Origin of the sequence: Streptomyces sp. (genome assembly GCF_019510245.1) — a bacterium.
Taxonomy (GTDB): domain Bacteria; phylum Actinomycetota; class Actinomycetes; order Streptomycetales; family Streptomycetaceae; genus Streptomyces.
This window is the reverse complement of record NZ_JAEKKT010000138.1, coordinates 41155-97372: the sequence shown is the minus strand read 5'-3', so window position 1 is coordinate 97372 and position 56218 is coordinate 41155. Positions and strand designations below refer to the sequence as shown.

Annotated in this window: 54 protein-coding genes and 1 pseudogene (1 of these 55 cut by a window edge); 22 read left to right on the top strand and 33 right to left on the bottom strand. The window is 71.3% G+C overall.

The features are described from left to right. The 4 genes in view from cobJ to cobC are tightly spaced (each overlapping or abutting the next) and all read left to right on the top strand, a layout consistent with a single transcriptional unit that may run on beyond the window. Positions 1-732, top strand: the 3' portion of a protein-coding gene (cobJ, locus tag JF597_RS21730) for a precorrin-3B C(17)-methyltransferase (RefSeq protein WP_293997197.1). It extends 972 nt beyond the left edge of the window; only the last 732 of its 1704 coding nucleotides appear in the window; its start codon lies off the left edge, out of view; its stop codon occupies positions 730-732. Continuing rightward, a complete protein-coding gene (locus tag JF597_RS21725) occupies positions 729-1313 on the top strand; it encodes a precorrin-8X methylmutase (RefSeq protein WP_293997194.1) in 585 nt (194 codons plus the stop codon). Before cobJ ends, JF597_RS21725 begins: the two co-directional genes overlap by 4 nt. Further along, on the top strand, positions 1310-2236 hold the full coding sequence (locus JF597_RS21720; protein ID WP_293997191.1) for a sirohydrochlorin chelatase: 927 nt from the start codon (positions 1310-1312) through the stop codon (positions 2234-2236). The genes JF597_RS21725 and JF597_RS21720 overlap by 4 nt, the downstream gene beginning before the upstream one ends. Beyond that, complete coding sequence (gene cobC / locus JF597_RS21715) at positions 2226-3347, top strand: Rv2231c family pyridoxal phosphate-dependent protein CobC (RefSeq protein WP_293997189.1); 1122 nt, start codon at positions 2226-2228, stop codon at positions 3345-3347. The genes JF597_RS21720 and cobC overlap by 11 nt, the downstream gene beginning before the upstream one ends. Positions 3348-3434: 87 nt before the next feature. Here the strand turns inward: cobC and JF597_RS21710 are convergent, their stop codons facing one another. The 6 genes from JF597_RS21710 to JF597_RS21685 all read right to left on the bottom strand — a co-directional run bounded on the left by JF597_RS21710 (position 3435) and on the right by JF597_RS21685 (position 8450). Further along, positions 3435-4343 carry an SCO1860 family LAETG-anchored protein gene (locus tag JF597_RS21710; RefSeq protein ID WP_293997186.1) on the bottom strand — a complete coding sequence of 303 codons (909 nt, stop codon included), beginning with the start codon at positions 4341-4343 and terminating at the stop codon, positions 3435-3437. Between the two features lie 142 nt (positions 4344-4485). After that, the gene (locus JF597_RS21705) at positions 4486-5577 is read right to left on the bottom strand and encodes an amidohydrolase family protein (RefSeq protein ID WP_293997184.1); all 1092 of its coding nucleotides are present in this window, start codon (positions 5575-5577) and stop codon (positions 4486-4488) included. 5 nt (positions 5578-5582) lie between these two features. Next, positions 5583-5849 (bottom strand): hypothetical protein, encoded by a 267-nt coding sequence (locus JF597_RS21700; protein ID WP_293997182.1) that lies wholly within the window; start codon positions 5847-5849, stop codon positions 5583-5585. Between the two features lie 143 nt (positions 5850-5992). Next, positions 5993-6766, bottom strand: a complete 774-nt coding sequence (locus JF597_RS21695) for an amino acid ABC transporter ATP-binding protein (protein ID WP_293997179.1) — start codon at positions 6764-6766, stop codon at positions 5993-5995. Next, on the bottom strand, positions 6763-7599 hold the full coding sequence (locus tag JF597_RS21690) for an amino acid ABC transporter permease (protein WP_293997177.1): 837 nt from the start codon (positions 7597-7599) through the stop codon (positions 6763-6765). The genes JF597_RS21695 and JF597_RS21690 overlap by 4 nt, the downstream gene beginning before the upstream one ends. Further along, positions 7596-8450, bottom strand: coding sequence for an ABC transporter substrate-binding protein (locus tag JF597_RS21685; protein WP_293997174.1), 855 nt, complete (start codon positions 8448-8450; stop codon positions 7596-7598). Before JF597_RS21685 ends, JF597_RS21690 begins: the two co-directional genes overlap by 4 nt. A gap of 229 nt (positions 8451-8679) precedes the next feature. Between JF597_RS21685 and JF597_RS21680 the strand changes: the two genes are divergently transcribed. The 5 genes from JF597_RS21680 (at position 8680) to thpD (ending at position 13183) form a co-directional block, all read left to right on the top strand. After that, positions 8680-9828 carry an aminotransferase class V-fold PLP-dependent enzyme gene (locus JF597_RS21680; RefSeq protein ID WP_293997171.1) on the top strand — a complete coding sequence of 383 codons (1149 nt, stop codon included), beginning with the start codon at positions 8680-8682 and terminating at the stop codon, positions 9826-9828. Positions 9829-10067: 239 nt separating this feature from the next. Then, positions 10068-10583 (top strand): diaminobutyrate acetyltransferase, encoded by a 516-nt coding sequence (ectA, locus tag JF597_RS21675; RefSeq protein WP_293997169.1) that lies wholly within the window; start codon positions 10068-10070, stop codon positions 10581-10583. 11 nt (positions 10584-10594) lie between these two features. Continuing rightward, the gene (gene ectB, locus JF597_RS21670) at positions 10595-11866 is read left to right on the top strand and encodes a diaminobutyrate--2-oxoglutarate transaminase (protein ID WP_293997167.1); all 1272 of its coding nucleotides are present in this window, start codon (positions 10595-10597) and stop codon (positions 11864-11866) included. 28 nt (positions 11867-11894) lie between these two features. Next, a complete protein-coding gene (locus JF597_RS21665) occupies positions 11895-12293 on the top strand; it encodes an ectoine synthase (RefSeq protein WP_293997165.1) in 399 nt (132 codons plus the stop codon). Positions 12294-12295: 2 nt separating this feature from the next. Further along, positions 12296-13183 carry an ectoine hydroxylase gene (gene thpD, locus JF597_RS21660; RefSeq protein WP_293997163.1) on the top strand — a complete coding sequence of 296 codons (888 nt, stop codon included), beginning with the start codon at positions 12296-12298 and terminating at the stop codon, positions 13181-13183. 70 nt (positions 13184-13253) lie between these two features. On the opposite strand, the gene JF597_RS21655 is transcribed toward thpD, so the two are convergent. The 5 genes from JF597_RS21655 to JF597_RS21635 all read right to left on the bottom strand — a co-directional run bounded on the left by JF597_RS21655 (position 13254) and on the right by JF597_RS21635 (position 18059). Next, a complete protein-coding gene (locus JF597_RS21655) occupies positions 13254-14315 on the bottom strand; it encodes an aminotransferase class V-fold PLP-dependent enzyme (RefSeq protein ID WP_293997161.1) in 1062 nt (353 codons plus the stop codon). 97 nt (positions 14316-14412) lie between these two features. Continuing rightward, positions 14413-15129 carry a DsbA family oxidoreductase gene (locus JF597_RS21650; RefSeq protein WP_293997159.1) on the bottom strand — a complete coding sequence of 239 codons (717 nt, stop codon included), beginning with the start codon at positions 15127-15129 and terminating at the stop codon, positions 14413-14415. Between the two features lie 64 nt (positions 15130-15193). Beyond that, positions 15194-15697 carry a GNAT family N-acetyltransferase gene (locus tag JF597_RS21645; RefSeq protein WP_293997157.1) on the bottom strand — a complete coding sequence of 168 codons (504 nt, stop codon included), beginning with the start codon at positions 15695-15697 and terminating at the stop codon, positions 15194-15196. Positions 15698-15780: 83 nt separating this feature from the next. After that, a complete protein-coding gene (locus JF597_RS21640) occupies positions 15781-16389 on the bottom strand; it encodes a DUF1349 domain-containing protein (protein WP_293997155.1) in 609 nt (202 codons plus the stop codon). A 140-nt stretch (positions 16390-16529) separates the two neighbouring features. Continuing rightward, positions 16530-18059, bottom strand: a complete 1530-nt coding sequence (locus tag JF597_RS21635) for an aldehyde dehydrogenase (NADP(+)) (RefSeq protein WP_293997153.1) — start codon at positions 18057-18059, stop codon at positions 16530-16532. A gap of 157 nt (positions 18060-18216) precedes the next feature. On the opposite strand from JF597_RS21635, the gene JF597_RS21630 reads away from it, so the two are divergent. Beyond that, positions 18217-18990 (top strand): IclR family transcriptional regulator, encoded by a 774-nt coding sequence (locus JF597_RS21630; protein WP_234539677.1) that lies wholly within the window; start codon positions 18217-18219, stop codon positions 18988-18990. An 85-nt stretch (positions 18991-19075) separates the two neighbouring features. Further along, positions 19076-20533: a penicillin-binding transpeptidase domain-containing protein gene (locus JF597_RS21625; RefSeq protein WP_293997148.1), complete on the top strand. Its 1458-nt coding sequence runs from the start codon at positions 19076-19078 to the stop codon at positions 20531-20533. A 126-nt stretch (positions 20534-20659) separates the two neighbouring features. Here JF597_RS21625 and JF597_RS21620 read toward each other — a convergent pair whose 3' ends face one another. Next, positions 20660-22111 (bottom strand): NCS2 family permease, encoded by a 1452-nt coding sequence (locus tag JF597_RS21620; protein WP_293997146.1) that lies wholly within the window; start codon positions 22109-22111, stop codon positions 20660-20662. A gap of 283 nt (positions 22112-22394) precedes the next feature. Between JF597_RS21620 and JF597_RS21615 the strand changes: the two genes are divergently transcribed. Continuing rightward, positions 22395-22967 carry a SigE family RNA polymerase sigma factor gene (locus JF597_RS21615; protein WP_293997144.1) on the top strand — a complete coding sequence of 191 codons (573 nt, stop codon included), beginning with the start codon at positions 22395-22397 and terminating at the stop codon, positions 22965-22967. Continuing rightward, positions 22964-23815 (top strand): hypothetical protein, encoded by an 852-nt coding sequence (locus JF597_RS21610; protein WP_293997141.1) that lies wholly within the window; start codon positions 22964-22966, stop codon positions 23813-23815. The genes JF597_RS21615 and JF597_RS21610 overlap by 4 nt, the downstream gene beginning before the upstream one ends. 109 nt (positions 23816-23924) lie before the next feature. Here JF597_RS21610 and JF597_RS21605 read toward each other — a convergent pair. The 18 genes and pseudogenes from JF597_RS21605 to JF597_RS21520 form a co-directional block, all read right to left on the bottom strand. After that, positions 23925-24750, bottom strand: a pseudogene (locus tag JF597_RS21605) (pectate lyase). Positions 24751-24887: 137 nt separating this feature from the next. Then, positions 24888-25685: an HAD family acid phosphatase gene (locus tag JF597_RS21600; protein ID WP_293997138.1), complete on the bottom strand. Its 798-nt coding sequence runs from the start codon at positions 25683-25685 to the stop codon at positions 24888-24890. Positions 25686-25804: 119 nt separating this feature from the next. Next, complete coding sequence (locus JF597_RS21595; protein ID WP_293997135.1) at positions 25805-26917, bottom strand: chondroitinase-B domain-containing protein; 1113 nt, start codon at positions 26915-26917, stop codon at positions 25805-25807. 32 nt (positions 26918-26949) lie between these two features. Beyond that, positions 26950-27933 carry a pectinesterase family protein gene (locus JF597_RS21590; RefSeq protein ID WP_293997231.1) on the bottom strand — a complete coding sequence of 328 codons (984 nt, stop codon included), beginning with the start codon at positions 27931-27933 and terminating at the stop codon, positions 26950-26952. 46 nt (positions 27934-27979) lie between these two features. After that, positions 27980-29095, bottom strand: a complete 1116-nt coding sequence (locus JF597_RS21585; RefSeq protein WP_293997132.1) for a pectinesterase family protein — start codon at positions 29093-29095, stop codon at positions 27980-27982. 102 nt (positions 29096-29197) lie between these two features. After that, entirely contained in the window at positions 29198-30514 is a 1317-nt protein-coding gene (locus tag JF597_RS21580) for a polysaccharide lyase family 1 protein (protein WP_293997130.1), read from the bottom strand. A 13-nt stretch (positions 30515-30527) separates the two neighbouring features. Next, positions 30528-31304: a rhamnogalacturonan acetylesterase gene (locus JF597_RS21575; protein WP_293997128.1), complete on the bottom strand. Its 777-nt coding sequence runs from the start codon at positions 31302-31304 to the stop codon at positions 30528-30530. Positions 31305-31426: 122 nt separating this feature from the next. Further along, the gene (locus tag JF597_RS21570) at positions 31427-32764 is read right to left on the bottom strand and encodes a sugar ABC transporter substrate-binding protein (RefSeq protein WP_293997125.1); all 1338 of its coding nucleotides are present in this window, start codon (positions 32762-32764) and stop codon (positions 31427-31429) included. 24 nt (positions 32765-32788) lie between these two features. Continuing rightward, complete coding sequence (locus JF597_RS21565) at positions 32789-34303, bottom strand: glycoside hydrolase 43 family protein (RefSeq protein ID WP_293997122.1); 1515 nt, start codon at positions 34301-34303, stop codon at positions 32789-32791. Continuing rightward, the gene (locus tag JF597_RS21560; RefSeq protein ID WP_293997119.1) at positions 34300-35448 is read right to left on the bottom strand and encodes a Gfo/Idh/MocA family oxidoreductase; all 1149 of its coding nucleotides are present in this window, start codon (positions 35446-35448) and stop codon (positions 34300-34302) included. Before JF597_RS21560 ends, JF597_RS21565 begins: the two co-directional genes overlap by 4 nt. 70 nt (positions 35449-35518) lie before the next feature. Beyond that, positions 35519-36403 carry a carbohydrate ABC transporter permease gene (locus JF597_RS21555; RefSeq protein ID WP_293997117.1) on the bottom strand — a complete coding sequence of 295 codons (885 nt, stop codon included), beginning with the start codon at positions 36401-36403 and terminating at the stop codon, positions 35519-35521. Beyond that, entirely contained in the window at positions 36400-37335 is a 936-nt protein-coding gene (locus JF597_RS21550; protein WP_293997114.1) for a carbohydrate ABC transporter permease, read from the bottom strand. Before JF597_RS21550 ends, JF597_RS21555 begins: the two co-directional genes overlap by 4 nt. Before the next feature lie 100 nt (positions 37336-37435). After that, complete coding sequence (gene araD, locus JF597_RS21545) at positions 37436-39181, bottom strand: L-arabinonate dehydratase (RefSeq protein ID WP_293997112.1); 1746 nt, start codon at positions 39179-39181, stop codon at positions 37436-37438. Continuing rightward, positions 39178-40089 carry a dihydrodipicolinate synthase family protein gene (locus JF597_RS21540; protein WP_293997110.1) on the bottom strand — a complete coding sequence of 304 codons (912 nt, stop codon included), beginning with the start codon at positions 40087-40089 and terminating at the stop codon, positions 39178-39180. The genes araD and JF597_RS21540 overlap by 4 nt, the downstream gene beginning before the upstream one ends. Then, on the bottom strand, positions 40086-40742 hold the full coding sequence (locus JF597_RS21535) for a GntR family transcriptional regulator (protein WP_293997107.1): 657 nt from the start codon (positions 40740-40742) through the stop codon (positions 40086-40088). The genes JF597_RS21540 and JF597_RS21535 overlap by 4 nt, the downstream gene beginning before the upstream one ends. Before the next feature lie 207 nt (positions 40743-40949). Beyond that, positions 40950-41702: an MBL fold metallo-hydrolase gene (locus JF597_RS21530; protein ID WP_293997103.1), complete on the bottom strand. Its 753-nt coding sequence runs from the start codon at positions 41700-41702 to the stop codon at positions 40950-40952. A 51-nt stretch (positions 41703-41753) separates the two neighbouring features. Beyond that, entirely contained in the window at positions 41754-42335 is a 582-nt protein-coding gene (locus JF597_RS21525; RefSeq protein ID WP_293997100.1) for a TIGR03086 family metal-binding protein, read from the bottom strand. 46 nt (positions 42336-42381) lie between these two features. Beyond that, complete coding sequence (locus JF597_RS21520; RefSeq protein ID WP_293997097.1) at positions 42382-42789, bottom strand: DUF6010 family protein; 408 nt, start codon at positions 42787-42789, stop codon at positions 42382-42384. 232 nt (positions 42790-43021) lie between these two features. Here JF597_RS21520 and JF597_RS21515 point away from each other — a divergent pair, with 232 nt between their 5' ends. Beyond that, positions 43022-44257 carry an MFS transporter gene (locus JF597_RS21515; protein ID WP_293997094.1) on the top strand — a complete coding sequence of 412 codons (1236 nt, stop codon included), beginning with the start codon at positions 43022-43024 and terminating at the stop codon, positions 44255-44257. Here the strand turns inward: JF597_RS21515 and JF597_RS21510 are convergent. Both JF597_RS21510 and JF597_RS21505 read right to left on the bottom strand, forming a co-directional pair. After that, positions 44200-45357 (bottom strand): hypothetical protein, encoded by a 1158-nt coding sequence (locus JF597_RS21510; RefSeq protein WP_293997229.1) that lies wholly within the window; start codon positions 45355-45357, stop codon positions 44200-44202. The genes JF597_RS21515 and JF597_RS21510 overlap by 58 nt on opposite strands. 29 nt (positions 45358-45386) lie before the next feature. Beyond that, a complete protein-coding gene (locus JF597_RS21505) occupies positions 45387-46328 on the bottom strand; it encodes a 5-dehydro-4-deoxyglucarate dehydratase (protein WP_293997091.1) in 942 nt (313 codons plus the stop codon). 264 nt (positions 46329-46592) lie between these two features. Here JF597_RS21505 and JF597_RS21500 point away from each other — a divergent pair, with 264 nt between their 5' ends. The 7 genes from JF597_RS21500 to JF597_RS21470 all read left to right on the top strand — a co-directional run bounded on the left by JF597_RS21500 (position 46593) and on the right by JF597_RS21470 (position 53951). After that, the gene (locus tag JF597_RS21500; protein WP_293997088.1) at positions 46593-47402 is read left to right on the top strand and encodes an NAD(P)-dependent oxidoreductase; all 810 of its coding nucleotides are present in this window, start codon (positions 46593-46595) and stop codon (positions 47400-47402) included. Between the two features lie 295 nt (positions 47403-47697). After that, positions 47698-48468: a DeoR/GlpR family DNA-binding transcription regulator gene (locus JF597_RS21495; RefSeq protein ID WP_293997085.1), complete on the top strand. Its 771-nt coding sequence runs from the start codon at positions 47698-47700 to the stop codon at positions 48466-48468. A gap of 76 nt (positions 48469-48544) precedes the next feature. Further along, complete coding sequence (locus tag JF597_RS21490) at positions 48545-49924, top strand: sugar ABC transporter substrate-binding protein (RefSeq protein WP_293997082.1); 1380 nt, start codon at positions 48545-48547, stop codon at positions 49922-49924. Continuing rightward, positions 49921-50856, top strand: coding sequence for a carbohydrate ABC transporter permease (locus tag JF597_RS21485; RefSeq protein ID WP_293997079.1), 936 nt, complete (start codon positions 49921-49923; stop codon positions 50854-50856). Before JF597_RS21490 ends, JF597_RS21485 begins: the two co-directional genes overlap by 4 nt. Further along, the gene (locus tag JF597_RS21480; RefSeq protein ID WP_293997076.1) at positions 50853-51698 is read left to right on the top strand and encodes a carbohydrate ABC transporter permease; all 846 of its coding nucleotides are present in this window, start codon (positions 50853-50855) and stop codon (positions 51696-51698) included. Before JF597_RS21485 ends, JF597_RS21480 begins: the two co-directional genes overlap by 4 nt. Beyond that, entirely contained in the window at positions 51695-52684 is a 990-nt protein-coding gene (locus JF597_RS21475; RefSeq protein ID WP_293997073.1) for a zinc-dependent alcohol dehydrogenase family protein, read from the top strand. Before JF597_RS21480 ends, JF597_RS21475 begins: the two co-directional genes overlap by 4 nt. An 88-nt stretch (positions 52685-52772) precedes the next feature. Further along, on the top strand, positions 52773-53951 hold the full coding sequence (locus JF597_RS21470) for a TerD family protein (RefSeq protein WP_293997226.1): 1179 nt from the start codon (positions 52773-52775) through the stop codon (positions 53949-53951). 34 nt (positions 53952-53985) lie between these two features. Here JF597_RS21470 and JF597_RS21465 read toward each other — a convergent pair whose 3' ends face one another. Further along, a complete protein-coding gene (locus JF597_RS21465) occupies positions 53986-54552 on the bottom strand; it encodes a TetR/AcrR family transcriptional regulator (protein WP_293997070.1) in 567 nt (188 codons plus the stop codon). A 159-nt stretch (positions 54553-54711) separates the two neighbouring features. On the opposite strand from JF597_RS21465, the gene JF597_RS21460 reads away from it, so the two are divergent. After that, on the top strand, positions 54712-56160 hold the full coding sequence (locus tag JF597_RS21460; RefSeq protein ID WP_293997067.1) for an MFS transporter: 1449 nt from the start codon (positions 54712-54714) through the stop codon (positions 56158-56160). Positions 56161-56218: the final 58 nt, after the last annotated feature.

The following is a 56218-nucleotide window of genomic DNA, read 5'->3' as shown; positions in this document are numbered from 1 at the left end:
GGGCTCGGTCCCGGTGCCCGGGACCTGCTCACCCCGCGCGCCAGGGCCGAACTCCGGCGCGCCGCCGTGCTCGTCGGCCTCGACCAGTACGTCGACCAGATCCGTGACCTGCTGCGGCCCGGCACCCGGATCCTGGAGTCGGGGCTCGGCGCGGAGGAGGAGCGGGCGCGTACCGCGGTCGCCGAGGCGCGCGCCGGGCGGGCCGTCGCACTGATCGGCAGCGGGGACGCGGGCGTGTACGCCATGGCCTCCCCGGCGCTCGCCGAGGCCTCCGACGACATCGACGTGATCGGCGTCCCCGGCGTCACGGCCGCGCTCGCGGCCGGGGCGATCCTGGGCGCGCCGCTCGGCCACGACCATGTCTCGATCAGCCTGTCCGACCTGCACACGCCGTGGGAGGTCATCGAGCGCCGGGTGCGCGCGGCGGCCGAGGCGGACCTCGTCGTGACGTTCTACAACCCGCGTTCCCGGGGCCGCGACTGGCAGCTGCCCAAGGCGCTCGCCATCCTCGCCGGTCACCGGGAGCCGACCACGCCCGTCGGTGTCGTGCGCAACGCCTCGCGCCCCGACGAGTCGAGCCGGCTGACCACCCTGGGTGCGCTGGACCCGGCATGGGTCGACATGATGACGGTCGTGACCGTGGGCAACACGGCGACCCGGAACATCGCCGGGCGCATGGTCACCCCGCGCGGCTACCGCTGGCAGGAGAGCGCCCAGGAGGAGGACAGGTGAACCGGGTCGTCCATCCCATCGAGCAGGAGTCCTACCGGCGGTTGCGCGCCCGCCTGGACACCTCGCACTTCCCGCCGCTGACCCGGGCGGTCGTGGAGCGGGTCATCCACTCCGCCGCCGACCTGGAGTACGCGGCCGACCTGGTGACCGACGAGGCCGACCTGGTGAAGGCGCACGCGGCGCTGCACGCCGGGGCGCCGGTCGTCGTGGACGTCGAGATGGTCGCCGCCGGGATCACCCGCCGGAAGACCGTGTGCCGGCTGCGCGACGCCGAGGCCGGGCCAGGCCTGACCCGTTCGGCGCACGCGATCCGGCTCGCCTACGAGCAGGTCGGGCCCGGCGCCCTGTGGGTGATCGGCAACGCGCCGACCGCGCTGGAGGAGCTGCTGACGCTGGACGCCGCCCCCGCGCTCGTCATCGGTCTGCCCGTCGGTTTCGTCGGTGCGGCCGAGTCCAAGGCCGCGTTGCGGGCGAGCGGGCTGCCCGCCGTGAGCAACGTGTCCGAGAAGGGCGGCTCGGCGGTCGCCGCCGCCGCGCTCAACGCCCTGCTGTACCACCCCACTTCCGAGGAGACCCTGTGACCACCCCGCCCGCCCTGCTCATCGCCGGCCACGGCACCCGGGACGAAGCCGGGGCCGAGGCGTTCCGCGACTTCGTGCGGCAGCTGGGGCGCCGCCACCCCGAACTGCCCGTCGCGGGCGGCTTCATCGAGCTGTCCCCGCCGCCGCTCGGCGACGCCGTGGCCGAGCTGGTGGAGCAGGGCGTACGGCGCTTCGCCGCGGTACCGCTGATGCTGGTCTCCGCCGGACACGCCAAGGGCGACATCCCTGCGGCGCTGGCCCGGGAGAAGGAGCGGCACCCGGGCATCTCGTACACCTACGGGCGTCCGCTGGGGCCCCACCCCTCCCTGCTGTCGGTCCTGGAGCGGCGCCTGGACGACGCGCTGGGCGGTTCCGCGCGGGCCGTACGGGACCGCGCCGACGTGACCGTGCTGCTGGTGGGCCGCGGTTCGACGGACCCCGACGCCAACGCCGAGGTGCACAAGGCGGCCCGGCTGCTGTGGGAGGGCCGCGGGTACGCCGGGGTGGAGACGGCGTTCGTGTCGCTGGCGGCGCCGGACGTGCCGAGCGGCCTCGACCGGTGTCTGAAACTGGGGGCGCGCCGGATCGTCGTCCTGCCGTACTTTCTCTTCACCGGGATCCTGCCGGACCGGGTGCGGCAGCAGGCCGAGGGCTGGGCGGCCGCGCACCCGGAGATCGAGGTGCGTTCGGCGGACGTCATCGGGCCCGAGCCGGAACTGCTGGACCTGGTGATGGAGCGGTACCGGGAGGCGGTCGAGGGTGACCTGCGGATGAACTGCGACTCGTGCGTCTACCGGATCGCGCTGCCCGGTTTCGAGGACAAGGTCGGGCTGCCGCAGCAGCCGCACTTCCACCCGGACGACGACGGCCACCACCACGGGCAAGGGCACCACCACCATGGCGGGCACGCGCATGCGCACTGAGGACGGTCCCGGCGGTCCCGGGGGCGACAGAGGTCCCGAGGAGTCCGGCGGTTCCCCGGGCGGACACGATCTGCGGCACCACGGCGACGCCGAGGTCCGGGACGGCGGCCCCGGGCTCGTCGACCTCGCGGTCAACGTACGCAGCGACACTCCCCCGGTCTGGCTGCGGGAGCGGATAGCCGAGTCGCTCGGCGGGCTCGCGGCCTACCCGGACGGGCGGGCGGCACGGGCGGCGGTCGCGGCGCGGCACGGGCTGCCGGTGGAGCGGGTACTGCTGACGGCGGGCACCGCGGAGGCGTTCGTCCTGCTGGCGCGGGCGCTGAAGGTACGCCGGCCGGTGGTGGTGCACCCGCAGTTCACCGAGCCGGAGGCAGCGCTGCGGGACGCCGGGCACACCGTGGACCGGGTGCTGCTGCGGGAGGCGGACGGGTTCCGGCTGGATCCGGCCGCCGTGCCGGAGGACGCCGACCTGGTCGTGGTCGGCAATCCGACCAACCCGACGTCGGTGCTGCATCCGGCCGGTGCGATCGCCCGGCTCGCCCGTCCCGGGCGGACGCTGGTGGTCGACGAGGCCTTCATGGACGCGGTGCCGGGCGAGCGGGAGGCGCTGGCCGGGCGGACCGACGTACCGGGTCTGGTGGTGCTGCGGAGCCTGACGAAGACGTGGGGGCTGGCCGGGCTGCGGATCGGGTACGTGCTGGCCGCGCCGGAGATCATCACCGAGCTGGCGCGGGCGCAGCCGTTGTGGCCGGTCTCCACACCGGCGCTGGCCGCGGCCGAGGCGTGTGTGGCGCCGCGCGCGCTGGCGGAGGCGGCGCATGCGGCGCACCGCGTCGCCGCCGACCGGGCCCATCTGGTGGCGGGCCTCGAGGAGTTCGCGCCGGAGGGGGTGCGGGTGGCGGGGCCCGCGGAGGGGCCGTTCGTGCTCGTCCGGATGGCGGGGGCGGCGGCCGTGCGGCGGCAGTTGCGGGTGCTGGGGTACGCCGTGCGGCGGGGGGACACGTTTCCCGGGCTGGACGAGGAGTGGGTGCGGGTCGCGGTGCGGGACCGGGGGACGGTGAACCGGTTCCTGCTGGCGCTGGATCAGGCGTTGATGTTCGTGCGCGCCTGAGCGGGGGAACTGCGCGCCATGGGCGACTGCGGGTGCGTCGTGGCTGGTCGCGCAGTTCCTCCCCCAGCGCCCCTGAAAAGCAGGGCGTCAGCGTCGACGTCGGACCACGGTCGCCGCTCCTGCGCCCACCAGAATCAACGCCAGCGCTCCTCCCAGCACATACGGCGTCACCGAACTGCCGCCCGTCTCCGCCAGCTTCGTCTCCTTCGCCGGGGCGCCCTGGACCTTCACGTCGGACACCGGGTCGGCAGGATCGGCCGGGGCGGCCGCGGCGTCGGGCGGGGTCTCGCACGTCGCCTTCGCCAGCGTCACCGTCCCCGTCACCTCGGCCACGTTGAGCTTCAGCGGGTTGACGGTGACCTTGAGTTCGAGGGCGCTGGCCGCCGCCGTGGTCGAGGTCGTCTCGCGCCTGGAGAGGTCGAGGCGGACCTCACCGACGCCGGGGACCCTGACGTCGGTGGGGCCGCCCGCGCTCAGCGTGACGCGCTTGCCGAGCACGGTGACGGCGCCGAGCACGTCGGCGGAGGCCTCCGGCTGTCTGCCGGTCTCGCAGGTGGCCCTGGACGTGACCGTGTCGACTTCGACGAGGGACAGCAGGGGCAGGCCCGGCAGGTGCAGCCGGGCGTGGGCGAGGTGGACGGAGGCCTCGGCACGGTCCGCGGTGACCGTCGCCTTCGCGGAGGCGACGTCCGCGCCGAGGACGTTGAAGGGCTTGCCGCCGTCGACTCCGTCGAGGGTGGCGGTCAGCGCCGTCCGGTCGGCGCTCTGCGGTGCCTGGACCTCGTTCAGGGAGACCGCGAGCGGGACGTTCACGGTCTTGCCGAGGAGGGAGACGTCGAGGCCGGTGCGCAGGACGACCGCGCTCGCACGACCGTGGCCGCCGGTCGCGTGTGCGGTGCCCGCGCCGGCCAGGGCCGCGGGACCGGCGGCCAGGGCCGTGGCCGTCGCGAGGGTCGCGAGACGGCGTGCGGGCATACGGAATGTGTCGCTGTTCAAGGTGGTGGGACCCCCAGAGGAAACTTGCTCGGGACCCGCCAAGAATTACGCACTGTGGGTGAACGGGCAGCAATCCTGCGTCACTTCACTCCATAGTGGACTTTCCGCCCACCTGTTCGAGTCGGCAGGCACGGGAGTTCCCTTACTCCACGACCTGCCCGTTCAGCACCACTCTCCGGGGGGATGCGAGGACGCGCACGTCCGCGCGCGGGTCGCTCTCGTACACCACCAGGTCCGCCGGCGCGCCCTCCTCGAGTCCGGGCCTGCCGAGCCAGGCGCGGGCCGCCCAGCTGGTCGCCGCGAGCGCGTCGAGGGGTGGGATGCCGGCGGTCACCAGCTCGGCGACCTCGCCCGCGACCAGGCCGTGGGCGAGGCTGCCGCCGGCGTCCGTGCCGACGTACACCGGGATCCCGGCGTCGTAGGCGGCCCGGACCGTGTCGTAACGGCGCTCGTGGAGCCTGCGCATATGAGCCGACCAGCGGGGGAACTTGGCCTCGCCGCCCGCCGCCAGGTCCGGGAAGGTGGCGATGTTGACCAGGGTGGGGACGATCGCGACGCCACGGGAGGCGAAGAGGGGGATCAAGTCCTCCGTCAGGCCCGTGGCGTGCTCGATGCAGTCGATGCCGGCCTCGACCAGGTCCTGGAGCGAGTTCTCGGCGAAGCAGTGGGCGGTGACCCGGGCGCCGAGCCGGTGGGCCTCGGCGATGGCGGCCTCGACGGCGTCCCGGGGCCAGCTGGGGGCCAGGTCGCCGAGGTCGCGGTCGATCCAGTCGCCGACCAGCTTGACCCAGCCGTCGCCGCGCCGGGCCTCCTGGGCGACGTACGCGACCAGGTCCGCCGGCTCGATCTCGTGGGCGAAGTTCCTGATGTAGCGGCGGGTACGGGCGATGTGCCGGCCGGCCCGGACGATCTTCGGCAGGTCGTCGCGGTCGTCGACCCAGCGGGTGTCCGACGGCGAGCCGGCGTCCCGGATGAGGAGGGTCCCGGCCTCGCGGTCGGTGAGGGCCTGCTTCTCGGCCGCCGCCGCGTCGACCGGGCCGTGCGGGCCGAGGCCGACGTGGCAGTGGGCGTCGACGAGACCGGGGAGCGCCCAGCCCGCCACGGTGCGGATGTCACGGGCGCCGGCGGGACGGTCGTAGGAGACCCGGCCGTCCACCACCCACAGCTCGTCCCGGACGTCCTCGGGCCCCACGAGGACCCTGCCCTTCACGTGCAGCACCGCCTGATCGCTCATGGGGCTCAGCCTAGGACGACCGGGAGGCCCTCATCGATGCGGCCCAGCAGCCGGCCGCCGTGGACCCGCGGGGCGTCGAAGGAGCGCCAGTCGTCCTCGCCGTCGGCGCGCAGCACCTCGGGGACGAGGACCGAGGCCGGGTCGACGTCCTGGGCGAGGTCGAGGCAGGCGGACACGACGACCGCGCCGTGCAGCGTGCCGCCGACGGGGTCCGGGCTGAACTCGCCGGACAGGACGGTGACCGTGGCCCGCAGATCGCCGAGGACGACCACCGCCGGGCAGCCGTCGTCGACGTTGACGGTGCTGCCCTCGACGGTCAGGTCACCGTCGACGACGAGGCCGGCACCCGAGGTGCCGTCGCGTCCGGGTCCAGGTCGAGATCGCCCGCGATCGTGAGCGGGCCGGCCTCGCCCGTCTAGTCCGCGGACTCCTCCTCCACCTGGGCCATGGCCGGGTCCAGGAGGCGGGAGAGGAAGTGGCGGGTGCGGTCGTGGGTGGGGTTGCCGATGACCTGGTCCGGCGTGCCGTCCTCGACCACGACGCCCCCGTCCATGAAGACCACCCGGTCGGCGACCTCCCGCGCGAAGGTCATCTCGTGGGTGACCACCATCATGGTCATGCCCTCCTGGGCCAGCATCCGCATGACCGCCAGGACGTCCCCGACCAGCTCCGGGTCGAGGGCGGAGGTCGGCTCGTCGAAGAGCATCACCTCGGGGCCCATGGACAGCGACCGGGCGATCGCCACCCGCTGCTGCTGGCCGCCGGAGAGGGAGGCGGGGTAGGCGTCCGCCTTTTCGGTGAGCCCCACGCGCGCGAGGTTCTCGGCGGCGACCCGTGCCGCCGTCGCCTTGTCCCTGCGCAGCACCCGGCGCTGCGGCAGGGTGAGGTTCTCGGTGACCGTGAGGTGCGGGAAGAGGTTGAACTGCTGGAAGACCATGCCGATCCGGCGGCGCACGGCGTCGATGTCGACGTCGGGGTCCGTCAACTCGGTGCCGCCGACGAACACCTGCCCTCGGGTGGGCTCTTCGAGGAGGTTGACGCAGCGCAGCAGGGTGGACTTGCCGGAGCCGGACGGGCCGATGACGCAGACGACCTCGCCCTGGCCGATCTCCAGGTCGATGCCGCGCAGCACCTCGTTGTCGCCGAAGGACTTGTGCAGGCCCTTGACCTCGATCTCGGGTCGGCTCATTTCACGGCCTCCTGGGCCTTCGCCTCCATACGGCGCACGACGAAGCCGAGCGGGATCGTGACCAGCAGGTAGCACAGGCCGGCGACGAGGATCGGCGTGGAGTTGGCGGTCGTACTGGCCAGGTCGCGGCCGTACTTGGACAGTTCGCGCTCCTCCAGGGTGACGCCGAGGAAGAGGACCAGGGACGAGTCCTTGAAGAGCAGGACCAGTTCGTTGGTGAGCGGCGGGAGGATGATGCGGAACGCCTGCGGGATGACGATCGAGACCATGGCGCGGGCAGGTGAGAAGCCCAGGGAACGGGCCGCTTCCAGCTGCCCCTTGGGGACCGCCTGGATGCCCGCGCGGATCGTCTCGGCCATGTAGGCGGCGGCGACCAGGCCGAGGGCGAGGGCGACCTTGCCGTAGGTGCCGCCGATGATCTCGGTGCCGGGGAAGGCGAGCGGGACGGCGACCCCGATGAAGATGAAGATCAGCAGGGCGGGCAGGCCGCGGAAGATCTCGATGTAGACGCCGGCGGCCCAGCGGTAGGGTCCGACCGACGACAGCCGCATGAGCGCTATCACCATGCCGAGGGCCAGTCCGACGACGAAGCCGGACAGGGTGTAGAGCACGGTGTTCTTCAGCGCCAGCGTGATGACGTCCGGGAACATCTGCTGGGCGATGTCCCACTGGGCGAACTGGTTCTGCAGCCGTCCCCAGTCCGCGCCGACGGCGAAGGCGACGACGGCGGCGACGAAGACGACGTACTGCGCACCGCGCGACAGCCGGCGCTTCTGGCGCCGGGTCAGGCCCTTGCGGCGCGGCTGGAGCCCGGTGTCCGTGTCTGCGGTCATGAGGCGGCGGGGGACGCGGCCGAGGCGTCGTAGGGGCCGATCCACTTCTCGTACAGCTTCTTGTACGTGCCGTCGGCCTTGGCGTCGGCGATCGCCTTGTTGACGGCCGCGAGGAGCTTGGTGTTGCCCTTCTTCACCGTGAAGCCGTACTGCTCACCGGTGTTGATGTTGCCGGCGACCTGGAAGGCGCTCGCGTTGGCCTTGTCCTTCAGCCAGCCCTGGACCACCGGGTAGTCGATGACGACGGCCTTGACCTGGCCGGTGCGCAGGCCGTTGAGGACGGCGTCGGAGGACTCGAAGGAGACCGGGTCGAAACCCTGCTTCCTGACGTAGTCCTCACCCGTGGTCTGCGCCTGGGCGCCCAGCCGGACCTTCTTGGCCTTGGCGTCGGCGAGCGAGGTGATGCCGCTGTTCCTGTCGACGAGCAGGGCCTGGGTCGCGTCGAAGTACGGGTCGGAGAAGTCGACGTTCTTCTTGCGCTCGGCGGTGATGGTCATGCCGGCCGCGGCAAGGTCGCACTCGCCGGAGTTGAGGAAGGCGCCGGTCTTGAAGTTCTCGAACGGCGTGTCGAGGATCTGCTGCTTCACACCGAGGTTCTTGGCGACCAGGTCGATCATCGACACGTCGAAGCCCTGCACCTTGCCGTCGATCTCCGACTGGAACGGCGGGTAGGGCAGGTGGGTGCAGGTGGTGAGCTGTCCGGCCTTGACGAGTTCGACCCCGCCGGCGGCCGTCCTGGAGGCGCTGGAGCCGTTGCCGCTCGACGTGCAGCCGGCCACGAGGGCCAGCCCGGCCGCGGCGGTGACGGCGGCCAGGGCGCGAGCCCGGCGGCGCCCGAGGAGCGTGGTCACGAGACCTCCCGTGAGTCTGTGGGGAAGCTCCCGTCGGTCTGTGAGGGAGCTTTGGATTCCGGTTCTGCGGGTTCCGATTATAAGGAGATGTTTGGGTCTCTCAAACCAAACCGATGGCCGTGGGCCTGTCGGGCCTAAGAAGTCGCCGGTCGGAGCCGTGCGGAGGGTGCCGGTTACGCTCGTCTCGATCTGTCCCGCACGCCCCTGAATGAGCGAAGAGAGCACTGTCGTGACCCACCCCTTCCTCGACCTGCCCCCGCTGACCGCCGACCGTTTCGCCGCGATCGAGGACGGGGTGGCCCGGCTGCTGGACACCCGTCAGCACGTCGTGATCATGCAGGGCGAGGCGCTGCTGCCCCTGGAGGGCGCGATCAGGGCGACGGCGGGGCCGGGGACGACCGCGCTGAACGTGATCACCGGCCCGTACGGGCAGACGTTCGGGAACTGGCTGCGGGACTGCGGGGCGACGGTGGTCGACCTCGCGGTGCCGTTCCACACGGCGGTGACGGCCGGACAGGTCCGGGAGGCGTTCGCCGCGCACCCGGAGATCGACTTCGTGTCCCTGGTGCACGCGGAGGCGGCGACCGGGAACACCAACCCGGTCGCGGAGATCGGCGAGGTGGTGCGGGCCCACGGCGCCCTCTTCTACCTGGACGCGGTCGCCTCGGTCGGGGCCGAGCCGGTACTGCCGGACGCCTGGGGCGTGGACCTGTGCGTGATCGGGGCACAGAAGGCGATGGGCGGCCCGGCCGGTGTCTCGGCGGTGTCGGTGAGCGCGCGGGCGTGGGCCCGGATGGCGGCGAACCCGAACGCCCCACGCCACTCCTACCTCTCCCTGCTGGACTGGAAGGAGCGCTGGGTCGACGGCGGCCGCAAGGTGCTGCTGCACGCTCCGGCGCAGCTGGAGATGCTGGCGCTGGAGGCGTGCGTCGAACGGATCGAGGCGGACGGCCTGGAGACCGTCATGGCCCGGCACCGTACGGCCGCGCTGGCCACCCGGGCCGGGGCGGTGGCCCTCGGCGGCGGCCTGGAGCCGTACGTGCACGCGGAGTCCGACGCGGCACCGGTCGCCACGACGCTGCGGGTGCCGTCCGGGGTGGTGGCGTCGGAACTGGTGGCCGAGGCCCTGGCGGGCGACGGCAGCCTGCCGCTGGCCGCGGGCGGGGGTGCCCTGGCCGGGGAGATGATCCGGGTCAACCACTACGGGGCGGACGCGACGGCCGGTGCCGTCCGGTCGAGCCTGGCGGCGATCGGCGCGGGGCTGGCGAAGCGGGGGCTGACGGTGGACCCGGAGGGCGCCCGGCGGGCGGTCGAGTCCGCTTGGCACCAGCACGGCGACCGGTGTCGGGAGCGTATGGACGGCGTTACCGGCGCCTGAATTCAAGGAAATCTCGAATTCCTTTTCGGTGGATGGCTTACCCGAGTTCTTCTGCCCGCTTTTTACGCAGCTAAACAGAGGGAATTCCGTCCAGGTTTCAACCCTGTGACACACTCCACACAACGGGACCATTTGCTCGATTTGTGGCGGTGCATTTCTGGACATACCGGAGGTCCAGATTCAGCCACCACCGACACCCGCCGTGCGTTTTTGCATTTGCCTCGCTAAATTCAATCCGCATGACTGCCCCACAAGCAGACCTGATCGTCGACCGCCCGTTGGTGACCGACGGTGCCGCTCTCTGGCGTATCGCCAAGGATTCCGGAAGCCTCGATCTGAACTCCTCGTACAGCTATCTGCTGTGGTGCCGGGATTTCGCCGGCACCTCGGCGGTGGCGCGGGGCGCGGACGGCGAACCCGTCGGGTTCGTGACCGGGTACACCCGGCCGGACCGGCCGGACACCCTGCTCGTCTGGCAGGTGGCCGTGGATGCCGCGCAGCGCGGGCGCGGCATCGCGGCGCGGCTGCTGGACGGACTCACCGCGCAGGTGGCCGCCGACCGGCCGCTCACCGCCGTCGAGACCACCATCACGCCCGGCAACACCGCCTCCGAGCGCCTGTTCATCTCCTACGCCGCCCGGCACGGCGCCGCCGTCGAGCGCTCCGTGCTGTTCGAGGCCGGTGAGTTCCCCGACGGTCCGCACGACCCCGAAGTCCTGTACCGCATCGGCCCCTTGACCCCCACATCGCACTGAGGAGCCCCGCCGTGACCATCATCCAGCCCGACCTCAGCGTCTTCGAGACCCTGGAGTCCGAGGTCCGCAGCTACTGCCGCGGCTGGCCGACCGTGTTCGACCGGGCGCGGGGCAGCCGCATGTACGACGAGGACGGCCACGAGTACCTCGACTTCTTCGCCGGCGCCGGATCACTCAACTACGGCCACAACAACCCCGTACTGAAACGGGCGCTGCTCGACTACCTGGAACGGGACGGCGTCACCCACGGCCTGGACATGTCGACGGTGGCGAAGCGGTCCTTCCTGCAGACCTTCCAGGACCTGGTGCTGCGGCCGCGCGAGCTGCCGTACAAGGTCATGTTCCCGGGGCCGACGGGGACCAACGCCGTCGAGTCGGCGCTCAAGCTCGCCCGGAAGGTGAAGGGGCGCGAGGCGATCGTGTCGTTCACCAACGCCTTCCACGGGATGTCCCTCGGCTCGCTCGCCGTCACCGGCAACGCCTTCAAGCGGGCCGGCGCCGGGATCCCGCTGGTGCACGGGACGCCGATGCCGTTCGACAACTACTTCGACGGGAAAGTGCCGGACTTCCTGTGGTTCGAGCGGCTCCTCGAGGACCAGGGGTCCGGGCTCAACAAGCCGGCCGCGGTGATCGTGGAGACCGTGCAGGGCGAGGGCGGCATCAACGTCGCGCGTCCCGAGTGGCTGCGCGCCCTCAAGGAGCTCTGCGAGCGGCAGGACATGCTGCTGATCGTCGACGACATCCAGATGGGCTGCGGGCGCACCGGTGCGTTCTTCTCCTTCGAGGAGTCGGGCATCGTCCCCGACATCGTCACGGTCTCGAAGTCCATCAGCGGGTACGGGCTGCCCATGTCCCTGTGCCTGTTCCGGCCCGAGCTCGACGTGTGGGAGCCGGGCGAGCACAACGGCACCTTCCGCGGCAACAACCCCGCCTTCGTCACCGCGACCGCCGCCCTGGAGAGCTACTGGGCCGACGGCCCGGCGATGGAGAAGCAGACCCGGGCCAAGGGCGAGCAGGTCGAGCAGGGGCTCATCGCGATCGTCGAGGAGAACCTCGCCGACGTGAAGGAGTACCGGGGCCGGGGCCTGGTGTGGGGCCTGGAGTTCCACGACAAGGAGCGGGCCGGACGGATCGCCCGGCGTGCCTTCGAACTCGGGCTGCTCATCGAGACGTCGGGGCCGGAGAGCGAGGTCGTCAAGCTGCTGCCCGCCCTGACCGTCACCCCGGACGAGCTGGACGAGGGGCTGAGCATCCTCGCCAGGGCCGTCCGGGAAACCATATGAAACACCAGCTAGGAGGCATCGCAGAACCGTGATCGTCCGTTCGTTCAAGGAGATCGAAGGCACCGACCGGCATGTGAAGTCCGCGTCCGGGACCTGGGAGAGCAAACGCATCGTCCTCGCGAAGGAGCGGGTCGGCTTCTCGCTGCACGAGACGATCCTGTACGCGGGCACCGAGACGTCGATGTGGTACGCCAACCACATCGAGGCCGTCGTCTGCGTCGAGGGCGAGGCCGAGCTGACCGACCACGAGACCGGGACGTCGTACACGATCACACCCGGGACCATGTACCTCCTCGACGGGCACGAGCGGCACTCGCTGCGTGTCAAGGAGGACTTCCGCTGCGTCTGCGTGTTCAACCCGCCCGTCACCGGCCGGGAGGACCACGACGAGAACGGCGTCTATCCCCTGCTGACGGAGGAGGGCTGACCATGACCACCATCACCGACCTCTACCCGAGCCGCGGCCCCGTCGAGGTCGCCGTCCCCCGCAAGGACCCGGTCGTCTGGTCGGCGCCCGGCGCGCCCGGCCCGATCGCCACGGACCGGCTGGAGGCGTTCGAGCGCGACGGATTCCTCACCGTCGACCAGCTCCTGGCCGACGACGAGGTCGCCGTGTACCGACGGGAGCTGGAGCGGCTGATCACGGACCCGGAGATCCGGGCCGACGAACGCTCCATCATCGAGCCGAAGTCCAAGGAGATCCGGTCCGTCTTCGAGGTGCACCGGATCAGCGAGGTGTTCGCGAACCTGGTGCGCGACGAGCGGGTGGTCGGCCGGGCCCGGCAGATCCTCGGCTCGGACGTGTACGTCCACCAGTCCCGGATCAACGTCAAGCCCGGGTTCGGCGCCAGCGGCTTCTACTGGCACTCGGACTTCGAGACCTGGCACGCCGAGGACGGCCTGCCGAACATGCGCACGGTGTCCGTCTCGATCGCCCTGACCGAGAACCACGACACCAACGGCGGCCTGATGATCATGCCGGGCTCGCACCGGACGTTCCTGGGCTGCGCGGGCGCCACGCCCGAGGACAACTACAAGAAGTCGCTGCAGATGCAGGACGCGGGCACGCCCTCCGACGAGGCCCTGACCGAACTGGCCTCGCGGCACGGCATCAGGCTGTTCACCGGCCGGGCGGGTTCCGCGACCTGGTTCGACTGCAACTGCATGCACGGCTCCGGCGACAACATCACGCCGTTCCCGCGCAGCAACGTCTTCATCGTGTTCAACAGCGTGGAGAACACGGCGGTGGAGCCGTTCGCGGCGCCGGTGCGCAGGCCCGAGTTCATCGGGGCGCGGGACTTCACGCCGATCCGCTGAGCCCGCCGTCCGCCCCGGGGGCCGCCACATCCGGTGTGGCGGCCCCCGGGCGTGTCGCCGTGCCCCCAGGTCAGCCCGCGAGGGCGTCGAGCAGGCGGTCCACGTCCGTGGGCGTGTTGAAGAGGTGGAAGGCCGCGCGCAGGTTGCCGGCCCGGTTGGAGACCTCGATGCCGGCCCGGCTCAGTCCGGGCTGACGGCCGCCGAGCCCGGGGACCGAGACGATCGCCGAGCCGGGGGCGGGCACCGGCTCGTGCCCGAGGGCCGCGAGCCCGGCGCGGAACCGGTCGGCGAGAGCCACGTCGTGGGCGTGCACGGCGTCCGGTCCGAGTTCCTCGATCAGGTCGAGCGAGCGGCGCAGGCCGGCGAACGTGAACAGGGCATGGGTGAGGTCGAACCGCCGGGCGGAGTGCGCCAGTTCGGTGACCGGCCCGTAGCAGCTGTCCCAGGGCTCCTCGCCCGCGACCCAGCCCGCGAGCAGCGGGGTCAGCCCGCCGAAGTCCTCGGGGAGCACGAGGAAGGACACGCCGTGCGGGCCGAGCAGCCACTTGAAGGAGACGGTCGCGGTGAAGTCGTACGCGTCGGCGGCCATCGGCAGCCAGCCGGCGGCCTGGGAGAAGTCGACGTAGGTGCGGGCCCCGTGCGCGCGGGCGGCCTCGCGCAGCGCGGGCAGATCGGCGAGCCGGCCGTCCGCCGACTGGACCGCGCTGACCGCGACCAGTGCGGTGTCCGGACGGACGGACTCGGCGATGCGCTCCAGCGGCACCGCGCGGACCTTCAGGTCGCCGCGGACGTGGAACGGGTTCAGTACGGAGGTGAAGTCGTCCTCGGCGGTGAGGACTTCGGCGCCGGCCGGCAGCGAGGCGGCGATCACGCCGGAGTGCGCGGCGACCGAGGCGCCCGCCGCGACCCTGGTCGCCGGGACACCGGCGAGCCGGGCGTAGGCGGCCCGGCACGCCTCGACGTCCTCGTAGAGCGAGGTCAGGGGCCGGCCCTCGGCCCGCAGCAGTGCCGCCCGGTGCAGGGCGGCCACGGTACGGGCGGGCAGCAGGCTGTTGCTGGCGGTGTTGAGGTAGGTGGTCTTCGGGGCGAACTCGGCGCGGACGAGGCTCTCGAACGTCTCCGTGGTCTCCATGCGTCCACTCTGCGGTCCGGACAACCCCCCGTCCATTGCGGATTTTTACGCGGATCCGCTAAGTAACGCTTATACGTCGCCCCTGACCTGGGGTTTCTCAGTGCTGCGGCACCGCGCACCCGTCCGGCCCGCAGGCCTCCGCGTCACCCTCGTCGATCAGCTTCAGCGGGGAACGCGCACCCCAGGCCTGGCTGAGCGCCTGCGTGAACACCTCGGCGGGCTGAGCCCCCGAGACCCCGTACTTCCGGTCGAGGACGAAGAACGGCACCCCGTTCGCACCGAGCTCCGCGGCCTCGCGCTCGTCGGCACGGACGTCGTCGGCGTAGCGGGACGGGTCGGCGAGCACCGCGCGCACGGCCGCCGCGTCCAGCCCGGCCTCCACGGCCAGCTCCACGAGGCGGTCCTCGCCCTCGCTGAAGACGGACCGCTCCTCGGCGAAGTTCGCGCGGTACAGGATCTGGATCAGCTCGTCCTGGCGGCCCTGCTCCTTGGCGAAGTGCAGCAGCCGGTGCATGTCGAAGGTGTTGCCGTGGTCACGCCCCCGCGTCCGGTACGCGAGCCCCTCGGCGGCGGCCTGCGCGCCCAGGTTCTCCTCGCCCGCCTGGGCCTGGGCCTCGCTCATGCCGTACTTCTTGCTGAGCATGGCGAGCACCGGCTGCACGTCGTCCTTGGCGCGGCCGGGGTCCAGCTCGAAGGAGCGGTGCACGACCTCGACGTCGTCGCGGTGCGGGAAGGCGGCGAGCGCCTTCTCGAAGCGCGCCTTTCCGACATAGCACCAGGGGCAAGCGATATCGGACCAGATCTCGACGCGCATGTTGTCGGCTCTCCAGGTAGTGAAAGGGTCTCTCCCCACTACCTGAACGTTCAACCAGCCCGCTTCATTCCCCGCCCACCGCGTACCGCAGGCAGAGGTGGTGGTCCCCCTCGGCCGGCGGGTTCTCCGGGTCCGGCACCCAGCCCTGACGGGCGTAGAAGGCCTGGGCCCGCCGGTTGTCGGCGTGCACGTCCAGCACGGCGGTCCGCCTGCCGTCGGCCCGCCACTGCTCCAGACAGGCGGCGTGCAGGGCGGTGCCGACACCGGCCCGCCAGCGGCCGGGGTCGACGTGGAACTGGAACAGCTTGACCATCTCGGCGGCGGCGCCCTCCGGGGGGCGGAAGGAGGCGACCCCGACGATCGCCCCCGCCTCCACCACGCACAGCACCTGGCCGTCCGGCCGTTCGACGGCACCGCGCCAGGCGGCCGTCCAGTCCACGCCGTCGTCCGGGAGACCGTCCGGGTAGTACGTCGACCGGGCCCGGTGGTGCAGTGCGGCGATGGTCTCCGCCTCGGCGGACAGGGCCGTGCGGATGACCCGGGGCCCTTTCACGTGGTCGCTGATCATGCAACTGAGGACGCGGGGGGAGCCACCTCGGTTCTGCGGCGCCCTGGACAAGTCAGCTCACCGCCGGTACACAGCGGCCGTCCTCAGCTGCCGTCGCGCAGGTCGGCCGGCCAGTCGGGCCGGAACTCGATGTGGTCGTACGTCACCACGCACCCCTCCCCCATCGGCGACTGGGTCATGAAGCCGACGAGCGCGCCCTCCGTCTCCTTCTCGCCGCCCAGGGTGAACAGCCGGACGAAGACCCACTTCTTGCCGTCCCGGGAGGCGTGGAAGGCGAACGCCCGGCCGGTCCGGCTGATCCGCAGCCAGACCGAACTCCCCTCCACCGTGAAGGAGTTGGCGTCGTCCGAGTGGCCCCGGGTCACCACCGTGCAGACGGTGGGCACGTCCGGGGAGTTCTCCAGGCAGAGCTTGGCCCAGGCCCGGTCGCCGACGTGGACGTACAGCACACCGGCGTCGAAGGCGGCCCCGAACCCGACGGTGACCCGGGCGATCAGCTGGAAGTCCCCTTCGGGCGCCCCCAGCAGCCGGGGCGCGTCCGAGGCGGGATCCAGCGCCTCCCCGGTGGGTGACACGAACCGATCCTGCCGGGCCCCGGCCCACCCGGTGAGCACGCCGTCTTCATAGAACCAGTGCCCGTCGGGGCCGTAGGTACGGAGAGGGAAAGGAAGTTCGGGAAGTTCCACGTCCATGGTCGGATTGTGTCAGGTGCACGCGCCCTGCAGGGGGCGCTGGGGGTCCCCCCGGCCGAAGGCCGGGGGGAGGAACTGCGCGAGCAACCACGGACAACCCGCAGTCGCCGGCGCACCCCGCACCCCGCACCCCCACGGCGCTACCGCTCCAGAACCCCGTTGAACCGCCGAGGAAGCCCCAGCGGATTCTCGTCCTGCAACTCGGCCGGCAGCAAAGCAGCGGGCGCGCCCTGATACGCCACCGGCCGCAGCCACCGCTCGATGGCGGTGCCGCCCACGGACGTCGACGTGGACGTCGTCGCCGGGTACGGCCCACCGTGATGCTGGGCCGGGGCCACAGCGACCCCCGTCGGCCAGCCGTTGACCAGCACCCGACCGGCCAGCGGCGTCAGCTCCGCAAGGATCTCCGCGCCCAGCCCCTCCCCCGCGGCCTCCTCGGCAGAGACATGCACCGTCGCCGTGAGGTTTCCCGGCAGCCGCGACAGCACCGCCGTCGCCTCGCCCCGGTTCTCGTAGCGGACCACCACGGTCACCGGCCCGAAGCACTCCTCCAGGAGCAGGTCGTAGGCCCCGGCCTCGGCCAGCCGGTCCGCCGGCACCGTCAGGAACCCGGCGCTCACGGTGTGCTCGCCGCCCGCCCCCGGCGTCACCGGGCTCTCCACGTCGGGGAGTTCGGCGCGCTCGGCGACCCCGGCGACGAAGTTGTCCCGCATCCGGTGGTCGAGCAGCACGCCAGCGTCGGTGTTGCTGACCGCGTCGGTGAGGGACTTGACCAGGCCGTCACCGGCGGCGCCGGCCGGCACCAGCACCAGGCCCGGCTTCACGCAGAACTGCCCGACGCCCAGCGTCATCGACCCGGCGAGCCCGGTGCCGATCTCCTCGGCCCGCTCGGTGGCCGCGGCCTCGGTGACGAGCACCGGGTTCAGGGAGCCCAGTTCGCCGTGGAAGGGGATCGGCACCGGACGCGCGGCGGCCGCGTCGAAGAGCGCACGCCCGCCCCGGACGGACCCGGTGAAGCCGGCCGCGGCGATCAGCGGGTGCTTGATCAGCTCGATGCCGGCCTCGAAGCCGTGCACGAGACCGACCACGGCCTCGGGGATGCCGTGCCCGGCCGCGGCCCGGCGCAGCACCTTGGCCACCAGCTCGGACAGGGCCGGGTGGTCGGGGTGGGCCTTGACGACGACCGGGTTCCCGGCGGCCAGCGCACTCGCGGTGTCGCCGCCGGCGACCGAGAACGCGAAGGGGAAGTTGGAGGCGGAGTAGACGGCGACGACACCCAGCGGGACCTTGTAGCGGCGCAGGTCAGGAATGGGCGGGGTGGCGGTGGCGTCGGGGTGGTTGATGATGACGTCGAGGAAGGCGCCCTCGTCGACGATGTCCGCGAAGGCCCGCAGCTGGTAGGCGGTGCGGGCGAGTTCGCCGGTGAGCCGGACCGGGCCGAGCGCGGTCTCCGCGTCGGCGGCCTCGACCAGGCGGTCCTTGGCCGCGTCGAGTCCGGCGGCGGCCGAGCGCAGGAAGGCCGCGCGGACCGTGCGGTCGGCGAGCGAGCCACGGACCGCGTGGGCGGCCCTGACGACGGCGTCGACCTCCTCGGCTGTGGCCTCCACCGCAACCTGTTCACGCTGCTTCCCGGTGCGCGGGTCGACGCTCCAGACTGGTGCTGCTGCCACCGCGGGTCCCTCCATGAGTTGCGTTCTGCCGCAGTATCCGGGTCATACCCGGGTCGTTCACCAGGGGCGTTCGATATACTGAACGTTGTCTCTGATGATGAATATGCTGTTGGAGACTATAACCTCGGTTTCTCGTCCAACGAAGGGGTCAAGGGCGATGTCTGCAGGCGAGACAGGCGGCGGGGCACAGGTCAAGTCAGCGGTACGGACCGTGGAGTTGCTGGAGTACTTCGCCGGCCGCCCCGGTATGCACTCCCTCGCGGCCGTCCAGGAGGCGGTCGGCTATCCCAAGTCCAGCCTCTACATGTTGCTGCGCACCCTGGTGGAGCTGGGCTGGGTGGAGACGGACGCGACCGGCACCCGGTACGGCATCGGGGTGCGGGCCCTGCTGGTCGGCACGTCGTACATCGACGGCGACGAGGTGGTCGCGGCGGCCCGCCCGACCCTGGACCGGCTCTCCGACGACACCACGGAGACCATCCACCTGGCGCGCCTCGACGGCACGAACGTGGTCTACCTGGCCACCCGCCAGTCGCAGCACTACCTGCGCCCCTTCACCCGGGTCGGCCGCCGCCTGCCCGCGCACTCCACCTCGCTCGGCAAGGCGCTGCTCGCCACCCACACCGACGAGCAGGTCCGCAAGCTGCTGCCGGAGACCCTGCCGGCGCTGACCGAGCACACCATCACGGACCGCGAGAAGCTCATCGAGGAGCTCCGCCAGATCCGCGAGCAGGGCTTCGCGATCGACCGCGAGGAGAACACGCTCGGGCTCCGCTGCTTCGGCGTGGCGATCCCCTACCGCACCCCGGCGCGCGACGCGATCAGCTGCTCGGTCCCGGTGGCCCGCCTCACCCCCGCCCACGAACAGATGATCAAGGACGCCCTGTTCGACGCCCGGGACCGCCTGACGCTGGCGACGCGGCGGCTCTAGGTTCCGGGCTCCCCGCATGAGCAGTCGATGAGAATTCGGCCGTACGGGAACGAGGACCCCGCTTTCGATCGTCTGTCTGAGCGGGATGAACAAGACGATCAGGCGGGCGTCCGTCTTCGCACTGCTGCTCGTGGTCACTCTGCTGGTCAGGGCGACATGGGTGCAGTTCTACGACGGTCAGGCCCTCGCGGACGACACGAACAACCGGCGCAACGTCATCGAGACGTACTCACAGCCGCTCGGGAACATCATCGTGTCCGGTGAGGCGATCACCGGCTCGGCGCAGACCCTGAGCAACAGCGACCTCAAGTACAAACGCACGTACACGAACGGCAAGCTGTACGCGGCGGTGACGGGCTACGCCTCGCAGGCCTACGCCCCGACCCAGCTGGAGGGCATCTACCAGGACCTGCTCAACGGCACCGACAGCCGGCTCAAGACGGTCATGGACACGGTCACCGGCGAGCGCGCCGAACCGGGCGACGTGATCACGACGATCGACCCGGCCGTCCAGAAGGCGGCCTACCAGGCGCTCGGCGCCAAGAAGGGCGGCGCCGTCGCGATCGACCCGAAGACCGGAAAGATCCTCGCGGTCGTGTCGACACCGTCGTACGACCCCTCCTCGCTCACCGACGCCAACACCGCAGGCACGGCCTGGAAGAAGCTGAACGCCGACAGCGACAAGCCGCTCACCAACCGGGCGCTGCGCCAGCCGCTGCCGCCGGGTTCGACGTTCAAGCTGGTGGTCGCGGCGGCGGCCCTGGAGGACGGCCTCTACGCGAACGTCGACGCCAGGACCGACAGCCCCAACCCGTACACCCTGCCCGGCACCACGACCCCGCTGCGGAACGAGAGCACGTCCGCGCCCTGCGAGAACGCCCCCATCCGGGTGGCTCTCCAGTACTCCTGCAACAACGTCTTCGGCAAGATGGCCGTCGACCTGGGCCAGGACAAGGTGCGGGCGATGGCCGAGAAGTTCGGCTTCAACGACGACAAGCTGGACGTGCCGGTCCGCGCCTGGGCGAGCGTCTACCCCAAGGACATGGACAAGGCCCAGACCGGTCTCTCCGGCATCGGCCAGTTCGACGTCACGGCGACCCCGCTCCAGATGGCCATGGTGTCGGCTGCCATAGCCAACGGCGGCAAGCTGGTCTCCCCTCATATGGTCTCCCAGATCACCGACAGCGGCGGCGACGTGCTCAGGAACTACGACGACGACACCAGCACCAAGGAGATCGTCAGCTCCTCGACGGCCGAGCAGCTCCAGTCCGCGATGCAGACGGTCATCGAGCAGGGCACGGGCACCAACGCGCGGATCGACGGCGTCACCGTGGGCGGCAAGACGGGCACGGCCCAGCACGGCGAGAACAACAGCAAGACGCCGTACGCCTGGTTCACGTCGTACGGCAAGTCGGACAGCACCGGCAAGGAGGTGGCGGTGGCGGTGATGGTCGAGCAGTCGGACGCGGCCCGGTCGGAGGTCAGCGGCAACGGCCTGGCGGCACCGGTGGCCAAGGCGATGATGGAGGCGGCGCTGAAGTGAACGCCCCGAGCTGAAGCGCCCCCTGCAGGGGCGCTGGGGGCGCCCCCGGCCGGAAGGCTGGGGGCGGAACTGCGCGACCAGCCACGACGAACCCGCGGCCGACGACGCACCCTCGCGCCCCACCCCCTACTTCACACCCAGCACCTGCTCCACCGGATCGATCGCGAAGTACACCAGGAACAGCGCCGACACGGCCCACAGCAGCCAGTTGACCTCCTTCGCCTTCCCCAGCACCGCCTTGATCACGACGTACGCCAGGAACCCCGCCCCGATGCCGTCGGTGATGGAGTAGGTGAACGGCATCGCGGCGATGGTCAGGAACGCCGGGATCGCGATCTCGTACTGGTCCCAGTCGATGTGCTTGACGTGGGTCATCATCAGGAAGCCCACGGCGATCAGCGCGGGCGCCGCCGCCTGGAGCGGGACGATCGTCAGCAGTGGCGTGAGGAAGAGGGCGAGACCGAACATGCCGCCGGTGACGATGTTGGCGAAGCCGGTGCGGGCCCCCTCCCCCACCCCCGCCGCCGACTCGATGTACGCGGTGTTGGAAGAGGCCGAGCCGAGGCCGCCGGCCACCGCCGCCGCACCGTCGATGAACAGCACCCGCCCGATGCCCGGCACCTGCCCCTGCTCGTCGAGCAGCCCGGCCTCCGCGCTGATGCCGACGATCGTGCCCATGGCGTCGAAGAAGTCGGACAGGATCAGGGTGAAGACAAGCAGTACGGCGGTGAGGACACCGGCCTTGCCGAAGCCGCCGAACAGGCTGAAGTGACCGATGAGCCCGAAGTCGGGCGTGCCCACGATCTTGTCGGGGATCTTCGGGGTGGTCAGGCCCCAGCTCTTGATGTCCGCGACGGAGTTGATGACGATCGCCACCACCGTCATCGTGACGATGCTGATCAGGATCGCGCCCTTCACCTTCCGCGCCACCAGCGCGATGGTCAGGAGCACGCCAAGACAGAAGACCAGTACGGGCCAGCCGGTGAGCCGGCCGACGGCACCCAGCTGCACCGGCACGGTGGTGTCCGCGGCGTCCGGGATCCGGCTGACGAAGCCCGCGTCGACGAAGCCGATGAACGCGATGAACAGGCCGATGCCGACGCCGATCGCCTGCTTCAGCTGCTGCGGGATGGCGTTCATGATCGCCTCGCGCAGGCCGGTCAGCACGAGCACGCAGATCAGCAGGCCTTCCAGGACGACCAGGCCCATCGCGTCGGACCAGCTCATCAGCGGGGCCAGCTGGAAGGCCACGACGGCGTTGAGGCCGAGACCGGCCGCGATCGCCAGCGGCAGGTTGCCGCCGACGCCCATGATGATCGTCATCACACAGGCCACCAGCGCGGTGGCGGTGACGAGTTGGCCGGTGTCGAGGGTGTGGCCGAACTTGTCCTTGGCGCTGCCGAGGATGATGGGGTTCAGGACAAGGATGTAGGCCATGGTGAAGAACGTGGCGAAGCCGCCGCGTATCTCCCGGCCGAAGGTGGATCCCCGTTCGGAGATCCTGAAGAACCGGTCGACGCCGTTCCCGGCAGGTGGTGCGGCTCCTTGCGGCCGGGCCGCCTTCTGCGTCTCGGGCATGGTCGGACTCCTCGTCCCCTGAGCGTGCGTGTGCGGATGCTGGCTGGATTGTTCCCGCGTCGCACGGGTTTCAGGTTTTCCCCGTGTTACGGAATCGGGCTCGGTGTGGTTCGGTGGACCACACCGCGTCCGACACCTCGCACGAGGCGCACCGAACCCCCGTACGACGCACACGAAATGATCACTGCTACGCTCCGGATCTCGCCGGAACGTTCCTCCGGACATCCACATACCACCGCATGTCACCTGCATGACACAGAATCCCTGACAGAAGAGGTCACCCGTGGGCACAGTCGTCGACGACGCCGCCTCCGTGGAGTTCCATGCCTTCTTCGAACGCCACTACGCCGAACTCTCGCGTCTCGCCCACCTGTTGACCGGCGAGGCGGACGCCGCCGACGACCTGGCCGCCGACGCCCTGCTGGCACTGTGGCACCGCTGGGACCGGGTGCGGGCCGCCGACCATCCGGTGGCCTACGCCCGGGGTGTCGTCGCCAACCTGGCCCGCACCCGCATCCGCGGCGCCGTGCGCGAGCGGCGCCGTATCGCCCTGTTCTGGTCGCACCGCGAGGAGACCACCGAGAACCCGGACGTCGCGGGAGCGGTCGACGTCCAGGGCGCGCTCGCCCGCCTGCCGTTCCGCAAGCGGGCATGTGTGGTGCTCCGGCACGCGTTCGACCTGTCGGAGAAGGACACCGCGCTCGCCCTGGGGATCTCGGTGGGTACCGTTAAGAGCCAGACGTCGAAGGGCATGGCGGAGCTGCAGCGGCTGCTCGGCGAGTCCCAGGGGGTTCCGCAGAGGGTGCACGCGGCGATGGCGCCCCGGACCGGTGAGAGCGGAGGAAGGAACCGATGAGGCAGCAGGACGTGCACGACGAGCTGCGCGCCCGGCTGCACGAGGCGGCCGAGGCGCACGAACCCGACCGCGCCCGCATCCTGGCCCGGGTCGAGCGGGGCATGGCCGCACAGGGCCGCCCGAACCACCGGGCCACCCTTCCGCCCCTGTTCGGCTGGGTCCGGGTGGTCAGCGCCACCGCCGCGGTCGCCGCGGTCCTCGGGGTCGGCGGCTACGCGGTCGCCTCGGCCGTGAAGGACCCGCCCACCGAGAAGACGGTCGCGGTCTCGCCGACGCCCTCCGCGTCCCGGGACGCGGCCGGCCGCCCGCCGTCCCGCACGGCCGCCCCGCCGGCTCCCGGCGTGACCCCGGCGCACCCGTCCCCCAAGGCGAGTTCGACGCCCTCGTCGACCCCGAAGGCCTCCGCCACCCCCGCGGCACCCGTCACGAAGGGCGAGGAGGACGGCCCGCTCGGGTCGGACGGCTCGGTGGACCCGCACAGCAACGACTTCTGGGCGCAGTCCGACGTGACCCTGAAGACCTCCGGGCAGCTGACCGCGCTCACCGTGCAGTTGAAGGTGGCCCAGACAGGCGGGGTGTCCAACACCGGGGCATGGCGCTCCCTGCCGGAGACCGACTTCACGCAGACGGTCACCGAGCAGGACGGCTTCCTGGTCTACACGTGGACACTCAAGCCGGGAAGCGAGGTCGCGGTCGGCGAGTGGGTGTTCGCGGGCCAGTACAACCACCAGCAGGGCGACCGCGACGCAAAGAACGACACCTACACGATCACCGGCACCGCGGCCGGGAAGCAGTACGCGGTGACCGGCACCTTCGCGACGCGCACAAACGGTGAGGGCGACTCCTGACCGACGGGATGTACGCGCCCCGCAAGGGGCGCTGGGGTCCCCCCGGCCGAAGGCCGGGGGAGGAACTGCTCGACCAGCCACGACGGCCGCGCACCCCGCGACGCACCCGTCAGTCCATGGTGGACCCGATGGTCGTGGACCCGGTGGTCAGAAACACCGTCGCCGGCAACGCCCCACCTTTCGGCCGTGCCGCGTACGCGGTCGTCGCATACGTCGACTTGAAAGTCGGCGTACGCACCCCGCCGTCCCGGCTGTTCGCCGCCGACACGGCCCGGGACCCCGGCTTGTCCGCCCCCCCGTTGCCCACCGCCAGGTTCCGCGCCAGCCGGGCCTTGCCCGTCTCGAAGAAGAACCCGGCCTCGGCGTTGACATAGGCGGTGTTGCGGTTCAGCACGATCGCGCCCGTGTGGGAGTTCTCGGCGAACCCGTTCAGCGTGTTGTCCCAGGCCGCGTCGTCGGTGCCGTCGTCCGAGTTGTCGTACAGACGCGCGCCGGTCACCTTGTTGCCGGTGCCCGAGCCGAACTTGATGGCGATGCCGTCGGCGTTCTGGCCGTGCCCGGACCTGTCGTAGTTCCCGTAACTGTCCAGGTTCTGGACGAGGTTGTTCACGGTGTTGTCGCCGCGCAGGGTGAACCCGGAGTCGCCGTTGTCCGCGGTGACGAGGTTCCTGAAGATTCCGCCCGTGGACGAGGTGACGACGAAGCCCTGGGCCGGGTGGTAGGTGCCCGCGCGCACCTGGATGACGGTACCGGCGGCGGCGTTCGCGACGGCCGACTCCAGTTGGGCGGTGGTGGAGACGGTGACCGTGCTGGTGGCGGCCTGGGCACCGCCGTTCGACAGGCCGAGGTGGACGCCGCCCGCCCCCGCGGCGACGGCCACCGCCGGCGATCGAGAGGGTACGCGTCCTGCGGTGGCGTCCGGTGCTGAGGCGCACCGGCCGTTGCTTTCCTTGACGTCCAGGACGTGCTGGACGTGTTCGACGAGGGAGCGAAACGGGCCGGAGGGGCCGCCCCGGCCCGTTTCTGCCTCCCAGTCGCCGCAGTGCCCGGAAAGGGTTGCCGTCCCTCTCGACTAGGACACGAAGTACGTCGGGTTCGGCAGCTTGTACGTGCGGTTCGCGTAGCCGCCGTCCAGGTCCGAGTACTGGTCGCCGAAGTTGGCGACGATCTCGTACCCGAGGTCCTTCTCGATGTGCTCGCGAGTGCCGGCCTTGTACTGCACGGTCGTGCAGGTCCAGGTGCCCGGGGTGGCGCAGGCGCTCAGGTAGGACGGCGGGTTGGCCTTGTCCTTGAGGAACATGTGGGTGGCGTCGAGGTTGACGTCGGCGCCGATCTTCTTCAGGTTCTCGACGGCGGCGGTGCGCTGCGCCTCGCTGAGACCGGAGTTGTAGAAGACCTCGACGCCCTCGCTCTGCGCGTACCGGACGAGCTCGGCGCTGCCGAACACGCCCGGCCGGTCGGCCTTGTTGACGTAGTCCGCCCACGTGGTCGAGTTGTAGGTGTAGTTGTAGCGCTTCTCGTAGTCCAGGCTGAGCAGCAGCGTGTCGTCGATGTCGAAGACGACCGCGGGCTTCTCGCCGTGGCGGTGCGCCTTGCGCGCGGCCCGGTCGATGTAGCGCTTGGCGTCCGCGTCGATGCGCGCCAGGTCCTTGGCGTACGGGCTGGTCGGCGAGGCCTGGTACACGCCGTTGGCGTCGGCGGCGGTGCCGTAGTAGGTGTCGATGTCCTTCACCAGGAGCCCGATGTTGTACGGCTCGTGGGTGGAGTTCGCGGTCGACTGGCCGGCCGTGGCGGCGCCGGCGCCGTAGAGGGCACCGCCGGCGAGCGCACAGGCCGAGGCGATCGCCGCGAGACGAAGTGACTTATGCATGACAGGAGTTCTACGCGCGTCACCGGGGTGGGCGCGAGACCCGTTGCCCGATCGATATCTCATCGGCGGGCAAAAAGCGGGTCAAGCGCCCCGGAAGAAGTCCCTCCGGTTGTCTCGGTTCAGTTCATGGTGGCCCCGATGGTCGTGCTCCCCGTCGTCAGGAAGGTGGTCGCCGGCAGCGAACCGTCCGACTGGCGGGCGTTGTACGTCGTCGAGGCGTCCGTCGACTTGAAGGCCGGGGTGCTGATGCCGCTGTCCCAGTTGTTGCCGGCGGACACCACCGAGGAGCCCTTGCTGACCAGCCCGCTGCCGTTGCTCACCGCGAGGTTCTTGCCGAGCCGGGCCGCGCTGGTGGCGAAGTAGTAGCCCCAGCCGCCGTTGGCGTAGGCGGTGGTGCGGTTGATGACGATCGCGCCGGTGTTGGAGTTCTCGGTGAACCCGTTGCCGGAGTTGCCCCAGGCTGCCGAGTTGTTGACGACGTGCGCGACGGTGACGCCGTTGCCGCCCAGCTTGAAGCCGTTGCCGTTGCCCTCGAAGGCGGAGTCGCCCCACCGGTTGACGCCGTTGCCGAAGGACCAGGTGTGCTCGATGGTGACCGGCGACGAGAAGGACCACAGGTCGATCCCGTCATCCGAGTTGTTGTACAGACGGGCTCCGGTGACGAGGTTGCCGGAGCCGGAGCCGAACTTGATGGCGACCCCGTCGGCGTTCTGGCCGTGCGTGGCGGCGTCGTAGTTGCCGTACGAGTCGAGGTTCCTGACCGTGTTGTTCACGGTCCCGTCGCCGGTGAGCGTGAAACCGGAGTCGCCGCCGTTGATGGTCTTGATGTTGTTCCAGTTGGTGCCGGTGCAGGACTGGCAGACGACCGCGCTGTCCGGGGAGTTCTGGAAGGTGATGCCGGAGACGTTCCAGTAGTCCGCGGTCAGCTTGAAGATCCAGGAGCCGGAGGGCAGCGAGGACCCGTCGATCTTGACGGTCTCCGAGCCGTAGGCGGTGAGCGTGACCGGCGCGGACGAGGTGCCGTTGACCGTGGACTGGAGGGTGGCCGTCGGGTAGTAGGTGCCGCCACGGACCTGGATGACCTCGCCGGCGGTGGCGTTCTTGATGGCGCTGGTCAGGTCGGTGGAGTTGCTGACCACGACGGTCGCCGCGTGCGCCGGGGTGGCGAGTACGGCGAGTCCGAGCGAGGCCGTGGTCACGGCGAGTGCGGTGAAGGTGCTGAGTCGACGCATGACGTGCGGGTCCTTTCGTCGATCAGAGTGGTTCAGAGGGGGCGGACGGGTTTCCAGTCGCCGAGGTAGGTGGCGGGGGTGTGCGACGCGGCCTCGGCGTCGGTGAGCTGGGGCCGGTTCCCGGGGACGGTGATCACCGCACCCGGCCCGGAGTTGCGGTACTCGCGGAACCGCATGGACTGCCAGGGATAGGCGTCCCGCATGTTCGTGTAGGGCGCGACGGGGTCGATCCCGGGGCCGATGAGGCTGTCCCGCACGACCAGCGAGGGCCAGGCGGTGGTCTCGTACGTCGGCACCCAGGGCCGCGCCAGCTTGTACGCCCCGTCCTCCGCGCCGGAGGAGAACCGGCAGCGGACGGCGAGGAACCCGTGCGGGTTGGCACGGGCGGTCGAGGGGGCGAACACCATGCCCTTGGGCGTGAAGGCCACGTCCCGTTGCAGGGTGCGGAAGTGGCAGTGCTCGAACACCGCGGTGGCCCGTCCGAAGACGAAGTCGACGTCGCCCTCGATGTGGCAGCGGTGGAAGAACTGCCGGTCGAAGGAGCCGAGTTCGGTGGTGTCGGCGAAGAGGGTGTCCTGGTGGGCCAGCAGCCGGACGTGTTCGAAGTGGGTACGGTCCCCGGTCAGGTACGCGGCGACGGCCTGGGTCCCGGTGATCTCCGGGTGGTCGGCGCGCAGCCAGTCGTTGGCGAGGGTGAGGTCGCGGACGACGAGGCCGGGCGCCGCCGAGGTGAAGGTGGCCGAGCCGGCCGTGCCGTAGGTCCCCGAACCGTCCGGCCTCTGCGTCCCGTTGGCGTTGTCGTAAACGATGACGGCGGCACGCGGGTCGCCGGTCGCCCCTCGCAGGGTCAACTGCGTCTTGTCCGCCGGCACGTCGACGACCTCGCGGTACGTCCCCGGGTGCACGACGATCGTCCAGCCGGGGCCCGGCACCGCGTCCACGGCCGCCTGGACGGAGTGACCGGGGCGGACGTGCAGGACACGGCGGTCGCGGCCGAAGGCCGTGGCCGAGCCCATGGCCAGCGCCGCTCCGGCGGCGAGGAGGCCGCGTCGGGTGGGCACGTCAGCACTCCTTCCACGGGGTCCAGTCGCCGAGGTAGGTCTCCCGGGTCGCGGACGCGGCCTGTTCGGTGGTGAGCTGAGGCCGGTTCCCGGGTGCGGTGATCACCGCACCCGGCCCCGAGTTCCGGTACTCGGCGAAGCGCTGGCTCTGCCAGGGGAAGGCGTCCGACATGGTGGCGTAGGGCGCGACGGCGTCGATGCCCGGACCGAGGTACGAGTCGCGGACGACGAGCGAGGGACGGGCCGTGGTGTCGGAGCTGGGCACCCAGGGGCGGGCCAGCTTGTAGGCGGCGTCCGGGGCTCCGCTGCTGACGCGGCTCCGGCTCACGAGGTAGCCGTACGGGTTGGCGGCCGCCGTCGACGGCGCGAACACGAACCCGTACGGTGCCGCGGTCAGATCGGTCCGGTTCAGGGTGCGGAAGTGACACTGCTCGTAGACCGCGGTGGCCCGGCCGAAGACGAAGTCGACGTCACCTTCGGCATAGCAGTGCGCGAAGTACTGGCGGGCGAAGACGCCGAGGGCCGTCGAGTCCGCGTACAGGGTGTCCTGGTGGCCGAGGAACCGGCAGTGGTGGAAGGCGCTGCGGTCGCCCTGCACCTTGAGGGCGACGGCCTGGGTGGCGCTGATGTCGGGGTGGTCGGCGCGCAGCCAGTCGTTGGCGAAGGTGATCCAGTGGGCGGTGAATCCGTCGCCCTGCACGGTGGTGGTGGCGGAGCCGGTGGTGCCGTAGGTCCCGCCGCCGGGCCTCGGGGTACCGGCCGCGTTGTCGTGGACGATGACGACGGCACGCGGGTTCTCGGCGGCGCCGATCCAGGTGGCCTCGGTGCGGGTGGTGTCGAGGGCGACCGTCTCCCGGTAGACGCCCGGGGCGAGGACCAGGGTCCAGCCGCTGCCGGTGGCGGCGGTGACGGCGGCCTGGACGGTGGTGAAGTCGCCGCGGCCGTGCGGGTCGACGTACAGGGTCTGCGAACTGCGGCGGCGCTCCGGGGAGCCGTACCGCCCGAAGGGGCGGGCGGCGGCGTGCGCCTGGCCGGTGGTCAGCGCGAGCGCGGTGGCGGCCCCGGCGCCCGCGGCGAGGAAACCCCTTCTGGACAGGGGAGGGTGCGGCGAGGACATGCGGGTGCTCCTTGAGGAGAGAGAAGGGTGGCGGTGCTCCTTGCCGTGGGGGGTGGGGCCGGGGCGGACTCCGGTGCGCGCCCCGGCCGCGTCGAGCGTGTGTCAGCGCAGGTGGCCGGCGCCCGCGCCGCAGTCGACGATGCGCGGCACGGCCCGCGCCGGGTCGACCTTCGTGCGCAGGGCCGGAGTCCAGCCGGCACCGGACTGGAGGATCTCGCCGGGGACCTCGGTGTTGTGGACGGCGATGAGGTCCGTCAGCACACCGTTGACGTAGTTGTCGTCGGCGGTGAGCGGCGCCTCCTTCCACTTCTTCAGGATCGAGCCGGCGCCGACTCCGTCCGCCAGGGTGAAGGCGTTGTGCTCGGCGACGAGTTGCGACTCCATCCCGATGCCGTAGCTGTAGCCGTAGCCGTCCTCGGCGACGAAGTGGTTGTTGTAGGAGTCGACCTGCCCGAACCGCACCCGGGGCGCCCGCTCCACCAGGTTGGAGAACAGGTTGTGGTGGAAGGTGACTCTGAGGTGCCCGCGGTCGACGGCGGCGGTGGACGCGCTGTCGCTGTTGCCGATGAGGATCGTCTTGTCGTGGTCCGCGAAGACGTTCCAGGAGGCGGTGACGTAGTCGGCGCCCTTGACGATGTCCAGTTCACCGTCGTGCTGCTCGTAGATCCGCCCGAAGTAGTAGGGCAGCGAGCTGTCGGGGTGATCGCCGTCGGTGAAGGTGTCGTGGTCCATCCACACATGGGTCGAGCCGTAGATCACCGCGCTGTCGTACTCGGAGTTCCAGTTGCCGTCGGCGGTGTCGGTCGGGTCCCACTGCGGGAAGCAGTCGAGGGGGCTCTCGAAGCTCAGGTTGCGGACGATGACGTTGTCGACGGACTTGATCTGCAGGCTGGCGCCCTTGAACCCGGCGTCCTTACCGATGCCGATGATGGTGGTGTTGGCCGGGACGTAGGCCTTGATGTAGGCGTCCTGCTGCGCCTGGGAGGCACGGCGCAGGCCCTCCGGGCTGTCGTCGGGCTCGTTGTCCAGGTTGGTGGAGCGCCCCCAGGCCTCCGGCGAGTACTTGGCGAGGTAGGCGGCGAAGTCGTAGCCGGGCACGGCGAACGAGTCGCAGCTCGGCCCGTCCGCGTCGATCGTCCCCCTGACTCTGATGATCTTCGGCGCGCTGCCGCCGTCGGCGAGAGCGGCCTTGAACTGATCCCAGGTGGTGACGGTGTAGACGTGCGCGGCGTCGGCGGCGGCACCGCCGGTGGTCCCGGTGGTGGCCGCTGCCCAGCCGTCGTTCGCGGCCAGCGCCTGCCGGTCGGGCGCGACCCGGTACGGGGCGGCCGCCTGGGCGGTTCCGGTCACGGTCAGCACGAGAGCCGTGCAGCCCACGAGCGCACCAATGACGCGTCCATGACATTCCTGTGTACGCACTGTGCGGGTCTCCTCAGCTTGCGGGTGGCCAGGTGATCCAGGAGGGGGGGATGTCCTCGTGCAGCCGGATGACGTCGTGCCGGGCCAGCACCCGGGTGCGCAGCAGCTCCTGCGCCACGAGCCGGGCCACGGCGATGGCCCCCGGCGGGTTGAAGTGCGTGTTGTCCTGTTCGGTGTCGGTCCAGTTGAAGTACGCCTTGGTCGCCTCTACGCCCAGCGACTGCCACAGAGCCAGCGACAGCGCCTCGATGTCGAGCAGCGCCACATGCTCCCGCGCGGCCAGCGCGCGCATCGCCGCCGGATAGTCGCCGTGGGTCGGTACGGCGTTGCCGTCGGCGTCGAACCGCCGCCGCTCGACGGGGGTGGCGAGCACCGGCCGGGCACCGTGCGCGCGGGCGCCCTCGATGTGGAGCCGCAGGTAGTCCTGGTACGTCGTCCAGGGCTCGGTGTACCGGGTGGGGTCGTCGCTCTTCTCGTCGTTGTGCGCGAACTGGACGAGGAGCAGGTCGTGCGGCCGGATGGTCGCGAGGATGGCGTCGAGCCGCCCCTCGTCGACAAAACTCTTCGAACTCCGGCCGTTGACGGCCTGGTTGGAGACGGCGACCTCTTTCCGGAGAAAGAAGGGAAGCGCCATTCCCCACCCGGTCTCGGGCGCCGCGTCGGCGTATTTCTGGGCGGCGGTGGAGTCTCCGGCGATGTAGAGGGTGCGAGGTTTTCCCCGGGGGGACCTGCCCACGAGGGGAACGGCTGCAAGGGCCGCCGAAGTCACCTGTCTGCGCGTAAGGGACACGAAGGTTCACCTTTCATGTCTTTTAGGGGCGCTGGGGGTCCCCCCCGGCCGAAGGCTGGGGGAGGAACTGCGCGACCAGCCGTAACGAGCCCGCGGCCCCCAACAACCGCAACGACCCGAACTCAGTGGTTCTTCTTCCAGTCGGCCTGCGCCTTGTCGAGCTGATCGGCCAGCGTGTCCAGAAACTCCTTCGCCGTCATCTTCCCGAGCAGCACCTTCTGGAAGTTCGGCTCGTTGTCGGCCTTGGAGATGGTGTTCCAGTCCGGCAGGTAGTAAGGCAACTGCACGATCTTCGTACCGGCACCGTTCAGCGCCTCGGCTGCCAGCTTCGTGGGCTCGGCCTGCTGGATCCACGCGTCGGAAGCCGCCTCGGTGTTCGCCGGAATCTGCCCCGCCGACTCGTTGAACTTCGAGTTCTCCTCGTGCGACAGGGCGAACTCGACGAACTTCCAGGCAGCCGCCTTGTTCTTGCTGGACCTGAAGACACTCAGCCCGTCGACCGGGTTGGAGATCTGTACCCGCGTACCGTCGTCCTGGGTCGGGTTCGGCAGCCCCCGGAACTTGTCCGCGCCCAGCGCCTTCAGATGGTCCTGGTAGGACCCGAGGTTGTGGCTGAGCATCCCGATCGTGCCGCTGTCCCACTGCGCGACCATCTTGGTGAAGTCGTTGTTGACGTCAGCGGACGGCGTGTCCTTCTTGTACAGCGCGACGTACTTCTCCAGCGCGGTCACGTTCTTCGGGTCGTTGACCGTGGTCTTGTCCCCGTTCCAGAACGAGGTGATCCCGCTCTGGCTGTACGCGGCGTCGAGCGCCGGCGCGATCGATCCCTCGCCGCCACGGATCGTGAACCCGAACTCGTTCTTGCCCTTGTCGGTGAGCTTGTCGGCGGCCTGGTAGAACTTCGTCCACGTCGTCGGCGCGTCCAGGCCCGCCTTCTTGAACAGGTCGGTCCGGTACCACAGCACACCGTTGTTGGACGAGGTCGGGATCTGGTACAGCCGGTCGCCGCCGCCCGCGGCCCGGCTGTTGTCCAGCAGCTTCTGGTTCAGCTTGCCCTTGAGCGAGCTCTTCGCCAACCGGCTGTCCAGCGGCTCCAGCGCGCCCTGCACCGCGACCTCGGCGAGCATCGCGGTACCGACACCGCCGACGTCGGGCAGACCGCCGCCCTGGATGGCAGTGTCGTACTTGGACTGGGCACTCGCGGCGGGAATGCCGACGTACTTCACCTTGATGTCGGGGTTCTGCTTCTCGAAGTCGGCGATGATCTCCTTCCAGACGTCGGTGCGGACACCGCCGTTGTTGTCCCAGAAGGTGATCGTGCCCTTCCCGGAGCCCTCGCCGCCCTTGTCGCCCGCGCTGCCGCTGCCGTCGTCGCCGCAGGCGGTGGCGGTCAGCGCGAGCACGGAACCCAGGGCGACGGCGACGGCCGCGCGCCTGCTTCTGCGAATGCTTCTCTTCATCGATCGGCTCTCTTCTGTCTGGGGTCAGCAGGAGGTGACGCGAAAGTGCGTGAAGGTGGCGGCCCCGGCGGCGCCCGGTCCCTCGGGCGCGGCGGCGAAGAGGCCGAGCAGGGCGCCGACCCAGCGCCAGGGCGTGGCGGCGAACACCGGTCCGGACGGCACGAGGCCCGCCCCGACGTCGTACGAGAACCGGCAGCGCGCCCCCGCGCCGATGTCGATGCGCAGCCGGGCCCGCCCCTCGGGCGCGGGCCGTGCGGGGCCGGCGTCGCGTTCGCGGTCGGCGGTGGTCTCCGCGAACCGGTGCACGAGCCGCACGCCCCCGCCCGGCCCGCACTCCAGCCCGATCCAGCCGAAGGCATCGCCGAGCACCGCGAGCCCCGCCCGCGCCCCCGGCCCGGCGCCGTCCAGGTGCAGTTCGACCTCGACCGCGCACGGCTCCCCGGGCAGTCGCTGGGTCAGCACGTGCGGCAGCCGACGCAGGTCGTGCGCATCCCCCGAGCGCACGCACGCCAGCCGCAGGCCGTCCCCCGAGTGCTGGGTGGCCCAGCCCGCACCCGGATTGGCCGTCCACTGCCACTGCCGGCCGAACCGCCCGCCCGGGAAGTCGTCGTCGGTGGCGGGCGCGGCGGGCGGCTGCGCCGGCAGTGCGGGCCTGCGGTGTACGGCGACGGGCGCGCCGGCGTCCCCGATCAGCGGCCAGCAGTCCGCGTCCCAGCGCATCGGCTGGAGGTGGACGACCCTGCCGTACGCCCCCCGCTGCTGGAAGTGCAGGAACCAGTCCTCGCCGTCCCGAGTCCGTACCCAGCCGCCCTGGTGCGGTCCGTTGACGTCGGTGTCCTTCTGTTCCAGGACGATCCGCTCCTCGTACGGCCCGAAGAAGCCACGGGAGCGGAAGGCGCCCTGCCAGCCGGTGGCCACTCCGCCGGCGGCGGCGAGGATCCAGAACCAGCCGTCGTGCCGGTGGAGCTTGGGACCCTCCAGGGTGAACCACCCCGGTATCCGGTCCCCGTCCACGATCACCTTGCCTGCGTCCAGCAGCGAGCTGCCGTCCGGGTGCATCCGGTGGCCGGTGAGCCGGTTGTTGACGCCGGCGCGGGACTTCGCCCAGGCGTGGACGAGGTACGCCTCGCCTGTCTCGTCGTCCCACAGGGGGCAGGGGTCGATGAGTCCCCGGCCCTCCTTCACCAGGTGCGGGCGGCTCCAAGGGCCTCTGATCTCCGGGGCGTTGATCTGGAAGATGCCCTGGTCGGGGTCGCCCCAGAAGATCCAGAAGCGGTCGTCGTGGTGCCGTAAGGAGGGGGCCCAGACCCCGCGGTCGTGGCGCGGGGCGGTGAACCGCTCCTCGGGTTCGAGGCGTTCGAGGGCGTGGCCGACCAGGGTCCAGTCGACCAGGTCGCGGGAGTGCAGCAGGGGCAGGCCCGGGACGCGGCCGAAGCTGGAGGCGGTGAGGTAGAAGTCGTCGCCGACGCGGACGACGTCGGGATCGGACCAGTCGGCGTTCAGGACCGGGTTGGTGTACGTCTGTCCGTCGCCCGTCATGTGCTCACCTCGTTCGGCGGGGCCCAGGGGGCGCCCAGTTCGGAGTAGAGGGAGAGGGTGTCGGCGCTGGCCGCGACCAGTGCGTCGATGCCAGTGACGACCCGGCGCCCGTCGCCGGGCAGGTGGTGCCAGGCGTCGGCGGGCAGCGCCAGCGGGTCGTCGGCCAGTCGAATCGCTTCAACGACCCGCATGAAGGCGCCGGTCGCGTCCGGCTCCACCAGCAGGGCGGCGCCGGTGGTGAGATGGTCGGCGAGGTTCTCCAGCAGGTCCGTGCTGCCGTACTCGATCTCCTCCGGGCCGTGGCCCGCCCGCTGCACCAGCACCCGGTCCTGCTTGTACCAGTGGGTGATCCGGCCCCCGGTGCCGTGCACCAGGACGTACGGGTCCCCCGGTTCCTCGGCGCAGAGCGTGGCGGCGACCGTGACCGGGCCGCGCGGGGTGGTGACGCGGACGCAGGAGGTGTCGTCGGACTCGATGTCGTTGGCGCGCAGCAGCTCGGTCTCGATGCGGTTGACGTCCTCTGCGCGGTCGGTGCCGAGCAGGGCGAGGCCGGTGGCGACGGCGTGCGCGAGGGGGTTGGTGAGGACCCCGTCGATGACGTCGACGCCGTTCAGCCGCCGCTTGCCGGCCCAGGGTGCCCGCCGGTAGTAGGCCTCCGGGCGGGCCCAGGCGCCCGCGCCGCCCACCCCCACCACGTCGCCGACGGCACCGTCCGCGATCAGCCGCCGGATCGCGGGCACGGCGTGCGAGCCGAGCGACTGGAAGCCGATCTGGCAGGCCACGCCGGCCTTCGCGACCCCGTCGGCCATCCGCCGGAACTCGGCGTACGACGGCGCCGGCGGCTTCTCGAGGAGCAGGTGCACGCCCCGCTCGGCGGCCGTCAGGGCGAGGTCGGTGTGGGTGGGGATGGGCGTGCAGACCACGGCGATCCGGGCGCCGGTCGCGTCGAGCAGGGCGCCGAAGTCGGCGGCCTGGGCGGGCTGCCCGAGCCCCTGAGGCAGCTCGTCCGCGCCCAGCGGGGTCAGCTCGCAGATCCCGGCGAGCCGTACGATCCCCTTCTCCTGGAGCCGGCGGATGTTCTCCAGGTGCCAGCGGCCGTGGCCGCGCGCCCCGGCCAGAACGAGGTCGATGGGTGAAGAGTTCACGGCGTCCTCCCTGCGTTGTCGATCTTTGGGTGCAGGGTAAGCGTTTGCCCCGGTCCGTCCGCGAGGTGTCTCATCCCTTCACCGCCCCCGCGCTGAAGCCGGTGATCAGCCACTTCTGGATGAAGGCGAAGACGATCACGACGGGTACGGCGGCGATGATCCCGCCCGCGGCCAGCGCGCCCAGGTCCACGCTGTCGGCGCTCATCAGGGTGCTGAGGCCGACCGGGATGGTCTGCTTGCTCTGGTCGGAGAGGAACATCAGGGCGAACAGGAAGTGGTTCCAGGCGTGCACGAAGGCGAAGGAGCCGACCGCGACCAGCCCCGGCCGCAGCAGCGGCAGGACGACGATCCGGAAGGCGGTGAGCCGGTTGCAGCCGTCGACCCAGGCGGCCTCCTCGAGGGAGTACGGCACGTTCCTGATGAAGCCGCTGATCAGGATCATCGACAGCGGGAGCTGGAAGACCGTCTCGGCGATGACGACGCTGCCGAGCGAGTTGATCATCTGGAGCTTGGCGAAGATCTGGAAGAGCGGGACCAGGAGCAGCGCGCCCGGCACGAACTGGGAGCAGAGCAGGGCCAGCATGAAGCCGCGCTTGAGCCTGAAGTCGAAGCGGGCGAGGGCGTAGCCGCCGGCCAGCGCGACGACCGTGGTCAGCAGCAGCGTCGACACGCCGACGTAGACGCTGTTGGTGAAGTAGGTGCCGAAGCTGCGCTCGGTCCACACCTTCTGGAAGTGGTCGAAGGTGACCGGCCAGGGGACGAGCGAGGTGGAGCCGGCCGGGCGGAGCGCGAAGAGCAGGATCCAGTAGAAGGGGACCAGGGTGAAGAGGAGGTAGATCCCGAGGGGGAGGTAGATCTGCCAGCGGGGGACCTCGTCCCAGGCGCGGCGCTTCTTTCCCGGCCGGGCGGGCTCGGTCACGGCGGGGGTGGCCGCGGGGGCGATCTCGGTGATCACTTCGCCTCGCCTCCGAACTTGCTGAGCCGCAGGTAGCCGATCGAGCAGAAGAGCAGGATCACGAAGGCCACCGTGGTCAGCGCGGACGCGTAGCCGAAGTCGTGGGCGTCGACGCTGGTGTTGGCGATGTAGAGGGGAAGGGTCGTGGTCTCCCCCGCCGGGCCGCCGCCCGTCAGGGTGTAGAGCAGGTCGACGTTGTTGAACTCCCACACCGCGCGCAGCAGCGTGGACAGGACGATGGCGTCCTTGAGGTGCGGCAGTGTGATGTGCCGGAACTGCTTGAGGCGGCTCGCGCCGTCGACCTCCGCCGCCTCGTACAGGTCCTTGGAGACGGACTGGAGGTCGGCGAGGATGAGGATCGCGAAGAACGGCACGCCCCGCCACAGGTCGGCGACCACGGCCGCCGGGAAGACGGTCGAGGGGTCGGAGAGCCAGCTGGTGCCGTACGACCCGATGCCCGCGTCGGCGAGGTAACGCGTGATGCCCGTCTGGGAGTTGTAGAGCAGCACCCAGATCGCGGAGGTCAGCACGCCGGAGACGGCCCACGGCGAGAAGACCAGCGCCCGTCCCAGTGCCCGTCCCACGAAGGTCTGGTTCACGATCAGCGCGAGCGCGAGCCCGAACAGCAGCTGCAGGCCGACTTCCACCACGACCCACTGGGCGCTGAAGGTCAGCGTGTCCCAGAACTGCGGGTCGTGCGCGAAGGCCTGCGTGAAGTTGCCGAAGCCCGCGAACCCGTTCCGCCAGGGCTTGGTCGGGTTGTAGTTCTGCAGGCTGTAGTAGAAGACGCTGAGCACCGGGTAGGCGATGAACCCCAGCGTGAGCAGGGCCGCCGGGGCGACCAGCAGGTACGGCAGCCTGCGCGGCGTCGCGGAGGCACGGCGCCGCCGGGGTGGCGCGGGCGGTTTCGCCACGGCTGCGGCTTGGGCCATGACTGTTCTCCGTTCCCATCGGTTACAGCGGGTGCAGGAAGCGCTTGCTACATGCACGTGGTTGAAGCGCTTCGACGATCTCCGTCGAGGCGGTCGGGGGTCAGCCCGCGTACGGGTCCGGGACTTCTCCCGGCCGGGCCAGGAACTCGAAGTCGCAGCCGGTGTCGGCCTGGGTGATCTGCTGGTCGTAGAGCGCGCCGTACCCGCGCTCGTACCGCGCGGGCGGCGGTGTCCACGCGGCCCGGCGCCGCGCCAGCTCCGCTTCCGCCACGTCGAGCCGCAGGGTGCGGGCCGCGACGTCCAGGGTGATGGAGTCCCCGGTGCGGACCAGGGCGAGCGGCCCGCCGACGTACGACTCGGGTGCGATGTGCAGCACGCAGGCGCCGTAGCTGGTGCCGCTCATCCGGGCGTCGGAGATCCGCACCATGTCCCGCACCCCCTGCTTGAGCAGGTGGTCGGGGATGGGCAGCATGCCGTACTCGGGCATGCCGGGGCCGCCCTTGGGCCCGGCGTTGCGCAGCACGAGCACGCTGTCGGCGGTGATCCCGAGGGAGGGGTCGTTGATGGTGCGCTGCATGGTCCGGTAGTCGTCGAAGACGACCGCTGGACCGGTGTGCTTCAGCAGGTGCGGTTCGGCGGCGATGTGCTTGATGACGGCGCCGTCGGGGCAGAGGTTGCCGCGCAGCACGGCGACGCCGCCCTCGGCGGCCACCGGGTTGCCGCGCGGCCGGATGACGTCGTCGTCGTGGACCCGGGCGCCGGCGAGCTGCTCGCGGTAGGTGTCGTACGACACCGTCGGCCGGTCGAGATGGAGCAGGTCGGGGATGCGGGAGAGGAAGCCGGGGAGGCCGCCCGCGAAGTGGAAGTCCTCCATGAGGTACGTCCGGCCGCCGGGGCGGACGTTGGCGAGGACGGGCACGGTGCGGGCGATGCGGTCGAAGTCGTCGAGGGTGAGCCGTACCCCGGCCCGGCCGGCCATGGCGATGAGGTGGATGACGGCGTTGGTGGAGCCGCCGAGCCCGAGGACGGTGGTGACGGCGTCCTCGAAGGCGTCGCGGGTGAGGAGGTGGGAGAGCCGCCGGTCGCGGTGGACGAGTTCGACGATCCGCATCCCCGCCCGGGCGGCCATGCGGTCGTGCCCGGAGTCGACGGCCGGGATGCTGGAGGCGCCCGGCACGGTCACGCCGAGCGCCTCGGCGGCGGCGGTGAGGGTGGAGGCCGTCCCCATGGTCATGCAGTGGCCGGGGGAACGGGCCAGCCCGCTCTCCAGCTCCGTCATCTCGCAGTCGCCGATGAGACCGGCGCGCTTGTCGTCCCAGTACTTCCACATGTCGGTGCCCGAGCCGAGGACCTCGCCCCGCCAGTGGCCCGGGAGCATGGGTCCCGCGGGCACGAAGACGGCCGGCAGGTCCACCGAGGCCGCGCCCATGAGAAGGGCCGGGGTGGACTTGTCGCAGCCCCCCATCAGCACGGCCCCGTCGACCGGGTACGAGCGCAGCAGCTCCTCCGTCTCCATGGCGAGGAGGTTGCGGTAGAGCATCGGGGTCGGCTTCTGGAAGGTCTCGGAGAGGGTGGCGACCGGGAACTCCAGCGGGAATCCGCCCGCCTGCCACACGCCCCGCTTCACCGCCTGCGCCCGGTCACGGAGGTGCACATGACAGGGGTTGATGTCCGACCAGGTGTTGAGGATCGCGATGACCGGCTTGCCGAGGTGCTCCTCGGGGAGGTAGCCGAGCTGGCGGGTGCGGGCGCGGTGGCTGAAGGAACGGAGCCCCTCGGTGCCGTACCACTGGTGGCTGCGGAGCTCCTCGGGCCGCTTGCGCGGGCTGTTCTCACCGGGGCTCACAGGGACCACCCGGCGGCTATGGCGGCGACCTCGGCGCGCCCTTCCTCCGGCAGCTGCCTGCTGGGCGGGCGGACGTCGCGGCGGCACAGGCCGAGGGCGGCGAGGGCCTCCTTGACGACGGTGACGTTGTCGGCGGAGCCGTTGGCCGCGCGCAGTTCCTCGAAGCGGCGGATCTGTTCCCAGACCTTCATGGCGGCCGGGTAGTCGCCGGATCGAAGCGCTTCGATCATGTCCAGCGAAACGGCCGGGGCGACGTTCACGAGACCGGAGGTGAAGCCGGTGGCGCCGGCCGAGAAGTAGGAGGGGGCATAGGGCTCGGCGAGCCCGGCGACCCAGACGAAGCGGTCGAGCCCCGCGTCCCGGGCGAAGGCGGCGAACTTGGCGGCGTCCGGGACGGCGTACTTGACGCCGATCACGTTGGGGCAGGCGTCGGCGAGTTCGGCGAGGCGGGCGCCGGCAAGCTGGGCGTTGCGGACGTACGGGACGACGCCCAGCTCGGGGACGGCCGCGGCGACGGCACGGTGGTAGTCGACCCAGCCGGCCTGCGAGACGTACGGGTGGACGGGCTGATGGACCATCACCATCTGCGCGCCGTGCTCGCGGGCGTGCCGGGCGGCGGCGACGGCGGTCGCGATGTCGTGCCCGACCCCGACCAGGACGACCGCCCGGTCCCCGGCCTCGTCGAGCGTCAGCTCGGTGACCAGCCGCCGCTCCTCGGGGGTCAGGGCGTAGAACTCGCCGGTGTTCCCGTTCGGGGTGAGGGTGCGGATCCCGCCGTCGAGGAGCCGGCGGAGCAGGGCCCGGTGGGCGTCCCGGTCGACGCTGCCGTCCGCGGCGAAGGGGGTCACCGGGATGGCCACCACGTCGGCCAGGGCCGCCCGTTGGGTCTCGAACGCCACGCTGCTCATTCCCGGCCTTCCTGGTCGGCTGTCCGGGGGAACGCCCGGTCGACGAAGGACGCGATGTGGGTGTGCAGGGTGCGGGCGGCGCCGTCGGCGTCGCCGGCCAGCGCCAGCCGCAGGATCTCGCGGTGCTCACCCGCCTCCTGCTCCCAGGAGGGGGAGGCGGCCCAGGCGACGGCGGAGACGAGGGCGGCCTGGTCGCGGACCTCGTCGAGCATCCGGCCGAGGAGCGGGTTGCCGCACGGGAGGTAGAGGGCGCGGTGGAAGTCGCGGTTGGCGAGGGAGCGTTCGGCGGTGTCGGTGGCGTCGTCGGCGCGGGTGAGGGCGTCGCGGGCGGCGTCGAGGGAGGCGCCGCGCCGCACGGCCCGCCGCAGGGCCTCGGGTTCGAGGAGCAGCCGTACGTCGTAGACCTCCCGCGCCATGTCCGCGTCCACCATGCGCACCGTGACGCCCTTGTACTGGCTCATCACGACCAGCCCGGTCCCGGCGAGGGTCTTGAGCGCCTCCCGCACGGGGGTCTTGGACACCCCGAACTGCGCGGCGAGCTCGGTCTCCACCAGGGCCTGACCGGGCGTGAGCAGACCGGTCAGGATGCGGTGTTTGATCGCGTCCAGCACGAACTGCGTGCGCGACGGAATCGGCAGGGGCACAGAGGTCATGCGCGCCTCTCGGGGTCACGTATCAGGCGCGGGGCCCGATCTGACGTATCTGATCTCGCATATCGCGTCTCATATATGACGTACGAAGTACGACGCGGACGAAGGTAGGAGGGTGGCCGGGTTTCGTCAATGCTTCTGACAGAGGTGGCGAGTGAGGGGGAGCCGGCCCATGGGCCCGGCCGCGGCGACGGTTCTCCGGCCGCCGCCTCAGAAACCCCTCGTCTCCCCCTCCCGGGCCACGCCGGTGGGCCGTCCCGAGACCGCCCCCGCCCGGGCCGCCGCCGTCTCCCGGGTCAGGGCGGGGCCCACGTGGGTGATGAGGAGTTCCCGTACTCCCGCCTCCCGGGCGGTCCGTCCCGCGTCCTCCGGGGTCAGGTGTACCCGTTCGCCTTCGCGATGCCGGTCGAGGTCGGCCTCGCACAGGAAGACGTCCGCCCGGGTGGCCAGCTCGGTCAGGGCCGTGCACGGGCCGCTGTCGCCGGAGTACGCCAGCACGCTTCCCTGGCACTCGGCGCGCAGCCCGTAGGCCTCCGTGTCGTGGGCCACCGCCCGGGCGGTGAGCCGCAGGTTCCAGTGCTGGACGGCATGGCCGTCGTACAGGGGCCGGAAGTCGAAGACCCCGCCCAGGAAGCCCGGGTCCGGCCGGCCGAAGAAGCCCGCCAGGCGTGCCGCGCACTCCTGGGGCGCGTAGACGGGGATCGGTGCGGCGGGGGTCAGGCCGCCGAAGGCGTACGCGTAGGCGGCGGCCGGCAGATCAGCGCTGTGGTCCGCGTGCAGGTGCGAGAGCCAGATCGCCGTGAGCCGCGCCGGATCCGTGTGCCGCTGCAACTCCGCGAAGGTCCCGGTCCCCGCGTCCACCCACACCTCGGCGCCGCCGCCCCGCACCAGGTAACCGGAGCACGGGCGGCCGGGCCGCGGGTAGGGGGAGGCGGTGCCGAGGACGGTGAGGCTCAAGGGCATGGCGAGGAGAGTACGTATCCCGGCCCCCTCCCGCTCACCGTTTGCGTCCTTTTACGGCTTCCAGCCCGGGTCCCGGCCGCTCAGCCCCACCGCCCGGTCCAGCAGCCGTGCGCCCTCCGGCACCGGCACGAGGGGGCCGAAGGGGCCGCGGTCGCCGTTCGCCGCCATCCGCAGGAAGCCGTACGCCGCCTCCAGGGCCGCCGGATCCGGGACGTACTCCTGTCCGGTGGCCCGGGCCAGGTCCCAGCCGTGGACGACCAGTTCGTCGGCGACGACCGCGCCCGCCACCTCGCCCGGCAGGTCGACCCCGCCCGCGCGCGTCATGCCGTCCCACGCCGAGGGGTCCCGCCAGGCCTCCGCCAGTGCGTCCAGCGCCTTGGGCAGCTCCTGCCGCCACTCCGGTCCGAGTACCGGCAGCGCCGCGTCGGGGCGGTGGTCGGTGGTGGCGCCCAGGTCCTTGCGGGCCGCGTCCCGGAAGGCCACGGACAGGCCCGCCACATGGCCCAGCAGGTGGCGGACGGCGTAGTCCGGACACGGCGTCGGCACCGCGAGCTGCCCGTCCGTCACCCGCTCCGCGAGCTCCGCCACGATCCTCGTCTGCGGGCCGAGGTCGATCATGGTGGTACCAGTCATCGTGCTGCCTCCCGGTGCGCCGGTTCGGTCGTCTGCTCCGTCTCCGTCAGGAGGTGGACCGCGCGGCCTTCCGAAACTCATCGGTCCGCCACACCGACACCCCGCCCAGGAAGCACCACAGCGCGATCACCGGGTCGCAGATCGCACACCCGAACGACGAGTCGAGGAGGAACGGGATCAGCGGCGAGCCCTTGATGTCGTGGACGATGTCCCACGTCGTGTGCATCAGCCAGCCGACGCCGATGAAGGTCCAGGAGTCCAGGCCGCGGTAGGCGACATACGTGGCGAGTGCGGTGAACGCGAACTCCCAGCCGCCCAGGCCGCCGCAGCTCAGGTACGCGGCGCCCGCCCCGGCCACCATCAGCGCGTTGAAGCGGCGCCGGTGCGGTTCGCGGACGAGGGACATGAGGAGGACGTAGCCGAGACCGATGAGGATCGGTGCGATGTAGCGCATGAGGCCGACGCCAGGGTCGCGGCCGCAGCCGCCCCATGGGCATCGCCGACGGGTTCCGACGGATTCCCGCCGGGCGGCCCGGACCGGTCCGGCGGTCTGCCCACCGACGTCTCCGGCACCGTTCCCGTGTCTCTGCGGCCTCCTTCCGGCGTCCTTCCGGCGTCCTCCCGGCGTCCTTCTAAGGCACCTGCCCGATCCCCGCACCCCCGCCTTAGGCCCACGATGACCAGGCATGACGACCACCACCTCGTGGGCCGTGGCCCGCCTGCTGCGCGATCGCAACGCCGCGCTGTACCTCGCCGGTGTCCTGGTGTCCGGCTTCGGCACCTCCGCGCTCTGGCTCGTGTCCGGTGTGTGGGTCAAGGACCTCACCGGCTCCGACGGACTCGCCGCCCTCTGCACCGCCGCCCTCTGGGCCCCCACCCTGCTCGGCCCCGTCCTCGGGGGCCTCGCCGACCGCGTCCGCCGCAAACCCCTGGTGATCCGTACGAACCTCGCCCTCGCCCTTCTCCTGCTGCCCCTGTGCGCGGTCTCCTCCCCCGCCTCCGTCTGGCTGCTCCTCGCCGTCCTCGTGCTCTACGGCGCGGCGGGCGTCGTCGAGGACGCGGCGAGCTCCGCGCTGGTCGCCGCAGCCGTCGACCCGGCGCTCCTCGGCGACTTCAACGGGCTGCGGATGACCGCCCGCGAGGGCATGAAGCTGGTCGCCCCGCTGACCGGCGCCGCGCTGTACACGGCGTACGGCGGGCCGTGCGTGGCGCTGCTGGACGCCGGCACCTTCGTGCTGGCGGCAGGGCTGTGCGCGCTGCTCCGGGTGCGGGAGGAGCGGCCCGGACGGGCGGCGCCCGGCAGCCGGCGGGGGCGGGCGGCCGAGGGGGTCCGGCTGCTCCGGGCACATCCGGCCCTGCGGCCGCTGGTGTGCGCCGGGGGCGCCACGATGTGTCTCGCCTCGCTCGGCAGCAGCATGAACTACGCCGTCGTGGCCGCCCTCGGTCACTCCCCCGCCTACACGGGGGTGATGTACGCCGTCCAGGGCGTCGGCTCGGTCGGCGTCGGGCTGGTCGCGGGGCCCGCGCTGCGGCGGCTCGGGGAGCTGCGGTTCGCGGCGTGCGGGATCGCGCTGACGGCGGTGGCGGTGGCCGGGCGGGTGGTGCCATGTGACATGGCACTGCTCGCGTGCAGCCTCGCCGGCGGATTCGGCCTTCCCTGTGTGCTGATCGCCGCCTACACCGCCGTACAGCGCGAGGTCCCGGCCGCCGCGCTGGGGCGGGCGACCGCGACGGCCGACACGCTGATGTTCACACCGAACGTGGCCGGACTGGCCGTGGGGGCCGCCCTGGTCGAACTCGTCGACCACCGGCTGCTGTTGCCGGTCTTCGGCGGGGCGCTGTTCCTCACCGCCGGTGCACTGGCTCAGCGCAGCGCCTCCCGCACCGCCGCCAGGTCCCCGTCGGACGCCAACCCGGCGTGATACAGCCGCAGTTCGGTCGCACCCTGGGCACGGGCGCGGTCCGCGTCGGCCGCGAGGGTGCCGGGGCTGCCGCCCATCCCGGAGACCACCGTGAGGTTGGCGGCCAGGACCGTGTCCGCCCGGGCATGTCCGGCGAAGGGCGCGAGCAGGGCCGTACCGCCCGTGCAGGGGACCACGACGCCGTCTGCCACGGAGAGGATCCAGGCCGGGTCCACGCCGGCGTTGGCTCCGCAGTGGTACGTCACCGGGTCGGCGTGCAGCAGCACCTGGAAGCCTTCGGGGGCCGCCGCCCGCACCGCGGCCACGGCCGTCTCCTGGAGCGTGCGGGCCTGTCCGTCGCGCCACGCGCGCGTGGCCGCCGCCACCGGGGCGCCGAGCAGCTTCTCCACCGTCGGCCAGCCGGCGTCGTCGCCCGTGCCCCGCCACAGCGGCTCCAGGGCCTCCCGTACGGCGGCGGCCAGCTCGTCGGCGGCCAGGCCCTGTTCGCCGTATCCGGTCCGGCACGCGGGACAGAAGCAGAGCGCCATCAGGTACTGGCCGGCGTCCCCCAGGCCGACCCCGGCTGTCTTGTCGTGGGCGTGCAGGTGCTGGAGGCCGTACCAGCCGAGGGACTCCAGTTCGGTACCGGCCGCTCCGGGGCGTACGGCGGCCTCGGCGGCGAGGTCGGCCAGGTACGCGCGCGTGGCGGGCTGGGCGATGCAGGGGGCCCAGGGGTAGCGGTCGCCGTAGGCGTTGACGACGGAGGTGTCCGGATGCTCGGCGCCCAGGCGGGAGTTGTGGGCGAGGACCACCCAGGTGTGGACTTCGAGGCCGGCGCCGCGCAGGGCGTCGGCGGCTTCGCCGTGGGCGTCGCCGGGGGCCCAGTCGCCGGCCGGGTGGGGGCGCAGCTCGCGGCCCGTCCAGCGGTCGCCGGCCGGGTAGTAGACGGCCGCGTGTTCGGCGGTGACGATGCGGTGGCGGGGGTGGCGGGGGGTCAGCGCGCGGGTGGAGTGGTAGGCGGAGGCCAGGGTCACCTGGTCGACGCCGAGCGCCGCGATGCGGCCGGCGGCCGCGGGGTCGCCGTTGACGTCCCAGGGGTACACGAACGCCGAGGCCTTCAGCCGCCCCGCCCGGCTCGCTGCGGCGTGCGTCACGCGTTCTCCTCCAGCAGTGCGTATCCGCGCTCGATCAGCCGGGCGAGCTGCTTCACGTGGTCCTCGGCCGGCTCGTGCAGCGGGGGGCGGACCTCGCCGACGTCCAGGCCGCGCAGCCGTACGCCGGCCTTGACCAGCGAGACGGCGTATCCCCGGCCCTGGGCGCGGAGTTCGACGAACGGGCGGTAGAAGCCGTCCAGCAGGCGCTCGGCCGTCGTGCGGTCCCCCTCGCGCAGGGCGGCGTGGAAGGCGAGGGCGATCTCGGGGACGAAGCAGAAGACGGCGGAGGAGTAGAGGCTGATGCCGATGGCCCGGTAGGCGAGCTGGGTCTGTTCGGCGGTGGGCAGGCCGTTGAAGTAGAGGAAGTCGCCGGGGGCCTCGGTGCGGACGGCGCTGACGATGCGCTGCATGAGGTCCAGGTCGCCGAGGCCGTCCTTGAAGCCGATGACGCCCTCGGTGCGGGCGAGTTCGACGACGGTGGGCGGGGTGAACACGGCGTTGTCGCGCTGGTAGACGATCACGGGGAGTTCGGTGGCCGCCGCCACCTCGCGGTAGTGCCGGAGCAGGCCCTCCTGGCCGGCGACCACCAGGTAGGGCGGCATGGCGAGGAGGCCGTCGGCGCCCGCGGCCGCGGCGAGACGCGCGTAGCGTACGGCGAGTGCGGTGCCGTAGCCGGCGCCGGCCACCACCGGGACCTGCCCGTCGGCCGCTGCCACGGCCGCGCCCACACAGGCCTCGAACTCCTCCGGGAGCAGCGCGTGGAACTCCCCGGTGCCGCAGCAGGCGAAGACGGCGGCGGCACCGGCCGCGACGCCCCGCCGGACGTGCTCGCGGTAGGCGTCGAGGTCGAGGGAGCCGTCGGGGCCGTAGGCGGTGACGGGGAAGAAGAGCGGCCCGCGCGGGTCACGGAGCCGGGCGGCGAGAGGGGCTGGCGTCACGGGCGCTCCCTGTCGAGGCGGTCGACGCAGATCGTGCTGCTGATGCATGTCTCTGATGCATGTCCCTGATCGGCGTCCATATTCATGAACGCGACCACGTTACGAGGCGCCCTTAGGGCCGGTCAAGGCGACAAACGACCAACTGTCGAGCGGATTTCCGCACTCCACGGCACACTTGACTCGGTGCGCCCCATCTCCCTAGCGTGTCCATGAATGTGAATTCCATACACGGACACGACCGGCGCCGATCCAAGGAGACTGTGGATGCCCACGCCCCGCACGCTACTGCTCACCGGTGCCGCCGGCGGACTCGGCACCCTGATGCGGTCCCTGCTCCCCGAGTACGGCTACGAGCTGCGCCTGTTCGACGTGCGCCCGGTCGAGGGCGAACCGGACGCGATCACCGCCGACCTCGGCGACAAGGACGCGCTGCGGGCCGCCGTGCGCGGGGTGGATGCGGTCCTGCACCTCGCGGGGATCTCCCTGGAGGCGCCCTTCGAGAAGATCCTCCGCTCGAACATCGAGGGCACCTACAACCTGTACGAGGCCGCCCGCGAGGCCGGCGTGCCGCGCATCGTCTTCGCCTCCTCCAACCACGCCGTCGGCTTCACCCCGGCGCCGACGGCGGGCGAGCCGCTCATCCCGGTCGGCACCCCGCGCCGCCCGGACACCTTCTACGGCCTGTCCAAGGCGTTCGGCGAGGACCTCGCCCAGCTGTACTGGGACAAGCACGGCCTGGAGACGGTCTCCGTCCGCATCGGCTCCTGCTTCGCCGAGCCGGCCGACGTGCGGATGCTCTCGGTGTGGATGAGCCCCGCCGACGGCGCCCGCCTCTTCCACGCGGCGCTCACCGCCGAGGAGGTCGGTCACACCGTCGTCTACGGCTCGTCCGCCAACACCCGGCTGTGGTGGGACCTGAGCTCCGCGCGGGCGCTCGGCTACGAGCCGCAGGACGACTCCGAGCAGTTCGCCGCGAAGCTGATCGCCGAGCACGGCGAACTGGACCCGGCGAAGCCGGCCCACACCCACCTCGGCGGCCGCTTCGTCGACGACCCGCCCGTCTGGCCGTACTAGCAGCACGCCGGGCGGCGGAAAACGGTCGCCCACGGCGGCGGGCGGGCACCGAACGGGCCCGCCCGCCGCCGTGTTCGGGCATCCGGGCCGCCCGGTCCCACCCCTTCCGCGGCAGCCGCGCAGGTCCGAGGCGGGCGCTCCGCCCCGCAAACGGGCACACACGGGCAGTATCGGGCCCGCAACAGGCCTGGTCAGCCTCGCACCCCCGCTGTAGAACTTGCTGCATGGCCCGAACGGGCAGCTCCAGGCGGCCCGAGCAGGCCCCGTGCGGTTCCACGAGGAAGTGGGTGACGAGATGAGCACGCAGACGGCGGAGGAACGCCAGCGCGAGATCGTGCGGGCCGCGCGCGCCACGGGCTCCGTCGACGTCACCGCGCTCGCCTCCGCGCTGGGCGTGGCCAAGGAGACCATCCGGCGCGACCTGCGCGCCCTGGAGGACCACGGCCTGGTGCGCCGTACCCACGGGGGCGCGTATCCCGTCGAGAGCGCCGGCTTCGAGACCACGCTCGCCTTCCGGTCGACCAGCCACGTCCCGGAGAAGCGGCGGATCGCGTCGGCCGCCGCCGAACTGCTGGGCGACGCCGAGACCGTCTTCGTCGACGAGGGCTTCACCCCCCGGCTCATCGCCGAATCGCTGCCGACGGACCGGCCGCTGACCGTGGTCACGGCGTCGCTGCCGGTCGCGGGCGCACTGGCCGAGACCGAGAACATGTCGGTCCTGCTGCTGGGCGGCCGGGTCCGGGCCGGCACGCTGGCCACCGTCGACCACTGGACGACGAAGATGCTCGCCGGATTCGTTCTCGATCTCGCCTACATCGGCGCCAACGGCATCTCGCGCGAGCACGGGCTGACCACCCCGGACCCCGCCGTCAGCGAGGTCAAGGCGCAGGCGGTACGGGCCGCGCGCCGGACGGTCTTCGCGGGCGTGCACACCAAGTTCGGCGCCGTCAGCTTCTGCCGCTTCGCCGAGATCGGCGCCCTGGAGGCGATCGTGACGAGCACCCTGCTCCCCACGGCCGAGGCCCACCGCTACTCCCTGCTGGGCCCGCAGGTCATCCGGGTCTGATCCACCACCGCCCCCCTCCGAGGGCACTCCACACCCATCACTGCCCCATATATCCCGATTCCTCCAGGAGCGATCCATGCGAACCCCGAGCCGACGGAGGCCGCGCGTCACACTCGCCATGGCCGCCGCAGGGACGCTGCTCGCCCCGCTGCTCTCCGGCTGCTGGGTCGGTGCGGGCGGGTCCGGTTCCGGCGGCGACTCGATCAACGTGCTGATGGTCAACAACCCCCAGATGACGGAACTCCAGAAGCTCGCCCCGCGCTTCACCAAGGAGACCGGCATCAAGGTCAACTTCACCGTCCTGCCCGAGAACGACGTCCGCGACAAGATCAGCCAGGACTTCGCCAACCAGGCCGGCCAGTACGACGTGGCCACCCTGTCCAACTACGAGATACCGATCTACGCCCGCAACGGCTGGCTGCACGAGATGGACTCCTACGTCGCGAAGGACCCGGGCTTCGACCAGCAGGACGTCCTGCAGCCGATGCGCGAGTCCCTGACCGCCGACGACGGCAAGCTCTACGGCGAGCCCTTCTACGGCGAGTCGTCGTTCCTGATGTACCGCAAGGACGTGTTCGCGGCGAAGGGCCTGACGATGCCCGCGCACCCCACCTGGCAGCAGGTCGCCGACCTCGCCGCCAAGGTGGACGGCGCACGGTCCGGCATGCGCGGCATCTGCCTGCGCGGCCTGCCCGGCTGGGGCGAGCTGATGGCACCGCTGACCACGGTCGTGAACACCTTCGGCGGTACCTGGTTCGACAAGGACTGGAAGGCGCAGCTGGACGCGCCCGGCTTCGAGAAGGCGACGAAGTTCTATGTCGACCTGGTCCGCAGGCACGGCGAGTCCGGCGCCCCGCAGTCCGGTTTCGCCGAGTGCCTCAACAACATGACCCAGGGCAAGGTCGCCATGTGGTACGACGCCACCAGCGCGGCCGGCCTCCTGGAGGCGAACGGCTCCCCGGTCAGGGGCAAGCTCGGCTACGTCCCGGCGCCCGTGGAGCAGACCAGGTCCGCCGGCTGGCTCTACACCTGGGCCTGGGGCATCCAGAAGGCCTCCCGCAACCCGGACAAGGCCTGGAAGTTCGTCTCCTGGGCGTCCAGCAAGGAGTACGAGGAACTGGTCGGCCGGAGCGGCGGCCAGACCGGCGGCTGGTCCAACGTCCCGGCGGGCAAGCGGGCGTCGACGTACACGAACCCGGACTACGTCAGGTCGGCCGCGGCCTTCCAGGAGATGACCAAGGAGGCCATCGAGAGCGCCCGCCCGAACGACCCCGGCGTACAGCCGCGGCCCGCGCCCGGCATCCAGTTCGTCGACATCCCCGAGTTCACCGATCTCGGCACCAAGGTCTCCCAGGAGATCAGTTCGGCCATCGCCGGACGGCAGTCCGTCGACTCGGCCCTCAAGAAGTCCCAGCAGCTCGCCGAGAAGATCTCCAAGGAGTACGAGGGACGATGACCGCGACGACAGCCCCCTACGCAGCGACACCCGCACGCGCCACGCGGCCACCCTCCGCCCGCCTGCGCGCCTGGGCCACCCGGGCACCCCTGCTGCCCGCCCTGGTCTTCATGATCCTCGTGACCCAGCTGCCCTTCGTGGCCACGGTGGTCATCTCCTTCTTCGACTGGAACGCCCTCTACCCGAACGCCCGTCATTTCGCCGGCGTCGACAACTACCGCCAGGTCCTGACCGACGCCGACCTGCGCCACTCGGTGTGGACGACCGTGCTCCTCACGGTCACGGTGGTGCTGGTCAGCCTGGTCCTGGGCCTCGCGCTGGCGCTGCTCCTGAACAACCGGTTCCGCGGCCGGGGCGTCGTCCGCACCCTGCTGATCGCCCCTTTCCTGGTGGTCCCGGTGGCTGCCGCCCTGCTCTGGAAACACGTCCTCTACAACCCCGAATACGGGCTCCTCAACGGCCTGCTGCACTACGTCGGCGGACCGCAGCCCGACTGGATCTCGGGCACCCCGCTGCTGGCGGTCGAAGCCGCCCTGGTGTGGCAGTGGACACCGTTCATGATGCTGATCCTGCTCGCCGGGCTGCAGAGCCGTGACCCCGAGCAGATCGAGGCCGCGCGGGTGGACGGCGCGGGCGAATGGCAGATCTTCCGTCATCTGACGCTCCCGCACCTGCGCCGCTACCTCGAACTCGGCGCCCTGCTCGGCTGCATCTACATCGTCCAGAACTTCGACGCGGTCTTCACGATCACCTCCGGCGGCCTGGGCACCGCCAACCTCCCCTACACCGTGTACCAGAGCTTCTACCAGGCCCACGAGAACGGCCTCGCCTCGGCCGCCGGCGTCCTGGTCGTCATCGGCTCGATCGTCATCGCGACCTTCGCCCTGCGCGTGGTGTCGTCCCTGTTCCGCGAGGAGGTGTCCCGCGCATGAGCACCATCGCCCTTCGCATACGGCAGCACCGGGGTCTCGGCATCGGCCTGGTGGCCTGGCTGGTCGGCATCGTCTTCTTCTTCCCCATCGCCTGGATGGCGCTGACGTCCTTCCACTCCGAGGCGGACGCGGCGACCAACCCGCCCTCCTTCGGCGCCGCCCTCACCCTGGACGGCTACCGCGAGTTCTTCGGCGCGGGCGGCGGCGCAAGCCCCTGGCCCGCCTTGGTCAACTCGGCGGTCGCCTCGATCGTCTCGACCCTCTTCGTGCTCGTCCTCGCCTTCCCGGCGGCCTACGCGCTGTCGATCCGGCGGGTGAAGAAGTGGACGGACGTCCTGTTCTTCTTCCTGTCCACGAAGATGCTGCCGGTGGTGGCAGGGCTGCTGCCGATCTACCTGTTCGCGAAGAACACGGGGATGCTCGACAACATCTGGTTCCTGGTCATCCTCTACACCTCCATGAACCTGCCGATCGCGGTGTGGATGATGCAGTCCTTCCTCGCCGAGGTCCCGGTCGCGGTGATCGAGGCGGCGCAGATCGACGGCGCCCGCCTGCCGACGATCCTCGCGCGCGTGGTCGCCCCGATCGCCCTGCCCGGCATCGCCGCCACCTCGCTGATCTGCTTCATCTTCAGCTGGAACGAACTTCTCTTCGCCCGAGTCCTGACGGGCGTGGTCGCCGAGACCGCCCCCGTCTTCCTGACCGGCTTCATCACCAGCCAGGGCCTGTTCCTCGCGAAGGTGTGCGCCGCGTCGCTCGTCGTCTCCCTGCCGGTGCTCGCCGCGGGGTTCGCCGCCCAGGACAAGCTGGTCCAGGGCCTGTCGCTTGGAGCCGTGAAATGAAGGCCGCCGTCATCGAGTCCGTGGGCCGTGCCGTCGTCACCGAGGTCCCCGACCCGGCACCCGGCCCCCGCGAGGTCGTGGTGGAAGTGGCCGCGTGCGGGCTGTGCGGGACCGATCTGCACATCCTCCAGGGCGAGTTCGCGCCCAAGCTGCCGATCGTGCCGGGTCACGAGTTCGCCGGCGAGGTGGTCGGCGTCGGCTCCCGGGTGACCGAGGTGGCGATCGGCGACCGGGTCGCGGTCGACCCGTCCCTGTACTGCCACGAGTGCCGCTACTGCCGGGACGGCCACAACAACCTCTGCGAACGCTGGGCCGCGATCGGCGTGACCGTGCCGGGTGGCGCCGCCCAGTACGCGGTGGCCCCGGTGGCCAACTGCGTGAAGCTCCCCGAGCACGTCCGCACCCAGGACGCGGCCCTGGTCGAGCCGCTGTCGTGCGCGGTACGCGGCTACGACGTCCTGAAGTCGAGGCTGGGCGCACATGTGCTCATCTACGGCTCGGGGACTATGGGCCTGATGATGCTGGAGCTGGCCAAGCGGACCGGCGCGGCGAGCGTGGACGTGGTCGACCTGAACCCGGCCCGCCTGGAGACAGCCCGGCGGCTGGGCGTCTCGGCGACCGCCGCGAACGCGGACGAGCTGGACCGGCCGCGCGGCTGGGAGGTGGTGATCGACGCGACCGGGAACGCGGCGGCGATCCAGGACGGCCTGGGCCGGGTGGCCAAGGCCGGTACGTTCCTCCAGTTCGGCGTCGCCGACTACGCGACCCGGGTGACGATCGACCCGTACCGCATCTACAACCAGGAGATCACCATCACCGGCTCCATGGCCGTCCTGCACAGCTACGAGCGGGCGGCGGAGCTGTTCGCGAACGGGGTTCTGGATCCGGAGGTCTTCATCAGCGACCGCCTGCCGCTCGACAGCTACCCGCAGGCGCTGGAGCAGTTCGCGTCGGGCGTGGGACGGAAGATCGTGGTGGTGCCGTAAGGGCTGCGGTGCCGTGGAGGAGTCACGGTGCCGTGGAAGTTTAAGGGAACGGTAAAGCCAGGTCGTTCGTTCACCCGGCATGACAGCTATGACCCCTGGCTCGAACATCCCTCTGCCGGTCTCCCGGGTGGCGGTGGACGTCACCGCCCCCGTGCGGCTCGACGTGTCGGGCCTGCTGCTCACGGGCGACGGCAAGGTGCGCTCCGACGACGACTTCATCTTCTACAACCAGCCCGGCGGCCCGGGTGTGACGTACCGCTCCGGCGGCGGTACGGCCCCGGACGCGATCACCGTCGACACGTCGGCCGTGCCGCCCGGCATCGAGAAGATCGTCGTCACCGCGAGCCCCGACGCCGCAGGCCAGACCTTCCAGGGCATCGAGCCGACGGCGACGATCCGCAACGCGGACGACGGCTCGGTGCTGGCCACCTTCACGCCTCCGCAGCTGGGCACGGAGACGGCCCTGGTGATCGTGGAGATCTACCTGCGGAACGGCGCGTGGAAGGCCCGCGCCGTCGGCCAGGGGTATGCGAACGGCCTGGCAGGCATCGCCACCGACTTCGGCGTGACGGTGGAGGAACCGGCCCCGGCCGCCCCCCAGCCGGCGGCGCCCCAGCCGGCGGCTCCCACGGTGGTGGCCCCGCCCGCCGCTCCCCCGGCACCGCCCGCTCCGCCCGCGCCCGGCGCCGGGAAGATCAACCTGGACAAGGGCCGGGTCAGCCTCCAGAAGAACCAGACAGTGTCCCTGGTCAAGGGCGGCCGCCCGCTGCTCTCCCAGGTCATGATGGGCCTCGGCTGGGAGCCGGCGTTCCGGGGCAAGGACATCGACCTGGACGCGTCGGTCATCGCGTACGGCCCACAGCGCGACCACGTCGACAGCTGCTACTTCGGCAAGCTGTCCATCCTCAACGGCGCGATCAAGCACTCGGGCGACAACCTCACCGGTGAGGGAGGCGGCGACGACGAGGTGATCGCGGTGGACCTCGGCCGGATCCCGCCGGAGGTCACCGGTCTGGTCTTCACCGTCAACTCCTTCTCCGGCCAGAAGTTCACGGAGGTCGCCAAGGCCTACTGCCGTCTGCTGGACGCCGCGACCGGCGAGGAACTGGTCCGCTTCGACCTCACCAACGCCGAGGCGCAGACGGGCGTGATGATGGCGAAGCTGGTCCGGCAGTTCTCCGGCGAGTGGGACATGACCGCGATGGGCTCGTTCGTGAAGGCCCGCACGGTACGGAACATGGTGAAGCCGGGGGCGGAGGCGCTCTGACCCCAGTCGGGCGACGGGTGTGCGGCCGTGGGCGCTACGGCCGCAACCCCTCCGTGAGCAGTGACAGATAGCGCCGGATCTCCTTGCCCTGCCCGTTCGCCAGTTCCGAGGCCGTGGCCAGCCCGTGCGCGAGGCGCAGGAGTTCGATCGGCTCGATGTCCTGGCGCAGAGTCCCCTCTTTCTTCGCCGCGTCCACCAGGCGGGTCGCCGCGCCGCGGACCGTGACGCCGCAGGCCGTGACCGTGGCGGAACTGCCGTCCGTGACGGCCGAGCCCAGCAAAGTCTTCAGGCCGCGCACCTGGATGGTGGCCAGGCACAGCTCGTTCAGCCACTCGGTCAGTGCCGCGCTCGGCGGAAGCTCCGCGGCGAACTCGTCGGCCTTCGCGGCCAGTCCCTCCAGCCGGTCCACGAACGCGGCCTCCAGCAGCGCCTGCCGGGTGGGGAAGTGCCGGTAGAGCGTGCCGGAGCCGACGCCCGCCCGTTTGGCGATGTCGTCCAGCGACGCGTTCTCCCCGTGCTCGGCGAAGGCCTCGACGGCGACCTTCAGCAGCCGCTCGTAGTTGCGGCGGGCGTCCGCGCGCATGGGCCTGACCTGCGTCATCCAGTTACTCCTTGCGAACCGGGGAGTCTCTCCGTATCTTATCGAACACTAAACGGAGACAGTCCCCGCTTATCGCGTGTGCTCGACGTGCTCCGGGCAGTCCGCCTGCCCGTACCTGCCCGTGCCCCGTGCCGGGGACGCACAGACCGGGAGAACCTCATGTCCGCCCCGTCCAGCCCGTCCGCCCCGTCCACCGCCACCGGCGCCCCGCCGGACTCCGCGCACCCCGCAAGGCTCGGCACCGCCCTCCTCGTCATCGTCACCGCCTACATGATGGTCGGCGTCGACTCCACCGTCGTCAACGTCGCGCTGCCCGACATCCAGCGGGGTCTGGGGTTCAGCCGCACCGGCCTGTCCTGGGTGCTCAACGCCTACACCCTCGCCTTCGGCGGCCTGTTACTGCTCGGCGGGCGCGTCGGCGACATCGTCGGCCGCCGTCGTACGCTCGGCGCCGGAGCGCTGCTGTTCGCGCTGTCCTCGCTGCTCGGCGGGGTCGCCGCGGAGAGCGGCTGGCTGCTCACGGCACGGGCGCTGCAGGGCGTCGGCGCCGCACTGATCGCGCCCAGCACCCTGGCCCTGATCACCACCAACTTCCCCCCGGGCCCACGCCGTCATCACGCCCTGAGCGTCTACTCCTCCGTGGCCGGCATCGGCGGCTCCGCCGGCCTGGTCCTGGGCGGCATGCTCACCTCGTGGGCCTCCTGGCGCTGGGCCCTGCTCATCAACGTGCCCATCGGCATCGCCCTGTTCGCGGCCCTGCCCCGGTTCGTCGCCGAGACCCCGCGGCACGCCGGCCGCTTCGACCTCGCGGGCGCGCTGACCGGGACGGCCGGGATGACCTCCTTGGTGTACGCGTTCATCCGGGTCTCCGAGGACGGCTGGACCGACGTCAGGGCCCTGCTCGGCTTCAGTTGCGCCGTGGCACTGCTGTCCGGCTTCGCCCTGATCGAGTCCCGGGCCGGCCAGCCGATCATGCCGCTGCGGCTGTTCGCCGACCGGGACCGGGCGGGTGGCTACCTCACCCTCATGCTGCTGCCCGCGGGCATGTTCGGGGCCTTCTACTTCCTCACCCTCATCTGCCAGCAGGTCCTGGAGTACAGCCCGTTGCGCGCCGGGTTCGCGTTCCTGCCCATGACCCTGGCCATGTTCACGATGGTGCGCCTGCTGCCGAGACTGCTGGCCCGCCTCGGCACCAAGCCGGTGCTGCTCACCGGCATCGCCCTGCTGGTCACCGCCGGCGGCTGGCTGTGGCGGCTGCGGCCCGGCGACGGCTACGCCACCGGGCTGCTCGGCCCGCTGCTGCTGCTCGGCGTGGGCGTCGGCCTGAGCTTCATGCCGCTCAACGCGACGATCCTCGCCCGTATCGGGCCACGGGAGGCGGGTGCCGCGTCCGGCCTGCTGCAGACCCTCCAGTGGCTGGGCGGCACCCTCGGACTCGCGGTCCTGGTCACGGTGTACGGCACGGCGACCCGGCACGCGACGGGCGCACCGGCCGACATCCTCACCCACGGCGCGTCCCGCGCCTTCGGCATCGGCTCGCTGGTCGCGGTGGCCGCGCTGCTGGTGGCGGGGTTCGTGATCACGAGCCCGCGGCGGCAGGAAGCCTGACGGCACGCGTCGCGGGGGGCCGTGCGCCAACTGGCGGTACGTGGGGCTGGTCGCCCAG

Coding starts and splice junctions, on each gene's coding strand:
- cobC (WP_293997189.1), top strand. CDS start 2,226: ATGCGCACTGAGGACGGTCCCGGCGGTCCCGGGGGCGACAGAGGTCCC.
- JF597_RS21705 (WP_293997184.1), bottom strand. CDS start 5,577: ATGAGCGATCAGGCGGTGCTGCACGTGAAGGGCAGGGTCCTCGTGGGG.
- JF597_RS21695 (WP_293997179.1), bottom strand. CDS start 6,766: ATGAGCCGACCCGAGATCGAGGTCAAGGGCCTGCACAAGTCCTTCGGC.
- JF597_RS21690 (WP_293997177.1), bottom strand. CDS start 7,599: ATGACCGCAGACACGGACACCGGGCTCCAGCCGCGCCGCAAGGGCCTG.
- ectA (WP_293997169.1), top strand. CDS start 10,068: ATGACTGCCCCACAAGCAGACCTGATCGTCGACCGCCCGTTGGTGACC.
- thpD (WP_293997163.1), top strand. CDS start 12,296: ATGACCACCATCACCGACCTCTACCCGAGCCGCGGCCCCGTCGAGGTC.
- JF597_RS21655 (WP_293997161.1), bottom strand. CDS start 14,315: ATGGAGACCACGGAGACGTTCGAGAGCCTCGTCCGCGCCGAGTTCGCC.
- JF597_RS21650 (WP_293997159.1), bottom strand. CDS start 15,129: ATGCGCGTCGAGATCTGGTCCGATATCGCTTGCCCCTGGTGCTATGTC.
- JF597_RS21645 (WP_293997157.1), bottom strand. CDS start 15,697: ATGATCAGCGACCACGTGAAAGGGCCCCGGGTCATCCGCACGGCCCTG.
- JF597_RS21640 (WP_293997155.1), bottom strand. CDS start 16,389: ATGGACGTGGAACTTCCCGAACTTCCTTTCCCTCTCCGTACCTACGGC.
- JF597_RS21630 (WP_234539677.1), top strand. CDS start 18,217: ATGTCTGCAGGCGAGACAGGCGGCGGGGCACAGGTCAAGTCAGCGGTA.
- JF597_RS21625 (WP_293997148.1), top strand. CDS start 19,076: ATGAACAAGACGATCAGGCGGGCGTCCGTCTTCGCACTGCTGCTCGTG.
- JF597_RS21620 (WP_293997146.1), bottom strand. CDS start 22,111: ATGCCCGAGACGCAGAAGGCGGCCCGGCCGCAAGGAGCCGCACCACCT.
- JF597_RS21610 (WP_293997141.1), top strand. CDS start 22,964: ATGAGGCAGCAGGACGTGCACGACGAGCTGCGCGCCCGGCTGCACGAG.
- JF597_RS21600 (WP_293997138.1), bottom strand. CDS start 25,685: ATGCATAAGTCACTTCGTCTCGCGGCGATCGCCTCGGCCTGTGCGCTC.
- JF597_RS21595 (WP_293997135.1), bottom strand. CDS start 26,917: ATGCGTCGACTCAGCACCTTCACCGCACTCGCCGTGACCACGGCCTCG.
- JF597_RS21590 (WP_293997231.1), bottom strand. CDS start 27,933: ATGGGCTCGGCCACGGCCTTCGGCCGCGACCGCCGTGTCCTGCACGTC.
- JF597_RS21585 (WP_293997132.1), bottom strand. CDS start 29,095: ATGTCCTCGCCGCACCCTCCCCTGTCCAGAAGGGGTTTCCTCGCCGCG.
- JF597_RS21570 (WP_293997125.1), bottom strand. CDS start 32,764: ATGAAGAGAAGCATTCGCAGAAGCAGGCGCGCGGCCGTCGCCGTCGCC.
- JF597_RS21565 (WP_293997122.1), bottom strand. CDS start 34,303: ATGACGGGCGACGGACAGACGTACACCAACCCGGTCCTGAACGCCGAC.
- JF597_RS21550 (WP_293997114.1), bottom strand. CDS start 37,335: ATGGCCCAAGCCGCAGCCGTGGCGAAACCGCCCGCGCCACCCCGGCGG.
- JF597_RS21540 (WP_293997110.1), bottom strand. CDS start 40,089: ATGAGCAGCGTGGCGTTCGAGACCCAACGGGCGGCCCTGGCCGACGTG.
- JF597_RS21535 (WP_293997107.1), bottom strand. CDS start 40,742: ATGACCTCTGTGCCCCTGCCGATTCCGTCGCGCACGCAGTTCGTGCTG.
- JF597_RS21530 (WP_293997103.1), bottom strand. CDS start 41,702: ATGCCCTTGAGCCTCACCGTCCTCGGCACCGCCTCCCCCTACCCGCGG.
- JF597_RS21525 (WP_293997100.1), bottom strand. CDS start 42,335: ATGACTGGTACCACCATGATCGACCTCGGCCCGCAGACGAGGATCGTG.
- JF597_RS21520 (WP_293997097.1), bottom strand. CDS start 42,789: ATGCGCTACATCGCACCGATCCTCATCGGTCTCGGCTACGTCCTCCTC.
- JF597_RS21515 (WP_293997094.1), top strand. CDS start 43,022: ATGACGACCACCACCTCGTGGGCCGTGGCCCGCCTGCTGCGCGATCGC.
- JF597_RS21500 (WP_293997088.1), top strand. CDS start 46,593: ATGCCCACGCCCCGCACGCTACTGCTCACCGGTGCCGCCGGCGGACTC.
- JF597_RS21495 (WP_293997085.1), top strand. CDS start 47,698: ATGAGCACGCAGACGGCGGAGGAACGCCAGCGCGAGATCGTGCGGGCC.
- JF597_RS21490 (WP_293997082.1), top strand. CDS start 48,545: ATGCGAACCCCGAGCCGACGGAGGCCGCGCGTCACACTCGCCATGGCC.
- JF597_RS21485 (WP_293997079.1), top strand. CDS start 49,921: ATGACCGCGACGACAGCCCCCTACGCAGCGACACCCGCACGCGCCACG.
- JF597_RS21480 (WP_293997076.1), top strand. CDS start 50,853: ATGAGCACCATCGCCCTTCGCATACGGCAGCACCGGGGTCTCGGCATC.
- JF597_RS21475 (WP_293997073.1), top strand. CDS start 51,695: ATGAAGGCCGCCGTCATCGAGTCCGTGGGCCGTGCCGTCGTCACCGAG.
- JF597_RS21470 (WP_293997226.1), top strand. CDS start 52,773: ATGACCCCTGGCTCGAACATCCCTCTGCCGGTCTCCCGGGTGGCGGTG.
- JF597_RS21465 (WP_293997070.1), bottom strand. CDS start 54,552: ATGACGCAGGTCAGGCCCATGCGCGCGGACGCCCGCCGCAACTACGAG.
- JF597_RS21460 (WP_293997067.1), top strand. CDS start 54,712: ATGTCCGCCCCGTCCAGCCCGTCCGCCCCGTCCACCGCCACCGGCGCC.